Below are 56,895 nucleotides of genomic sequence, written 5' to 3'. Positions count from 1 at the left end.
GCCGATGACGATACCGAGCACCAGTTGCAGCCCCACCGCAAACAGCCCTATGGTCAACGAGATGCGGGCACCGTAGAGGATGGTGCTCCAGATGTCGCGGCCCTGGTTGTCGGTGCCGAGCCAGAAGCGCTCCTCGCCTCCTTCCAGCCAGGAGGGCGGCAGCTCGGCATCCATCAGATCGAAGCTGGTCTGATCGTAGACGTTGTGCGGCGCCAGCCAGGGCGCCAACAGCGCGGCCAGCACGAACACCACGAACACCGCAAAGCTGAACATGGCGACTTTATCGCGCAGGAAGTAGTAGACGATGTCGGAATTTTTAAAACGTGCCCAACGGCTTGGGCTTGCAGTTACTGCGTTACTCATGCTTACCCCTTCGTAGCCAGGTAGATAGCCGGGTTGATGGCAAGACCCGCGTGGTTGCGCCATGTCAAACAGCGGCTCACAGTCACAGCGTTAGTCATCTGTTACCCCTTGGCAGTCAGGTTGACGGTCGGGTTGATGAACCCGTAGAGCAGGTCGACCAGGGTATTGGTCACCACGAAGATCAGGCCGACGAAGATGACGTAGGCGGTGATCAGCGGCGTATCGACCCTGTGGATCGCCTCGAGGAACAGGAAGCCGGTCCCCGGCCACTGGAACACGCTCTCGGTCAAGATGGTGTAGGCAACCATGGTGCCGATCTGCACGCCGCCGACGGTAATGACCGGCAGCATGGTGTTTTTGAGGGCGTGCTGGTAGTAGACCTTGTTGTTGTCCAGCCCCTTGGCACGGGCGAACTTGATGTATTCGGAGGAGAGCTGCTCCAGCATCTCGGAGCGCACCAGCCGGATGAACAACGGCAGCATGATGGAGGAGAGCGACACCGCGGGCAGGATCAGGTGCTTGATGCCATCCCAGGTGAAGAAGCCCGACTCCCAGCCCAGCAGGTTAAGGGTCTCGCCACGGCCATAGGCCGGCAGCCAGCCGAGCTGGATGGAGAACAGATACATCAGCATGATCGCCGTCAGGAAGACAGGGATCGAGATGCCGATGCTGCTCACCGCCATGATGAGTTTGGTCAGGAAGCTGCGTGGCCTTATCGCCGAGTAAACCCCCAGCGGAATGGAGACGGCGACGATGATCAGTGCAGCGGCAAAGACCAGCTCAAGGGTAGCCACCAGCTTGTCGAGTATCACCTCGAGAGCGGGTCGCTTGAAGAAGTAGGAGGTGCCCAGATCCCCTTGCACTGCATTTTGCAAGAAGCGGCTGTATTTCACCAAAAAGGGATCGTTAAGGCCCATCTTTTCGCGCAACTCATGGCGCACGGACTCGGAGACGGATTGTCCCACCAGCTCGCGCAGCGGATCCCCCAGGTTGTCCTGGATGGAGAAGGCGACCAGGCTGATGACGAACATCACTATCACGGCCTGATAGAACCGTTTCAGCAGGAATGTAAACATGCTTGTCCTTCTACGTGGCCTGTGTCTTGGCACAGGCTTCTGTTAATGGCGGGGGCAGCCATGGCCGCCCCCGCCAGGTCCTTCTTTACGACCCTGCTTACTTGTTGACCACCAGGTCACCCAGGTAAGGGAAGTTCATCACGTTGACCACAGGCTTGATGTCGACGTTTTTCTTGGCGCCGTAGGCCAGGTCTTCCCAGTGCAACGGCACATAGGCGGCGTCGTCGATCAGCATGGCTTCCACCTTCTGCAGGATGGCGGCACGCTTGGCCGGATCGGTTTCGGCGTTGGCATCCATCACCAGCTTGTCAGCCTCTGCGTTGGCATAACCGCCGCAGTTGTACTGACCCATGCCGGTCTTGGCATCCTTGGTGAAGGTCAGGAACTCGAAGAAGTTCGCACTGTCTTCGGTGTCTGAGTGCCAGCCGATCAGCTGCATGTCGGCGGCGCACTTGTCAAACTCGGGCCAGTACTGGGCCACCGGCATGGTCTTCAGATCGACCTTGATGTTGATCTTGGACAGCATGGCGGAGACAGCCTGGGCAATCTTGACATCGTTGACGTAGCGGGCAGCCGGGGAGATGAAGCTCATCTTGAAGCCCTGCTCGTAGCCGGCTTCCTTCATCAGCTGCTTGGCCTTGGCCAGATCATACTGGGGCTTGAGCGCCTCGTTGTGACCGGCATAGCCTTTCGGGCTCAGCTGGCCGGCCGGGGTGCCGAAGCCTTTGTTGATCTTGTCGACTATGCCGACTTCGTTGATGGCCAGGTTGATCGCCTGACGCACGCGCTTGTCTTTCAGCGCCGGGTTGGTGTTCTGGTTCAGCTCTATGATGATGGCGCGGGTACCGGACAGGGTCACCAGCTGGGAATCCTTGCCATTCTTCACGCGCTCCAGATCGTTCGGAGCAACCGGGTAGATCATGTCCACGTCACCACCCAGCAGGGCGGCCACACGGGTGGCGTCTTCCTTGATCGGTACCACGGTCAGGTTCTGAACGTTACCCTTGGAAGCCTTGTCCCAGTAGTTGGCGTTGCGCACGTATTCCAGCTTGACGCCCTGCTCGCGGAACTTGACGCTGAACGGACCTGTACCGGAAACATGGGTGGAGGCATAGGAGCTGCCGTTCTTGACGATCTCGGCCTTGTCTTTGCCGGCTTCATCCTTGCCGGTGTAGAACTTGGAGTCCATCGGGAATATGTAGGTAACTGTCTGCAGCACCAGCGGGAACGGCTTGGCGGTGATCAGATCGACGGTCAGATCATCGACCTTCTTCACTTCGGCGATGGGGTCGAAGATGGCCTTGAAGTCGGGAGAGGCCTTCAGGCGGTTGACGGTCCACACCACGTCATCGGCGGTGAAATCATTGCCGGAGTGGAACTTGACGCCCTTGCGCAGGTGGAAACGCACCGTCTTGTCGTCGATACGTTCAAACTTCTCGGCCAGACGCGGCTCAAACTTCAGATCCTGGGTGTAACGCATCAGGGGATCGAACACCAGGTGAGACATCTCCAGGGTCTGACCGGAGAGCTGCTCCTGCGGATCCAGCGAGGTGGCGTCGGAGGCGACGGCCACTGTAATGTCGGCGGCAGAGACGTTAAACGCGAGACCCGCGGCGAACAGCGCCATGGCAATCTTGGATAATCCTTTCTTCATGTCTTTCTCCATGCTTTTGGCTTTTTATTGACACTTTTTGTGACAAGCAGACCGGCGAGCCGGCTCTTTCCTAGCTTGCGATTTCCAGCCCCTCGCGGGACATTCCCTTGAACTCCGGCATCAGCGAGATCAGCTTGCGGCTGTACTCATGCTCGGCATTGGTAAACAGTTTTTCGGTCTCGGCCACTTCCACCAGATGACCGTGCTGCATCACGCCGATGCGATCGCACATCTGGCGGATCACCGGCAGATCGTGGCTGATGAACAGCATGGTCAGCCCGAGCTCCTGCTGCAGATCCTTGAGCAGGTTGAGGATCTGGGCCTGTACCGAGACATCCAGCGCCGAGGTGGGTTCGTCGCAGATGAGGAAACGCGGCCGGGTCGCCAGGGCGCGGGCGATGGAGATGCGCTGACGCTGACCACCGGAGAACTCGTGGGGATACTTGACCCCGGCACCGCGGCCGAGCCCGACGTGATCGAGCAGATCGTTGACGATGCCCTCGATCTGGCTCTCGCTGCCTGCCAGCTTATGGAAGCGGATGGGCTCGGCGATGATGTCACGCACCTTCATGCGCGGGTTCATCGAGGAGTAAGGGTTCTGGAACACCATCTGCATCTGGCGGCGCAGCGGACGGCGCTCGTGCTCCCCTTTCAGAGCCGTCAGATCGATCCCCTCGAAGAAGATCTTGCCGGTATCGGGCGGATAGAGACCTGTGATGGCGCGGGCTATGGTGGATTTGCCGGAACCCGACTCCCCCACCAGACCGAAGGTTTCCCCTTCGAAGATCTCGAAGCTGATGTTGTTGCAGGCGCGCACATACTGGCGGCGGCTCGGGAAGATGGAGTCCTTGGTGACGAACCTCAGATCCACGTTCTCCACCCGCAGCAGGGCCCCCTCGTAGGTGCGCTCGTCCTGACTCTGGCCGAGCCAGTGGGTCTTGAGATCGATATTGGTATCCGGCGCACTGGCATCCTCGATATAGGAGACCAGCGGGAAGCGCACCAGCTTGACGTCCGAGCGGGGCACAGCCGAGATGAGGCTGCGGGTATAAGGGTGAGTGGGGCGACCCAGCACCTGTTCCGTGGTACCGAACTCCACCAGATCGCCGCGATACATGACCGCCACCTTGTCGGTGACGTTGGAGACCACCCCCATGTCGTGGGTCACCAGCATGCAGCCCACCTGGCGCTCTTTGCAGAGGTTGCGGATGAGCTGGAGGATCTGATCCTGAATGGAGACGTCGAGGGCCGTGGTCGGCTCATCGGCGATGATGAGCTCGGGATCGCACGACAGCGCGATGGCGATGACCACCCGCTGACGCATGCCGCCGGAGAACTGATGCGGATACTGCTTGATGCGCAGCTCGGGCTGCGGGATCCCGACCGCGCCCATCAGCTCGATAGCCTTGGCAAAGGCGGCATCGTGAGAGAGCTTGGTATTGGCCAGTATGGTCTCCACCAGTTGCTGTTCTACGGTGAACAGCGGATTGAGGGAGGTCATGGGATCCTGGAAGATGAAACCGATGCGGGAACCACGGATGGCCCGCATCTCGTTCTGGCTCTTGCCGGAGATGAGTTCGCCGTTGAGATAGATGTCACCACGGGCGATGCGGCCCGGCGGGCTCAGCAGATCGATGACGGCATTGCCTATGGTGGATTTACCGGCGCCAGATTCGCCCACCACACCGACGATCTCCCCTTTTTCGACACACAAAGAGAGATCTTTGACCGCGGCCAGCACCCCATAGCGGGAGGGGTACTCGATCCGCAAGTTTTTCACTTCGAGCAAGGACATGTTTACCTCTGCGGGGGACATCCGTCCCAAATAATTCGTCCGTAAATCGGCCGCAGATGCCGGTTGTGCCTTGAGTACTGATCTTGAGTGCTTTTCTGAGTAATAAACGCTCAATCCATGAGGCAGCGAAACCAGCGATCCGGGCGGGTTTTTTGCATTTTTTTGGAATAACCCGCGAGTAACTTAGACGGTTTGACCGCGAGTGTAAATGATCGGGTTATACAATTTCGCAATACTTTGCTCAGTCAGCGGCCATTGCGGCAGTCATAAATGATGACTTGTGTCACATAACTAGACTATATGACCACCATTAAGATTTTTTAGTGCTTTTACTTTCAACAAAGACGCAACAGGCGGAAATAATCACTATTGGCACAATAGCATTAAGCTTCGAATGAGTAGTGAATATTTATGTGAAATGATTTTTTAACGGCAGCATATGCCGATGAATGAAAACTAAACAGAGCTATATAGGGGGATGCCAGGCTGGCGATCCCCCTTGCGGGGAGATTCACCCCAGCCAGTATGCCAGCAATTGCATACAAAACAGGGCGAACAGGCCGGCGATAAGATCGTCCAGCATGATGCCGAGTCCACCGTGAATGCGGCGATCAAACCAGGAGATGGGCCAGGGCTTGAACACATCGAACAGCCGGAACAGCACGAAGCCGGCCAGCACCCACTGCCAACCGGCTGGCGCCGCTATCATGGTCACGCCAAAACCTATCACCTCGTCCCAGACGATGGCACCGTGATCCGGCATGCCGATGGCATCGGTGGCACTCTGGCAGATACGAATGCCCGCCACGAACCCCACCGCCAGCAGGGCGATGAACCAGGGCGTCGGCAGACCGCTCACCAGCAGATAGAGCGGAATGGCGACCAGCGTCCCCATGGTGCCCGGCGCCCTGGGGGAGAGACCGGAGCCAAACCCCACCGCCAGCAAGTGCAGCGGGTGCTTCAGGTTCAGTCGTGTCAGCTCGGGCTTTATCCTGAACAAGCTCATGCGAAGTGATCCCACCCTTTCAGTTGCAGTTCAACCACTTGCTCGCCTCTCAGGTAGTCGATACCCACCTCGCCCGCTACGATGCGGCCGATGCGGGTGAACTTGACGCCACAGTTGGCCAGCGCCGTATCCAGCGCGCCGCGATACTCCTCCGGCACGGTGAAGCAGAGCTCGTAGTCATCGCCACCGGCCAGCGCCAGCTGCCAGGCATCCTGCTCGGGCACCGCATCCTGCAGCACGGGCGAGAGGGGCAGCAGACCGAGATCTATTTGCGCTCGCACCCCGGAGGCCTTGAGGATGTGGCCGAGATCCGAGGCCAGACCGTCGGAGAGATCCAGCGCACTGCTCGCCAGCCCGCGCAGGGCCTGCCCTGCCAGAATGCGAGGATGGGGATGATCGAGCCGTGGCAGCACGGCGGCCAGCTGGTTCTCGTTGAGGCTGCGCTTGCCGAGCAGATGGGAGAGCGCCAGGGCGGCATCCCCCAGGGTGCCGGTGACATAGATGCCGTCGCCGGCCTTGGCACCGCTGCGCATCAGGGCGCGACCGGCAGGGACGGATCCCTTCACCGAGACTGTGATGGAGAGTGGGCCGCGGGTCATGTCCCCACCCACCAGCGCCACGTTGTAGTATTCGGCAAGCTCCAGGAACCCTTCCGCAAAACCGGCAACCCAGGCCTCGTTGATGGTGGGCAGGGTCAGCGCCAGCGACACCCAGCGCGGCTCGGCGCCCATGGCGGCCAGATCGGAGAGATTGACCGCCAGCGCCTTGTAGCCGAGATCCACCGGATCCATGTCGGGGAAGAAGTGGACGCCGCTCACCAGGGTATCCGTGCTCACCGCCAGCTGGGTATCGGCCGGCAGGGTCAACAGGGCGCAGTCATCTCCGGGTCCCATCACCACGTCCTTGCGGGCGTGGGGGACCTTGAAGTACTTATCAATCAGCTCAAATTCACCCATACAGTAAAAAGCCAGCGGTTAGGCTGGCTCCTCTCTTAATGCTGACGGACAGCAGGATCAACGCTTGGCCAGCGTCTTGATCACCTTGTCCAGTACACCGTTGACAAACTTGTGGCTGTCATCGGCAGCAAAGGCCTTGGCCAACTCGATCGCTTCGTTGATCACCACGCGCGGCGGCACATCATCACGACGGGTCAGCTCATAGGTCGCCAGACGCAGGATCGCCTTGTCCACCATGTCCACTTCTTCCAGCGGACGGGAGAGGAAAGGGGAAAACACCTTGTCCAGCTCGTTGCAGTGGAGGGCTACCCCGAACAGCAGATCGCGGAAATAGTTCAGGTCCACACCCTTGGTGTCCTGATCTATCTTGAACTGCTCTTCGATGTCGCCCACGTTGGCCCTGGTCATCTGCCACTGGTAGATGGCCTGGGTGGCGCAATGGCGGGCTTTACGGCGCTCGGACGGTTTCAATCTACTTCTCCTCGTTACACGTCCAGCTGTTTCAGGACGTTGATCATTTCGAGCGCGCTCAGTGCAGCCTCTGCACCCTTGTTACCCGCCTTGGTACCGGCGCGCTCGATGGCTTGTTCAATGTTTTCTGTGGTCAGTACGCCGAAGGCAACGGGAATCTCATATTCCATCATTACCTGGGCCAGGCCCTTGCCGTTCTCGCTCGCCACCAGCTCGAAGTGGTAGGTGCCACCACGGATGACGGTGCCCAGCGCGACTATGGCGTCGTATTGACCACTCTTGGCCAGCTTCTTGGCTGCCAGGGGGATTTCGACGGCGCCCGGCACGCGCACCAGGGTCAGATTGCTGTCCTGGATCTGGCCTTGACGTTTCAGCACGTCCACAGCACCGTCCACCAGGCTTTCGTTGATGAAGCTGTTGAAACGGGCAACGACAATAGCAACGCGCGCCTCAGGAGCGGCGATATTTCCTTCGATAACCTTCATTGGAAATCCTGTATCTGTGCAATCAAAAGGGGCCGGTGTCAAAAGTGCGCACATTCTAGCACAACAGACCCACGACAAAAACCATGGCCGCAACGGGCGGCCATGATCTCAATGTCATTCGGACGACGCGCTTATTCGCCCACGTATTCCACCACTTCCAGACCGAAACCGCCGAGGGCATGGTATTTCTTCGGCGAGCTCAACAGCCGCATCTTGCCGACCCCCAGCGTCTTGAGGATCTGGGAGCCCACGCCGACCCGGCGCGAGGTGCCCTGCCACTTGGCCCCTTCCGGTTGCAGCCCCTTGTCGGCGGCTTCAAAGCCCTTGACCCGGGCCAGCAGCTCCTCGCCGTGGGCCTCGGCCCCCAGGATCACCAGCACGCCACCTTCCTGGGCGATGCGGGCCATGGACTTGGGCAACGGCCAGCTGCGGGCGGCGTGACGGTCGGTCAGCAGCAGATCGCTCAGCACGTCGTGCAGATGGACCCGCACCAGGGTCGGCTGCTCGGCCTGTACTTCGCCTTTCTTCAGGGCAAAGTGCACCTGGTTGTCTATGGTGTCGCGGAAGGTGATGAGGTCGAACTCGCCGTATTCGGTAGGCAACTTGCACTCGGCCACCTTCTCGACCGTGGTCTCGTGCTGGTTGCGGTATTCGATAAGGTCGGCAATGGTGCCAAGCTTGATGCCGTGCTGCTCGGCGAAGATCTCCAAGTCAGGACGGCGCGCCATGGTGCCATCCTCGTTGAGGATCTCGACGATGACGGAGGCCGCCTCGTAACCGGCCAGCCGGGCCAGATCGCAGCCCGCTTCGGTGTGACCGGCACGGGTCAGCACGCCGCCATCCTGCGCCATCAGCGGGAATATGTGGCCCGGCTGCACCAGATCGGCGGCCTTGGCATTGGGCGCCACCGCAGCCTGTACCGTGACGGCGCGATCGGCAGCCGAGATGCCTGTGGTCACCCCTTCGGCCGCTTCTATGGTGACGGTGAAGGCGGTAGAGAACTGGGCATTGTTGCGATCAACCATCAGCGGCAGCGCCAGCTGCTTGCAGCGATCCCGGGTCAGGGTCAGGCAGATGAGACCACGGCCGTAGCGGGCCATGAAGTTGATATCCTCCGGGCGGACACAGGAGGCGGCCATGATGAGGTCCCCTTCGTTCTCCCTGTCTTCGTCATCCATCAGGATCACCATCTTGCCAGCCTTGATATCGGCAATGATTTCCTGGGTTGTGCTCAGCGCCATGGGCTACTCCATCAACATGCTTCGGGGATTGAGCCTGCCGGCTCGGCTTGATACGGGATTATTCTGCTCTAGATGGGGGCACAAGGCCCCATTTCAATCGGAGCGGGATCACAGAAAAGCGTTTTTCCCGCAGCATCGACCGTTACAGGAAGCCGGACCGGGCCAGCTTTTCCAGCGTCAGGGTCGATGACGAGCCGTCATGGGCCTTGCCTTGCATCAGTCGCTCCAGATAGCGGGCTATCTGATCCACCTCGAGATTCACGCGATGACCCGGTTTCCAGCGCGCTATAGTGGTCTCCTGCACCGTGTGGGGCACTATGGTCAGGCGGAACAAGTCCCCCTGCACGGCGTTGACCGTCAGGCTGATGCCATCCACCGCGATCGACCCCTTCTCGGCTATGTAGCGGGAGAGCGACCCTGGCGCCTTGATCCAGTATTCGATGGCGCGGCCGCTGCTGGACTTGCTCTTCACCTCCCCCACCCCGTCCACATGACCGGAGACCAGATGGCCGCCCAAGCGGGAGCTGGGCATCAGCGCCTTCTCCAGATTGACGGGATCGCCCACCTTGGCCGTGGCAAAGCCGGTGCGCGACAGGGTCTCCAGCGACACGTCGGCGGTATAACGCTGGTCGCCAAGGCCAATCACCGTCAGGCAGACGCCGTTGGTGGCAATGGAGTCACCCAGTTTGACGTCACTGAAATCCAGGGTCGGGGCGTGGACTGTGAGGGCCATGTCTTCACCCTGCCGACGCAGCTCGGCCAGGTTTCCCACCGCTTCGATAATTCCGGTAAACATGCAGATCACCTTGCTGATGACGGGGCCGGGCAGGCCCCAGATAAACATTGAAAAATCAGGCTATTTTCGCCGTGATGCGAATGTCCTGCCCCACCAGCCGCACATCCTTGATGTTGAGCTTGGGTGCCTGGAACAGCCGGGTGAGTTCGGGCAGATGGAACAGGCCACGCCCCTCATCCCCCATCAGTCTGGGCGCCTGGTAGAGCACCAGCTCATCCACCAGCCCCTTGTTCAGCAGGGCGCCACACAGCCGCGGCCCCGCCTCCACCAGCACCGAATTGATGTGCTGCTTGGCCAGCAGCATGAAGAGGCTGACCAGATCCAGCTTGCCATCCAGCAGCGGCAGCTCCAGTTGCTGCACCCAGGCCGGCCAGTCGCCGGCAGCCTTGTGGCGGGCCAGCAAGACAGGGCCTGTGCTCTGGAACAGGGGCAGGTCCGGGGTGAGCCGGTTTTGCGAGTCGACTATGACCCGCAGCGGCTGGCGCAACGTCTCTTTGGGGTAGCTGGCCTTGACCGAGGGGGGCAGCTCGTCCCAGCGCACGGTCAGCGAGGCGCCATCGGCCAGCACGGTTTCGGCGCTGGAGAGCACGGCGTCGTGACGGGCCCGCAGTCGCTGCACATCGGCACGGGCCAGGGGCCCCGTTATCCACTGGCTCTCGCCGCTTGCCATGGCGGTGCGGCCATCCAGGCTGGCGCCGAGCTTGACCGTCACCTGCGGGAAAGCGGTGCGCATCCGCTTGAAGAAGCCCGGATTGAGTGCCTCGGCCTCGGCGCTGAGCAGGCCGAAGTCGGTCTTGATGCCGGCCTCAGACAACATGCGCAGCCCGCGTCCGCCCACCTCGGGATTGGGATCGACCATGGCGGCCACCACCCGGGTCACCCCGGCCTTGATCAGCGCCTCGGCACAGGGCGGGGTACGGCCATAGTGGGAACAGGGCTCCAGAGTCACGTAGGCGGTGGCGCCACGGGCCTGTTCACCGGCGGCATGCAGGGCATAGACCTCGGCATGGGGTTCGCCGGCACGCTTGTGCCACCCCTCACCGACCACAACGCCGGCTTTCACCAGCACGGCACCGACGCAAGGGTTGGGCGCCGTGGTATAGCGGCCGCGGCGGGCCAGTTCGAGGGCCCGACTCATCCATTGGTAATCATCTTGACTAAACATCTGAGCTCCCGTTCAAAGCGAGAAAATGGGCGTTGCAGGTTCGATTAGCGCAGCGAGATCGGACGTTGGGGAAGCTTGTTTCTCCAACTTCACCCTCTCTTCGCAGCTTCTTGCCATAAACAAGGCGAATCTCTTCGACGCTGCGATAGGGGGAAACGAAGCGGATATCAGCTTGTCCACCCGACAGCGTTACTTCTCCAGCTTGGCGATCTCTTCGCCAAATTCACGAATGTCTTCGAAGCTGCGATAGACGGAGGCGAAGCGGATATAGGCGACCTTGTCCAGGCCCTTGAGCTCATCCATCACCAGGTTGCCCACCAGCTGGGAGGCGACTTCGCGCTCACCGGTGGCCCGCAGGCGGGACTTGATGTGATTGACCCCCTTCTCGATGGCCTCCATGCTCACCGGCCGCTTCTCCAGTGCCCGCAGTATGCCGGCACGCAGCTTGTCTTCGTTGAAGGGTTCACGGGAGCCGTTGGACTTGATGACGCGGGGCATCACCAGCTCGGCCATCTCGAAGGTAGTGAAGCGCTCGTGACAGAGCAGACACTCACGACGGCGGCGCACCTGATGGCCTTCTGCCACCAGACGGGAATCGATCACCTTGGTATCAACGGCACTACAGAAAGGGCAATGCATCTGACCTCCGGCGTTAACTGAAAAGGCACCTGCCCCGCGGGGTCAGGATCTTGGTCGGCCAGTGTAGCACGGCCATCCAAAGCCGGTAAAAGCCCAGAAAAACAATATGTCACCGCAGCTGCACCTTGGCCGTCTCAGCCAGTGCGCAGCGCCTCTATGGCCTCGCCTGGCAACCAAATCACAGTATTTGCATCCCCCTCGATCAGCGCAACGATGGCCTCTCTCGGGCCTGTTTGCCAGGCCTCGGTCCCATAGAATGCCGCCTGTGAGCGGTTCAGATGCTCAAGGTCATCGTAGGCCCGCATCAGAAAATAGGCGTCCGGATCATGCAAGGAGGGGCCATGGCTCACCACATCCATCCCCCAGGCAAGGTGCAAGGGCAGGCTCTGCTCGGTGACCAGCCGATGAAAAGCCGCCCGGCTCCCGGCCTTGAGCCGATAGCTCCGGATCTCCAGCACTCGCTTCATCACGCTTTCTCCTGCTAAAAACGGTGTAAAAATGCCCGTATGGCGCCACTCAATCGACCAGAGGCTCAATCGTCATAGGGCAAGGCGTCGGGATCGCAGTCCACATGGTCGGGCGCCGGGTCTTGCCCGAACTGCACCGCATCGATATGGGTATGGCCCTGCAGCAAGGCCTTGCTCACCCTGTGCATGCCATCCATGACCCGGCCCGCACTGTCCAGAATGATGGGATAGGCGAGGTCGGCGGCCAGCATCAGCTGACAGTGCTCGACTATGCTGCGCACCGTGGGCCGGATGTTCCCATGCCCGTACCAGTGATCCCTATCGAGCTCCGCGATCTGCGAGAGCGGCACAGCTTGCACCGGCAGCCCGCGGCTCAGCCGCACCAGACGGCGCACATCCCATGCCAGCAGGCCCTCGGGGCTTGGGCGAAAGTGATACTGGGCGCGGATGGCAGAGATGAGTTCCTCATCACTGAGCGCGGTCTGATTTGGCATGGTGCCTCCTCTGTCGGTCGAATGAGTACAGCCCTATGGCAAGGCAGGAGCAGAAAAAACAATGCCACCCTGGGGTGGCATTGTTTTTATACCAGAGTCTCTGGCGTATCAGGCATAAACCGGGAAACGACGGCAGATATCCAGTACCTGCTCGCGCACTGTGGCCAGCACGGCATCGTTGTCATGGTTGTCCAGCACGTCGCAGATCCAGTTGGTCAGCTGGATGGACTCGGCTTCCTTGAAACCACGGCGGGTGATGGCCGGGGTACCGATCCGCACACCCGAGGTGACGAAGGGAGAGCGCGGGTCGTTCGGCACCGAGTTCTTGTTGACCGTGATGTTGGCCTTGCCAAGGGCGGCATCGGCTTCTTTACCGGTCAGCTCGCGGCCGATCAGATCCACCAGCATCAGATGGTTGTCGGTACCGCCGGAGACGATCTTGTAACCACGCTCGATGAAGGTGGCCGCCATCGCCTTGGCGTTCTTGACGACCTGAGCCTGATAGGTCTTGAACTCGGGCTCCAGCGCTTCTTTGAACGCCACGGCTTTACCGGCGATGACGTGCATCAGCGGGCCGCCCTGGCCGCCCGGGAAGACGGCGGAGTTCAGCTTCTTGTAGAGCTCTTCGTCGTCAGCGGCGGAGAGGATCAGACCACCACGGGGACCGGCTAGGGTCTTGTGGGTGGTGGAGGTAACCACGTGGGCGTGGGGTACCGGGTTCGGGTAGACGCCAGCGGCAATAAGACCGGCCACGTGCGCCATGTCGACGAACAGCCAGGCACCGATCTTGTCGGCGATTTCGCGCATGCGCGCCCAGTCAACCACGCCTGAGTAGGCGGAGAAGCCACCTATCATCATCTTCGGCTTGTGCTCGACCGCCAGACGCTCCATCTCGTCGTAGTCGATCTTGCCGGACTCATCGATGCCGTAAGGAATGATGTTGTACAGCTTGCCGGAGAAGTTGACCGGGGAGCCGTGGGTCAGGTGACCACCGTGGGCCAGGTTCATGCCCAGCACGGTATCGCCCGGCTGCAGCAGGGCCATGTAGACGGCGCTGTTGGCCTGGGAGCCGGAGTGCGGCTGCACGTTGGCATAGGTGGCACCAAACAGTTCCTTGGCGCGCTCGATGGCCAGGGTTTCGACCACGTCGACGTACTCGCAACCACCGTAGTAGCGCTTGGCCGGATAGCCTTCGGCGTACTTGTTGGTCAACTGGGAGCCCTGGGCTTCCATGACGCGGGGGCTGGTGTAGTTCTCAGACGCGATCAGCTCGATATGCTCTTCCTGACGACGGGTCTCGTCTGTGATGGCCTGCCACAGCTGGGGATCATAGCCTGCGATGGTCATGTCACGTTTCAACATCCGTTTCTCTCCTGAAAATCGTTTGCGCGTTAGGTGAAGTGGGCAGCGGCATTGTAACGTGAGCGAGATCAAAGAGACAGTCCAACCACCCAAAAAATTGTTTAAAAAATGTAAAATGTGTCGCAAATATCCAAGCCAGCGTCAGTTGCCCAGTCTCCCGAGCGGGGGCCGGTCAAGGCCCTCTTTCCCATGCTTCCTTCCCTGCTGTTCACTCCTCCACAGCGCAGCAAGTCGCCGCAAGCACAGCCAACAAACAGCAAAAACCAGAGCCGGATCATGGATATAGCGTTTACTAACAGATAACATCTTTGCGTGGCACAGTGGTTGCCCAGCCAAGATGGAGGCTAACAATGCCGAGCAAGGCCCTCATCCTGCTCCCAATGGATCTGGATCTGCACCTTCCCCTGGCGCTCACCCTCCGCCAGCACACCAGCCAACCCTGGGTGGGTGGCGACGACCGCCTGACTGAGCCGCCCAGCCGCCGCCGGCCGCCCCATTGCAACACCATGTTCCCGACCCACTTCCGCCTCTCTCTTCCTTCTCTGTACCAGCGCTACACGGGAGTACGCCATGATGGATAACCTGATGCTTTTTCTGATCATATCGGTATTCGCTGTTTTCTATTGGGTCTACTATACCGGCAGTCGCAAGAGCCCCTTTGCCCACCAGTGGGAGGCCTTGCCCACCCGGGAGCAGTATCTGGCCGCCCATCCGGAGGCCGTCGATGGCGATATCATCTTCTGCATTCATTGCGGCCATCATGAGCAGCTGGATGTCGGCCTGCTGCATCAGACCGACTTCCGGCGCCAGCATATCTGCACCCGTTGCAAGCAGGCGCTCTACCGCGAAGAGCGCTGAATCATCCTCAGCCAAGGAACCGCAAGATGAAACAATTGACCGCCAGCTGCCTGTGTGGCGCCGTGGCCCTGAGCCTGCCCGACCGGTTCGACTACCTGGGCAACTGCCACTGCTCCGAGTGCCGCAAGTTCTCCGGTGCCGATTACGCCCCGGTCGGCGGACTGGACGGTGACAAGGTCACTGTCACCCGTGGTGAAGAGGCCATCAGCCGCTTTCAGAAATTCCCCGAGACCAGCCTCGCCTTCTGCCGCCACTGCGGCTCCAGCCTGTTCAGCGAGAAGCGCAGCAGCGGCAAGCTGAACCTGCGCCTCGGCATCCTCAACGAGGCGCCGACCCAGCGACCCGGCTTCCACATCTTCGTTGGATCCAAGGCGCCCTGGCACGAGATCTGTGATGCATTGCCACAGTTCGAGACCCGCCCCACACCCTGACGTCGTCGCCGACATGCCCTGAAAACGTCGCCTCCGGCGGCGTTTTTGCCAGCCTGTTCGGTGAATTGTCACCTATGGGTTAACTTTTCTGCCAAAGCCGTTAGAATCGGGCTCACTCTGTTTCCCGCTTGCCATCCACGGAGGAAAAATGCAGGAATTTCTGGCCACTAGCGAACGTCGGGCCGAACTGTACTGGTGGTTTGCCACCCTGTTTAGCGCCGAGCTCAGCGATGAACAGATCGCCGAATACGACAGCTACGATGTGCGAAGCTTCCTGAAGAGCCTCTCCACGCTTGATCCCATGCGCCCGGCCGTCGCCGAGCTCAACGAGGCCATCGCCCGCCTGCTGGTGCGCCCGGATCGGGCCCGGGCCCTGGCGGCCGATTTCAAGGCGCTGTTTCTGGCCGACCCGGCCGTTCAGCCTTATGAATCCGCCCATCTGACGGCCGCATCCCTGGTGCGCATGCAGCAACGGCTGGCACGGCTCGCCATCGACGTCAGCGCCAAGTACCCGCAGCCGGTCGATCATCTGGGAGTCGAGCTGGATCTGATGGGCAATCTCATCATACGCGCCGCCGAAGCCACCAGTGCCGATCAGCGTGAGCTGTGGCTCGGCGAGCAGGAAGAGTTGCTGCACACTCATCTGCTGGTCTGGTTCCCCCATTTCGAGACCGCCTGCCGCGCCGCCGATCCATTCGGCTTCTATGGCGCCAGCGCTCGCCTGCTGGGGGTATTCCTCACCATGGATGCCAACTACCTCAGCCTGGTCAAACCGGCCCGTTCCGCCGACTGAGTCGATGAAAACCGCCCTGTTGCTGATCGCCTGCTGGCTGCTGACCCTGATCCCGCAGGATCAGGGTCTGACGCCGCTCTTCAGCCTGCTGTTCCATCCGGACAGAGACTTGTACGGCACGGCACAGCTCACCGGCTTTGGCGGCATATTGCTGACCCTCTACCTCGCCAACCTGGGGGTGGAGGTGGTGCTGCGCCGCCGCTTTCAGATAGCCGGCATGCTCACCCTGCTGGTCGCCTGGATAGGTTTTATCAATGCCAGCGGCAGCGAGGCCCACTGGCTCTTGTTACTTGCCCTCTCCCTGCCCTTTCAGGTGCTCGGCCTGCTGGTACTGGCGCGCGGCATTCAGGCATTCGGCCGCCAGAAGGGCTGAAAAAGCGCCAAAAGTATTACAAATCATGACAGCCGGATCCGCAGATACCCCGTTATCGCGGGGCTGACGCAACCACAGCCGGTAACATCCGCTTACATTCAGCTCCCATTCAGTTTTGTTGCAACCGTTATAGTGCCGCTCCTTTTCCCACCGATACAGGAGCAACCCCATGCCTCCACAGGACGCACGCATCACGGGTCTCGACCTGTTGCGAGGGCTCGTCATCTTCATGGCCGTCTTCGAACACTACACCGGCTACCTCAACTACTGGTACATCGACTTCTTCACCCGGGAACAGGCCCTGTGGGACAGCTTCTATCTGTCACACAAGGCCATGGCCGGCCATCTGCTGCCCATGGATCACACCACGGCCCAGGTTTCGGCCTGGCTCATTCCCTGGGTGAGCCAGATCTACCTGGCCCTGGCGGCCTTCAACCTGAGCCGTCGCGATCAGGCCAGCTTCAGACCGCAGCTGGGCGGCAAGCTGGTGCTGTTTGCCAGCATCATTCTGGTGCTCTATGTCGAGGGACTGGTCATAGCCCCCAACTTCGGCGAGGCCATCTCCTTCTATCCGGTCATGCTGTGGATGTGCCTGCTGGCGCTCTTCTCGCTGGTCTACGCCTGGTTCGGCATTCGCGGCATGCTGCTGCTGACCCTGCTCAGCCTGCTGCTGGATCAACTCGGCGTGCAGACCCTGCTCGGCCACATCGACGGCTGGATGAAGCTGCATGTGCACCCCGACTATGAGCTGGATGCCCGCCTCGATCTCTTCATGGCCAGCGGCTGCTTCGGTTTCCTGTATGGCTGGTGCTGGCATCAGCGTCCCCAATGGCGGGATCGCCTCAACGGCCTGGTGCTCACCCTCTCCCTCATAGCCCTCGCCGTTTACCTGGTGTTTGGCGAGAGCAGTTCGGTCGAGCTCAACGACATCTACGCCAACGAGCATGAGCTGGCGATGGACATGACGGGCCGCGCCGGGATCTGGGGCATGGAGTTTCTGGTGATCGGGGTCGTGCTCTGGCTGCATCAGCGCAATATCCGCCTGTGCTGGCGCCCGCTCAACTGGATCGGCATGTATTCGCTGACCGTCTTCATCTTCCACAAGAGCATCTTCGTGCACCTGTGGGGCCCCTTGCTGCTGTGGTGGACTGCGCGCCAGGGCACCATATTGCCCAACAGCTTCGGCCTCATCATGGCACTCAGCGCCACCAGCGTGCTGCTCATCTACGCCTTCCAGCGCTCCGGCATCATCTGCCATCTGATGGGCATGCATCAGGACAGAGACTGGGTGCGGCTCTATGGCAAGTAGTCATCGCTGGCCGCTGCTGGCCCTTGCCCTGGCGTTGCCCCTGTCAGCCAAGGAGCCGGACAACCAGTGGCAAGTGGGCGGCCAGTGGCAGCTTGGCAGCAATCAGGCGGGGGTCAGCGCCGACGCCAGCATGCAGTTCTGGCTCGCCTATGAACGGGAGACCCAGGTCGGCCTGATCTTTGCCGATGGCCAGAGCGCCGGGCTGGCCTTGCCGCTATATAAAAAGAGCTTCTTTGCGGTCGGCGTCGCTCCCATGCAGGTGGTCGATCGCACTCGCTTCAGCGCGCTCTGGCGCCTCGGCTGGCAGCTGGACGAGGATCATCAGCTGACCCTGGGCCAGCTCTATGATGTCACCGGCCGCTATGGCCAGATCTGGTATATGGAGCACAGCCTGCCGCTGCCGGCAGCCCTCTCCCTCAACCTCTGGCTGACCCGGGGCAGTCAGGCGCACATGGCAGCCTATGATGCCGATGCGGGTTGGCGGGACTGGGGGCTCACGCTGGAGCGCAGCTGGGCCTGGCAGCAGTGGCGGCTTGGCACCGAGCTCGGGGCCAAGCAGTGGTTAATCAAGGAGCACGACTGGCAGCCTGTGGTGTACCTGACCCTGAGCTATCGCTTCAGCTGGTAGCGCCCCCACCACGGCACCTTTGACAAGCCAACCCCTGAACGGGTCAGGCACCAGATAGGGGGCAAATGCAGCCCCCTCTCTTCCCTCCAAAGCGCTTCATGCCATACTGACAACACCTTAAATGACAATAAAGTCAATTCAGGAGCCGTCATGCGTGAAGAGACATCCGAATCCATGCCTGATCCGCCGATACCGGGTCAGCTGAATCCAAACGAGCTGCAGCAACTGTTCGAGCTGGCGCCGTTTGGCATAGGCGTGTTCGACCGCCAATTTCGCTGCCGCAGCGTCAATCAGACCCTCGCCGATATCAACGGCCTCTCCCGGGAGGATCACTACGGCAAATACCTGCGTGAGATAGTGCCGACGCTGGCGCCTGTGCTGGAACCCCTGTTCCAGCAGATCATCAGCAGCGGCGTCCCCCAGGTGGAGCTGAGCCTGAGCGGCCAGACGGCGGCGCATCAGGGCCAGCAACGGCACTGGCAGGCCATTTACAGCCCCATGCGGGATGAGCAGGGCACGCCTGACGGCATCCTGACCATAGTGCGGGATGTGACCGAGCAGGTCGAAGCGCAGCAACGGCTGCAACTGGCCATGAGCGCCGGCCAGGTCGGGGTCTGGGAGTGGCACGTGGCAGAGGATCGGCTGCAATTTGATGGCCAGGTCGAGCGCCTGCTCGGCACACAAGCCAATCAGTTTCAGGGAGGAATGGATCAGTTCATCAAGCGCTTCGACCCGGTATCGGGGGAACAGCTCAGATCGGCACTCAAGGGCACGGCCCCCCTTCATCTGACCCTGAGCTATCTGGGGCCAGATCAGGTGCGGGGCTGGGTCGATCTCCACGCCGATCACGTGGCGGCCACCGACAGTCTGGGGCGTCGCATCATGGGGGTGCTCCACGATGCGACCGATCGCTGCATTCAGGAGGACCGGCTGCGCCAGGCCAATGTGGTATTCGAAACCACGGCCGAGGGCATCATCATCATGGATGGCCAGCGCCAGATCATCTCGGTCAATCCGGCCTTCTGCAACATGACCCAATATGAAGCGGACGAGATAGTGGGCAAGTCGCCGGAATCCATCATGCATCCGCGCCGCCATACCGACATCGACTACCCCTGGCATACCCTGCTGCCCGGCAGTCATGCCTGGCACGGGGAGATGATGTGCCTGCGCAAGGATGGCGGCTACTTCACCTCCTGGCAGCACGTCAGCGCCGTCTACGACAGCCGCCACAACACCACCCACTACGTGATCGCCTTCTCCGACATCAGCGCCATCCGCAAGGCCGAGGCACAGCTCAATCACCTCGCCTATCACGATCCCCTGACCGAGCTCGGCAACCGCAACCTGCTGCAGGAGCGGCTCGAACTGGAGCTCAAGACAGCCCAGCTCAACCGGCAGCGGCTCGCCCTGCTGTTCATCGACCTGGACGGCTTCAAGCTGATCAATGACAACCTGGGCCACAGGGCGGGGGATCAGCTGCTCAAGCTGCTGGCCGAACGCATCCGCCTCTGCCTGCGTCACAACGATGTGGCCACCCGGCTCGGTGGGGATGAATTCCTGGTGCTGATCCCCTATTTCGAGCAGCCAGAAGAGCTGGAGCGGCTCGCCGAACAGCTGCTGGCCCGCCTGCGCGAGCCGGTCGAGCTGGCGCACGAGCAGGTCGCCGTCTCCGCCAGCATAGGCATAGCCCTCTACCCGGAACACGCCCAGAACCCGGATGCCCTGGTCAGCGCCGCCGACAACGCCATGTACGAAGCCAAGAGCCAGGGTCGCAACGGCTATCTGTTCTACACCCCCGGCATGGCCGAGCAGATCCGTGAGCGCATGAGCATGGAGCAGGGACTGATCAAGGCCATAGAGCAGCATCAGCTCTGCATCCTGTACCAGCCCATGACGGATCTGACCAGCAACCGCCTGAGCGGGCTGGAGGCCCTGCTGCGCTGGCAGCATCCCGACGAGGGCATGATAGCCCCCGCCCGCTTCATCCCGGTGGCCGAGGAGTGCGGTCTGATAGAGCAGATTGGGGAGTGGGTGATGCGCACCGCCTGTCAGCAAGGGCAGACGTGGCTGGCGGCCGGGCTGTCGGTGCCACGGCTCTCGGTCAATGTCTCGGTGCGGGAGATGCGATCCCTTGGCTATGTGGAGCGGGTCGCCGCCATTCTGGCGGAGACAGGTTTCCCGCCTGAGCGGCTGGAGATAGAGGTCACTGAGAGCATCATACAGCGGGTCGATCAGAGCCTTTTGCTGTTCACCCGCCTGAAGGCGCTGGGGGTGCAGATCGCCATCGACGACTTCGGGACTGGCTTCTCATCCCTGAGCCTGCTGAAAAGCCTGCCCATCGATCGCATCAAGATAGACCGCACCTTCGTGCAGGCCCTGCCGGATGACAAGCACAGCCGGGAGCTGTGCCGCACCATCATCAACCTGGCCGACAGCCTGAACATGGCGGTCACCGCCGAGGGGATAGAAACCCAGGCTCAGCGCCAGTTTCTGCAATCCCTGCACTGCCAGGAGGGACAGGGCTATCTGTTCAGCCACCCCTTGACCGAACCCCATCTGGCGGCGCAGCTGGCTCCCCAGAAGGGAGTCTGGTGCTGAAACGGGCGTGTCAGCAAATGCTCGATGACAGATAAACAACTCACTCGCTGAACGTCAATCGGGCACCCCATCCCTCACTCTGCCCTTGGGGCGAGTCTGCCAGCAGAGAATTCTGTGGATAGGGCGACTTTTTCTCTTCGAGGGTGACGGACACCGGCGGTTTGCGGGCCAGAAATGCACTCCCCATCTGCTCGGCGACACGCTCCCGCACCGCCGGCGAGCCCGTCTGTTCGCGGGTCACGGCAAACTCTTTGGGCTGGGGAGCCGCCAGTACGGCGTCATCGGCAAGCGGGGGGGCATCGAACTGCCAGAGAGAGGTGCAAAGGAGCAAGGACAGCATGGCTATCTCCATCGATAAAACCGATGTTTTTACTCAATCACGGATGAATTGTCACTCATGGCGCTGTAAGCGGATGTTTCCATCTATCCAAAAGTCTAATTGCCCTCCCTCGCCAAAGGTATAAGTTGTTATCTAATCATTACGGGAATGTATTCAAAGGAGTGACAGATGAGCGAGAGCAAGGTCTACCCGGTCAAGGCCCACATCAGCAAGGGCGCCCTGTTGGACAAGGCAGGCTATGAGGCCATGTACCAGGCCTCGGTGCAGGATCCGGATGCCTTCTGGGGCGAGCAGGGAAAAATCCTCGACTGGATCAAGCCCTATACCAAGGTCAAGAACACCTCCTACGACCCGGGCCACGTCTCCATCAAGTGGTATGAAGATGGCCTGCTCAACGTCTCGGCCAACTGCCTGGATCGCCATCTGGCACATCGCGGTGACAAGGTCGCCATCATCTGGGAAGGGGACAACCCGGCCGAGGATCGCAAGCTGACCTACCGCGAGCTGCACGCCGAGGTGTGCAAGTTTGCCAACGTATTGAAAGCACAGGGAGTGCATCGGGGTGACGTGGTCTGCCTCTACATGCCCATGGTGCCGGAAGCGGCCATCGCCATGCTGGCCTGTACCCGCATCGGCGCCGTGCACAGCATAGTCTTCGGCGGCTTCTCGCCGGAGGCCCTGGCCGGTCGCATCATAGACTCCGGCTCCTCCATCGTCATCACGGCCGACGAGGGGCTGCGCGGCGGCCGCCCTGTCCCGCTCAAGAAGAACGTGGATGAAGCGCTCACCAACCCGGAAACCCAGGTCAGCAAGGTGATAGTGCTCAAGCGCACCGGCGGCAAGGTCGCCTGGCACGGCCACAGGGACATCTGGTGGCACGAAGCCATCGCGACCGTCAGCGCCGACTGCCCGCCCGAGGCCATGGGTGCCGAAGATCCCCTGTTCGTCCTCTACACCTCGGGTTCCACCGGCAAGCCCAAGGGCGTGCTGCACACCACCGGCGGCTACCTGGTCTATGCCACCCTCACCTTCAAGTACATTTTCGACTACCACGAGGAGGACATCTACTGGTGTACCGCCGACGTGGGCTGGGTCACCGGTCACTCCTATCTGGTCTACGGGCCGCTCGCCAACGGCGCCACCACCATCATGTTCGAAGGGGTGCCCAACTACCCGGCCACCAACCGCATGAGCCAGGTGGTGGACAAGCACCAGGTCAGCATCCTCTACACGGCACCGACCGCGATCCGCGCCCTGATGGCCAAGGGCCGTGATGCGGTCGAGGGCACCTCGCGTTCGAGCCTGCGCATCATGGGTTCCGTGGGTGAGCCCATCAACCCGGAAGCCTGGGAGTGGTACTACCGCACCATAGGCGAGGAGCGCTGCCCCATAGTCGATACCTGGTGGCAGACCGAAACCGGCGGCATCCTCATCAGCCCGCTGCCCGGCGTCACCGATCTCAAGCCAGGCTCGGCCACCCGTCCCTTCTTCGGCGTGCAGCCGGCGCTGGTGGACAACATGGGCGAGCCGCTGGAGGGGGCCACCGAGGGCAACCTGGTGATCACCGACTCCTGGCCGGGCCAGATGCGCACAGTGTTCGGCGATCACGAACGCTTCGAGCAGACCTACTTCTCCACCTTCCCGGGCCGCTACTTCACCGGCGACGGCGCTCGTCGCGACGAGGATGGTTACTACTGGATCACCGGGCGGGTGGATGATGTACTGAACGTCTCGGGCCACCGCATGGGCACAGCCGAAATTGAATCTGCGCTGGTCTCCCATCCCAAGGTTGCCGAAGCGGCCGTGGTGGGGGTGCCCCACGAGATCAAGGGTCAGGGCATCTACGCCTATGTCACCCTGATCGCAGGGGAGGAGCCAAGCCGCGAGCTGCATAAAGAGGTGAAGGAGTGGGTCCGCAAGGAGATTGGCGCCATCGCCACCCCGGATGTGATCCACTGGGCCGAGGGGCTGCCCAAGACCCGTTCCGGCAAGATCATGCGCCGTATATTGCGCAAGATTGCCACCGGAGAGACCGACAGTCTGGGGGATATCTCCACCCTGGCGGATCCCGGTGTGGTGGACAAGCTTATCCGCGAAAAGTCAGAGGCGGCCTGATCATGCGCTCCATAATGCAGCGCAAGATTGCCACCGGCGAGACCGACAGCCTGGGGGATATCTCCACCCTGGCGGATCCCGGTGTGGTGGACAAGCTCATTCGCGAGAAGTCTGAAGCGGCTTGATCCCGCCCCTTATCCACCTCCAAAGCCGGCCCAGTGCCGGCTTTGTCGTCTCTGCTACTGAGCAATTGAACAGCGAACCGATAAGCTCAAAAAACAGACAGATGTAGAGATTAGACCAGTAAAATGCTGCTAATTTTCACGAAATCAATATAATTGCGAAATCTGTGTACCAGTGCACACCGAATTGCGCAGAAAATGGCTAGATTTCTGGTAGTCCACAAGATAGCTGATAGATAGCAGCATTATCATCGAGGATGTACTCAATATGTCGCAACATCACCGAATTCTCCTGCTCAACGGGCCGAACCTGAACCTGCTGGGCAAACGGGAACCGGGCATCTACGGCAGCAAGACGCTCGACGAGATCGTTGCCGATCTGATGCACAACGCCAGCGAACTCGGCGCCACACTGGAACACCTGCAATCCAACGCCGAACATGAGTTGGTCAGCCGCATTCACCAGGCCATGGGCCAGGTGGATTTTATCATCATCAATCCGGCCGCCTTCACCCACACCAGCGTCGCCATTCGCGATGCGCTGCTGGGTGTGGCCATCCCCTTTATCGAGGTTCACCTGTCAAACGTCCATGCCAGGGAACCCTTCCGTCATCACTCCTATCTGTCTGATGTCGCCAGGGGGGTGATCTGCGGGCTGGGTGCCGATGGCTACCAATTCGCTTTAACCGCGGCCGTGCATCAGTTGCGCGCGGCTTGATAATCACTGATCAGATAAAGAAGAAAGAGAATGCTAATGGATATCCGCAAAATCAAGAAGCTGATTGAACTGGTTGAAGAGTCCGGCATCGCCGAACTGGAGATCTCCGAGGGTGAAGAGTCCGTTCGCATCAGCCGCAACTTCTCCGGTCAGGTGACCACCGCCATGCCGCAGATGATGATGCAGCCAGCCATGGCCCCTGCCGCCGCACCGGCAGCCAGCGCCGCAGCACCGACCGCAGAGGCGGCCGCGCCGAGTGGCCATCTGATGCGCTCCCCCATGGTGGGTTCCTTCTATCGCTCCTCCAGCCCGGAAGCCAAACCGTTCGCGGAAGTGGGTCAGCACGTCAATGTCGGCGATACCCTGTGCATCGTCGAAGCCATGAAAATGATGAACCAAATCGAGTCTGACAAGGCCGGCGTGATCAAAGCGATCCTGGTTGAAAATGGTCAGGCCGTCGAATTTGACGAGCCGCTGTTCATTATCGAATAAGGGAAATTGCCACCCATGTTGGACAAAGTAGTCATCGCCAACCGCGGTGAAATTGCCCTGCGGATCCTGCGCGCCTGCAAAGAGCTCGGGATCAAGACAGTGGCCGTTCACTCCACCGCCGATCGGGAGCTCAAACATGTGCTCCTGGCCGACGAAACCATCTGCATCGGTAAGCCTGCCAGCGGTGAATCCTACCTCAATGTGCCGGCCATCATAGCCGCCGCCGAGGTGACGGGTGCAGTTGCCATCCACCCGGGTTACGGCTTCCTCTCCGAGAACGCCGATTTCGCCGAAGTGGTCGAGAAATCCGGCTTCATCTTCATCGGCCCGCGCGCCGAGACCATTCGCCTGATGGGTGACAAGGTCTCCGCCATCGAGGCGATGAAGAAGGCTGGCGTACCTTGCGTACCCGGCTCCGACGGTCCCGTCGACAGCGATGCCAAGCACAACGCCGCCATCGCCAAGCGCATCGGTTATCCGGTGATCATCAAGGCCGCCGGTGGCGGTGGTGGTCGCGGCATGCGCGTGGTGCGCAGTGAAGCCGAGCTGGCTGCCGCCATCGCGCTGACCAAATCCGAAGCAGGCCAGTTCTTCAAGAACGACATGGTCTACATGGAGAAGTACCTGGAAAACCCGCGCCATATCGAAATTCAGATATTGGCAGACGGCCAGGGCAACGCCCTCTATCTGGGCGAGCGTGACTGCTCCATGCAGCGTCGCCACCAGAAAGTGGTCGAAGAAGCGCCGGCACCCGGCATCACCGAAGAGATGCGCAAGTTCATCGGCGAGCGCTGCGTGCGCGCCTGTATCGAGATCGGCTACCGCGGTGCGGGGACCTTCGAGTTCCTGTACGAAAACGGCGAGTTCTATTTCATCGAGATGAACACCCGTATCCAGGTTGAGCATCCGGTCACCGAGATGGTCACCAGCGTGGATCTGATCAAGGAGCAGCTGCGCATCGCCGCCGGTCAGCCCCTGTCGATCACCCAGCAGGACATCCGCATCCGTGGCCATGCCATCGAATGCCGGATCAACGCCGAAGATCCGGCCACCTTCATGCCGTCTCCGGGCCTGATCCAGCGCTTCCACGCGCCGGGTGGTCTGGGCGTACGTTGGGATTCCCACATCTACGCCGGTTACAAGGTGCCGCCTTACTACGACTCCATGATCGGCAAGCTGATCTGTTACGGCGAGAACCGTGACGTCGCCATCGCCCGCATGCGCCAGGCGCTGGACGAGCTGGTGGTGGAAGGGATCAAGACCAACGTCTCCCTGCAAAAAGAGATCATGAAGGACGAAAACTTCCAGCATGGTGGTACCAATATCCACTATCTGCACAAGAAGTTGGGTCTGTAAGGATCGTCGACGAAGACCGCAATGTCGGTGAACGTCAGCTCCGCAAGGAGCCTCTGTTGAAAAAGGGCCATGGCGACATGGCCCTTTTTTGTTATCCTTGCGCCCCTCAAAATTGTCGGAGGCCAAGGTGAATCGTTTCGCGCTCGCTCGCCGGGAAGCAGCCCTCTGCCTGCTGCTGACCCTGCTCTACTTCTTTGCCTGGTATGGCACTGCCTATTTCATCCCCGAAGAGATCGAATACTGGGACATGCCGCTCTGGTTCCTGCTCAGCTGCATGGTAATGCCGCTGCTGTTCATAGTGCTGTGCGGCCTGATGGTGGATCGCCTGTTTGTGGATATTCCCCTCGATACGCCTCATCCCCCTGCCAAGGAGCCCACCCATGAATCTTGAGCTGATGCTGCCGCTCATCATCTATCTGGTGCTGGTGCTGGGAGTCGGCTTCTGGGCCAGTCGCCACCGCGCCGGCGGCGACTTCGTGCAGGAGTACTTCATCGGCAACCGCAGCATGGGCGGTCTGGTGCTGGCCATGACCCTGGTGGCCACCTATACCTCGGCCTCCTCTTTCATCGGCGGGCCCGGTGCGGCCTACAAAATCGGCCTGGGCTGGGTGCTGCTGGCGATGATCCAGCTGCCCACCGTCTGGCTCACCCTGGGGGTGCTCGGCAAGAAGTTCGCCATCATAGCCCGCCGGGTCAATGCGGTGACCATCAACGACATGCTGTGGGCCCGCTACCAGAGCAAGGCAGTGGTGATCCTCGGCTCGGTCACCATCATCCTTGCCTTTATCGCCACCATGGTGGTGCAGTTCATCGGCGGCGCCCGCCTGCTGGAGACGGCGACCGGCCTCTCCTACCAGCAGGGTTTGATGCTGTTTGCCAGCTGCGTGCTGCTCTACACTGTGATCGGCGGCTTTCGTGCCGTGGTGATGACCGATGCCCTGCAGGGCATCATCATGCTGATCGGCACCGGCGCCCTGCTAGCGGGCATTCTGGTGGCAGGCGACGGCCTGCCCAATCTCATCCACCAGCTCAAGGTGATAGATCCCAAGCTGGTGAGCCCGCAGGGGGCCGGCGACATGCTGACCCAGCCCTTCATGCTGAGCTTCTGGATCCTGGTCTGTGTCGGTGTGGTGGGGCTGCCCCACTCGGCCCTGCGCTGCTTTGGCTACCGCGACAGCAAGGCGCTGCACCGCGGCATCCTTATCGGCACTGTGGTCAGCGCCCTGCTGATGTTCGGCATGCACCTGGCCGGGGCGCTCGGTCGCGCCATCCTGCCCGGCATGGACAGCCCGGACAAGATCATGCCCTCGCTGATGATGGAGGTGCTGCCCCCCTGGCTGGCCGGGGTCTTCCTGGCGGCGCCCATGGCAGCCATCATGTCTACCATCGACTCCCAGCTGATCCAGGCCTCCGCAACCCTGGTGAAGGATCTCTACCTCAACTACCTCAATCCAAAGCAGGAGAAGCTGGAGGTGCGCATTCCCCGCCTCTCCCTGCTCTGCACCCTGATCCTGGGCACGCTGGTGCTGCTGGCAGCGCTGCAGCCCCCCGAGATGATCATCTGGCTCAACCTGCTCGCCTTCGGCGGCCTGCAGGCCGTGTTCCTGTGGCCGCTGGTGCTCGGCCTCTACTGGTCGCGGGCCAACGGCCCCGGCGCCCTGGCCTGCATGGTGTCCGGCATCGTCTGCTATGGCGTGCTGAGTCAGTGGGGGATCAAGCTGGCCGGACTGCACGCCATAGTGCCGAGCCTGGGGCTGGGACTGGCCGCCTTCGTGGTGGTCAGCCTGCTGACACCGCCACCCGGCCAGAGCGTGCGGCGATTGTTTGAACAGCAATAACAAATAGATTAATAAAGGGTTCCAAAACTATCCCCAAATGGGTGTTTTGCGGGTAAACTGTGCGCCAAGTCACAAAACGCCGCGCCCTTATGCCAGTACAGAACGCCAGACAGATCCTGACTCATGCCCTGCAACGACTCGGTTATGCCCTGTTGTTGCCGGTCTCCATACTGCCACTGGCGGCCCTGCTCTATCGGCTCGGTCAGCCGGATGTGCTGGATCTGGCAGTGCTCTCCCTCACCGGTCGCGCCCTGTTCAGCCAGATGCCGCTCATCTACGCGGTGGCCATCGCCTTCGGCCTGAGCCGGCAGGGAGAGGGCACCCAGGCGCTGGCCGGGGCGGTCAACTTCCTGCTGCTGAGTTCGGCACTGGGCACCCTGGCCCCCGGCCTGCATGCGGACATGATCTGCGGCCTGCTGGCGGGCATGACCACGGCCATCGTCTACCCCTGGGTGAAACGGCACACACTGTCTGGCTGGTTGCAGAGAGTGAATGGGGACTTCCTCTGCCTGTTCGCCTCGGCGCTGACCTGTCTGTTGCTGGCGTTCCCCCTCTCCCTGTTCTGGCCGCTGCTGGAACAGGGCATCACGCTGCTGGCCTCAGAGCTGCTCACCACCCCGCTGGGGGCCTTCTGCTATGGCGTGCTGAACCGCTTGCTGATCCCCCTCGGCCTGCATCAGGTATTGGGCAGCCTGATGGGGCTGGGCGAAAGCAACCTGCTGGCGCTGGCCAGCGCCCAGCCGCTGCACGAAGGCTATGTGGCCGGGCTCTACCCCATCATAATGTTCGGCCTGCCCGGCGCCTGCTTTGCCATCTGGCTGCACCGCCAGCGCATGCAGCGCCTGCCGCAGGGGGGATTGCTGCTCACCCTGGCGCTCACCTCGGCGCTGGTGGGGATCACCGAACCCATAGAGTTCCTGTTCGCCTTCACCGCCCCCTGGCTGTTTCTGGCCCACGCCCTGCTGACCGGGCTGTCGCTCGCCATCTGCAGCGCCCTTGGCATCCAGGTGGGCAGTTACTTCTCCGCCGGCCTGCTGGATCTGGTGCTGAGCTATCAGTCCGGCGAGCACAGCTTCTGGCTCATTCCGGTCGGCATCCTCTTCTTCGTCGCCTATACCCTGCTCTTCTATCAACTGCTGGAGCGCGCCCCCCTCAGCCTGCCGAGCAAGCCCATCGCCAAAGAGCATCCACGGCTGGCGAGCGTCGCCCCCTCGGATCCGCAGATGCTGGCGATCCAGTATCTCAAGGTGCTGGGCGGGATGGACAACCTGCAGGCCATGAGCGTCTGCCTGACCCGTCTCAGCCTGCGGGTGCGCGACATAGCGCTGGTGGATCAGTCCCGTCTGCTGGGGCTGGGTTGCCTCTCCTGGATCCAGCTCAACGACCATCAGCTGGTGCTGGTGCTGGGCCCCAATGCCAGCCTGATCGAGGGGCAGATCCGCATGCTGGCGGAGCGCCAGTCGGTGCCGCTCGGCCTCAAGCCCAATCAGGAGTCCGCCAGCCAGAGCAACTGGTAACCTCAGGCAAACGGTAGCCGCTCGGCGACGAAGTCCATCAGCGAGCGCAAGGCGGGCGCCAGATGTTCCCGGCTCGGGTAGATGAGGTAGAAGGGATTGGGCGGTATGGGGTGATCCGGCAACACCTTGTGTAGCCGCCCCGCAGCCAGATCCTGTTGGCAAACGTGGTGTGGCAACAAGGCAATGCCCCCCTCGTGCAACGCCAGCTCCCGCAACGCCAGCAAACTGTTGCTGATGCAGGCCCCTTGTGGCCGCCAGCCCCCCTCCTGCAGTGGCCACACCGGCAATGCCGAATGCACCAGACAAGGGTGAAGCCCCAGCTCAGACAGCTGCTGCGGCGCGCCATGGGTCGCCAGATAACCGGGAGCCGCCACCAGATGGCGCGGCACCTGACCGATGCGCCGGCAAATGAGGCTGGAATCTTTCAGCGGCGCCGCCCGCAACGCCAGATCGTAACCCTCCCCCACCAGATCCAGCTGCTCGTCACTCAGGGTCAGCTCCAGCACCACCTCGGGGTAGAGGGCACGAAACTCGGCCAGGATCCGGCCAAGCAGCAGGGTGCCGGTCGCCTCGGGCGCCGTGATCCTTACCCGGCCTGCGGGGGCGGTGCGCAGCCGCGCCATCGCCAGGTTGGCACTGCGGGCCAGCGCCAGCAGCGCCCGGCACTGCTCCACGTAGATCTCTCCCTGCGGGGTCAGGCTCAGCCGGCGGGTGGTGCGCTGCAGCAGTCGCACCCCGAGCTGGGCTTCGAGCCGCGAGATCTTCTGGCTCACCGAGGACTTGGGCATGCCGAGCGCCTCGGCGGCACCGGTAAAACTGCCCTGCTCCACCACGGTAGCGAACAGCCCCATCAACTCCAGTTCGACATTGTTCATATATTCAAACAGTCTTTACCAATTACCCATCTTAATCAGGATAATCAATCAGACTAGAGTGGCTGGCAATCCCAATCCATCCGATTTGAAAGGAACTACCATGAAAGCCATCGCCCTCACCCATTATCTGCCGAGCGATCACCCCCACTGCTTCATCGAGGCCAATCTGCCCGACCCGACCCCGGGCCCGCGGGATCTGCTGGTGAAAGTGACGGCAACCTCGGTCAACCCGGTGGACACCAAAGTCCGCGCTCCCAAGGCCAAGGTTGAGAGCACGCCCCGCGTGCTGGGCTGGGATGCGGTCGGCGAGGTCGTGGCCGTCGGCCACGAGGTGAGCCTGTTCAAGGCGGGCGACAGAGTCTGGTATGCCGGCGACATCAGCCGCCCCGGCAGCAACAGCGCCCTGCAGCTGGTGGATGAGCGCATCGCCGCCCTCGCCCCCACCAGCCTGACAGACCCGGAAGCCGCCGCCCTGCCGCTCACCGCCATCACCGCCTGGGAGGCGCTGTTCGAGCGCCTAGGCCTTCACCGCGAGAGCACGGGCAAGCTGCTCATCATAGGCGGCGCCGGTGGCGTCGGCTCCATCGCCATCCAGCTGGCCCGCCAGCTCACCAACATGGAGGTGATCGCCACCGCCTCCCGGCCAGAAAGCCGTGAATGGTGTCTGGCAATGGGCGCCCATCAGGTGGTGAGCCATCACCAGCTGCAGGCAGAGCTCACCGCCCTTGGCGTCACCCAGCTCGATGCCATCTTCTGCACCAATGCCACCGAGCAGCACTGGGATGCCATGGCCAGCCTCATTCGCCCGTTCGGCCACATCTGCACCATCGCCGAATCCAGCGAGCCCTGGGATCTGGGCCTGCTCAAGAGCAAGAGCGTCACCTTCAGCCAGGAGTTCATGTTCACCCGCTCCCTGTTCCAGACCCCTGACATGATCGAGCAGCACAAGCTGCTCGGCCGGGTTGCCGCCCTCATCGATCAAGGGGTGCTCAAGAGCACGCTCACCCGCACCCTGGCCGAGCTGACCCCCGTCACCCTGGCCCGGGCCCATGCCGAGGTGGAAGCGGGTCGCATGGTCGGCAAGCTGGTGATCGACATGAGTCGATTCGGGAACTAATCCCTTATAGGTAAAAACTGCACCATCATGGGGTGAATTCACCAGTGACAGGCCCCATCAGTGCACAGTTCACAACAGGCACCAGACAGTCACCACGCAGCATCACTCCAAAAAACGATAAAAAAGGGGCCATCCCGCCGGGATGGCCCTAAATACCTGAACGTTGGGGTAACAATCACACACATATCCTTATGCAGGACATCTCCATCATTGCATCTTGTGTGCCAATCCCCTGGATCTGCGCCTTTTCTTCACGCACATCCCCACACAGCAAGCCACGCAAGCCTGCTAACCGCCAGCAGGCAAAAAAAAAGCCACCCTAAGGTGGCTGAAAAAGATGACGGAACTTTCCTAGAGCAAAGCATTCAGCGGGAACAGGTTGCTTCCCGTCACCCAATGAGGAATACATTAACCGTGCCAACTTGGCAGAGTTCTCTTCCTGCGCCATGCCGACATGGGCAAACCACGACAGCACAGGCCCATGATGATAGAATCTCGCGGTTTCACATTTATGAAGAGTCGACGCCATGCCCTGGATACAAATTCGAATCAACGCCACTGCCAAGACAGCAGACAAGGTGAGCAACATGCTGCTGGGGCGTGGAGCCCAGGCCGTGACCTTTATGGATGCCCAGGATGTACCCGTGTACGAGCCGCTGCCCGGTGAAACCCCGCTCTGGGGCGAGACCGAAGTGATGGGCTTGTTCGATGCCGAAACCGATCCGGCCCCCACCATCGCCTTCTTCCAGCAGATCTTCGGGGAAGACGTGGGCTACAAGGTCGAGCAGCTGGAAGACAAGGACTGGGTGCGCGAGTGGATGGATCACTTCCACCCCATGCAGTTTGGCGAGCGGCTCTGGATCTGCCCGAGCTGGCGCGACGTGCCCAATCCGGATGCGGTCAACGTCATGCTGGATCCGGGTCTGGCCTTCGGTACCGGCACCCACCCCACCACGGCGCTCTGCCTGCAGTGGCTGGACGGGCTGGATCTGGCCGGTAAAACCGTGGTCGATTTCGGCTGCGGCTCCGGCATCCTCGGCATCGCCGCCCTGAAACTGGGCGCCGCCCGCGTCATCGGCATCGACATAGACCCGCAGGCCATTCAGGCCAGCCATGACAACGCCGAGCGCAACGGTGTCGCCGGCCAGATCGAACTCTACCTGCCGGCGGATCAGCCGCAAGGGGTGGAAGCGGACGTGGTGGTGGCCAACATCCTGGCCGGTCCGCTGCGCGAACTCGCCCCCCTCATCGCCGGCCACGGCAAAGCGGGCAGCCTGATGGCCCTCTCCGGCGTGCTGGAAAGCCAGGCCCCTGAGCTGGAAACCATCTACGGCCAGTGGTTCGACATGGACCAGACCGCTGTGAAAGAGGAGTGGTGCCGTCTCTCCGGCCGCAAGCACGGCTGATAACAGCCGGATTTCACCACCTCCCATACAAGCAGGGCTCCCATACGGGGGCCCTGCTTGTTTCAGTCCCCATGAAACCTGATCAGCCAATACGAGACTCGTTGGCTCGCCCATAGTGCCAGCCTGTCATAAAAAATATCCATTCGAGAACACATTCCGATTCTATTCCGGTAGGATGGCCATCAGACCAGAAATGATGGGAACGGAGACCCTTTATGCGCATTGCCATTCTGGATGACTACCAGGATCAGGTTCGTCATCTACCCTGCTTTGCCATGCTGGCGGGACATGATGTCATGGTACTCAACCAGAGTGAGCCAGATGCTGCACGTCTTGCTGCCAAGCTGGAAGGAATTGAAGCTCTGGTACTGATCCGCGAGCGTACTCGTATCGACGAACAACTGCTGATGGGGCTTCCCTCACTCAAGCTCATCAGCCAGACCGGCAAGATCAGCCAGCATATAGACCCGGTACTGTGCCAACGATACTGTGTTGCCATCGCTGAAGGGGTCGGCAGCCCCATTGCGCCTGCCGAGCTCTGTTGGGCCCTTATCATGGCGGCCTCGCGCCATATTCCGGCTTACTGCGAAGCCCTGACCAAGGGGTAGTGGCAGCAGTCTGGACAGCTCGGTCTGGGTCGCACCCTGCACGGTCTGACACTCGGCATCTGGGGCTATGGCAAGATAGGCCAGCGCATCGCTCGTTACGGCAAGGCATTTGGCATGCCGGTACTGATATGGGGCAGTGACTCATCCCGTCAGCGGGCAGAGCAGGATGGATTGGAAGCCGCTGCCGACAAGGACGCATTTTTCCGGCGGGCCGATATCTTGTCCCTCCATCTGCGGCTCAACGAGATCACTCGAGCCTGCGTCACCCGTGCCGATCTGGCTCGAATGAAAGCAGACTCTCTGCTAGTCAATACCAGCCGGGCCGAGCTCATCGAGCCGGGAGCCCTTTATGCCGAGCTCAGCGCCAATCCGACCAGGCAAGCTGCGCTGGATGTGTTCGATGTCGAGCCAGCCACGCCCGACAGCGATCCCCTGCTGCGGCTGCCCAACGTGCTGGCCACACCGCATCTGGGTTATGTGGAGCAAAACAGCTATGAGCTCTACTTTCGCAAGGCATTTGAAAATGTGCTGGCCTTTGCCGATGGCAGGCCACAAAACCTGGTGATACCGGCTCTGGGTTGAGGCTCACGCTTATTCTGCTGGCAAAGCAGTAATATATGCCTCTGTCCGTACGCTTGTGCAGCAGCCTGCTGCCCAACTCGCCTCATGCCAATCAGAGATCAGGATGCCCCATGACCGAATATCAGAAGATGATCAGCAGCCAGCCCTATAACTGCATGGCGCCGGAGCTGGATGTCCTGCGCCGGGAGACGGCGCGCTTGTACCGCCGTTTCAATCGCAGCGACGAGGAGGAGGAACAGCTGGCGCTGCTGCGGGAGATAGTCGGCGAGCTGGCGGAGAACGCCTTTATTTGCCCGCCCTTCTACTGCACCTATGGCCGCCATATCAGCCTGGGGAAGGATTCCTATATCAACATGGGAGCCACCATGCTGGACAACGCACCGATCCGCATCGGCGCCAACGTCATGATAGGGCCGAACGTGCAGATCTATACCGCCGCCCACGCGCTGGCAGCCGATGAGCGCATCCAGGGGGTGGAGACGGCGCTGCCGGTCACCATCGAGGACAGGGTCTGGATCGGTGGCGGCGCCATACTGCTGCCCGGTGTCACCATAGGGCGGGAAGCCATCGTCGGCGCGGGCGCCGTGGTCACCAAAGACGTGCCGGCCGGTGCCCGGGTGGTGGGAAATCCGGCCCGGACCCTGCCTGCCAAGGCAAACATCACCCAGCAGCAAAGCTGCCCATAAAAATAAAGCCCAATGTCATAAAGACCACGCTGGTCTGTAAAAAGGGGCTGCTTGCTAGAGCTGATGGGGTCTGTGCCTGAAAAAACGCAGATAAAAATGAAGCCCAACGTCATAACGACCACGCTGGTCTGTAAAAAGGGTTGCTTGCCGAGGAGATGGGAGCTGTACCTGAAAAGTGCAGATAAAAATGAAGCCCAATGTCATAACGACGTTGGGCTGTAAAAAGGTGCTACGGAATTGCGACTCTCATCGCAGAAAATTAGAAGGGGTCACCTTCTAAACTGGCACAGGGATATTAACGAGGCGCAAACGTTTTACATAGCGTAATCAACCAGGATTGAGAACAGCCTCTCACTATTTAAAAAATTCCCTGCCAAGCCCCGTCCCCCTCTTGGCAAGCATTTATTTATCAGTACAGCCTCAGGATCATGATCGGGCAGGATCAAAAAAGCCCTGACAAGTCAGGGCTTTGGCTGAAATTGATACGACTTAGAAGCGACGGACAAACTCATCCGGCGGCAGTTCGCGCAACTTGCGCGCCTCCAGCATGGGGGTGCCGAGGTAGAGGAAACCCACCAGTTGATCCTCCGGTGCCAGCCCCAGCCCGGCGTTGACCCGCTCATCGAAGATGAACCAGCCGGAGCGCCAGATGCCGTTGAAGCCCTGGGCCTGAGCCGCCATCTGCATCGCCATCAGGGCGCAACCGGCGGAGAGTTCCTGCTCCAGTTTCGGTACCTTGGGGTGGGCCTGATAGCGGGTGGCGACGGCCACCAGCAAGGGAGCGCGCAGCGGCGCCTCCTGGCACTTCTTGATGCTCTCTTCATCTTCACCACGGGCACGGGCGGCCTCGGCCAGCAGGGCCCCCAGCCGCTCCCGCCCCTCCCCTTCAAACAGGATGAACTGCCAGGGCGTCAGGGTGCCGTGATCCGGCGCGCGCAGCCCCGCCTTGAGGATATTGTCGAGCACCTCACCGCTGGGGGCGGGTGTGGTCAGGCGGCCACAGGAGTGGCGGTTGAGCAACAGAGTGAGGGCATCCATGGGCAAATCCTTGTCAGGGGCTGTGATGGCGCTACCTTAGCACAGCGCAGAATGAAGAAAACCCCTGAGCTTCAGGGGTTTATCGCAATGCCATGGCAAACTAGATGACGGCCGCCAGCTCGGCCCCCTGGCGGATCGCCCGCTTGGCATCCAGCTCGGCGGCCACGTCGGCGCCGCCTATGATGTGTACCGGCTTGCCTGCCGCCTGCAAGCCGGCTTGCAGCTCCTTGAGCGGCTCCTGCCCGGCGCAGATGATCACCTGATCCACCGGCAGGCACTGCCGGATTTCGCCCACCTGGATGTGCAGGCCCTCGTCGTCGATGCGCAGGTACTGGACGCCGGAGAGCATCTGCACCTTGCGGTTCTTGAGCACGGTTCTGTGGATCCAGCCTGTGGTCTTGCCCAGGCCGTCCCCCACCTTGCTTTCTTTTCGCTGCAGCAGCCAGATCTGGCGCTCGGGGGCATCTATCTCGGGGGCCATCAGGCCACCGCGTTCGCCAAACTGCTTGTCGATACCCCACTCCTTGAGCCAGTGATCGCGGCTGCGATCCCCCTTGCCCTCTACCAGATATTCCGCCACGTCGAAGCCGATGCCACCGGCACCGATCACCGCCACCTTGTCACCCACCGGCTTGTGATCCCGCAGCACGTCTATGTAATTGAGCACTTTGGGATGTTCTATGCCTGGGATGTTCGGGGTGCGCGGGCGTATGCCGGTGGCGAGGATCACCTCGTCAAAGCCGCCGCCGAGCAGGCTCTCGGCGCTCTGGCGCTGACCGAGGTAGAGCTCGACGCCGCATTTCTCCAGCCGTTTGGCGAAGTAGCGCAGGGTTTCGTGAAACTCCTCCTTGCCCGGGATCTGCTTGGCAAAGTTGAACTGGCCACCGATCTCGCTCGCCTGATCGAACAGGCTCACCTGATGGCCGCGCTCGGCGGCGTAGCAGGCAAACGCCAGCCCGGCCGGGCCCGCCCCCACCACCGCCAGCTTCTTGGGCTGGGGCACCCGGCCGAAGGTGAGTTCGGTCTCGAAACAGGCGCGGGGATTGACCAGGCAGGAGGCGCGCTTCTGCTTGAACACGTGATCCAGGCAGGCCTGGTTGCAGGCGATGCAGGTGTTGATCTCGTCCGCCCGGTTCTCGGCGGCCTTGATGACAAATTCAGGGTCGGCCAGGAAGGGACGCGCCATGGAGACCATATCCGCCTCTCCCTGAGCCAATATGCGCTCGGCCACTTCGGGGGTATTGATCCGGTTGGTGGTGATAAGCGGCACACTCAGATGTTTCTTGAGCTCGGCCGTCACCCAGCTGAAGGCGCCGCGCGGCACGCTGGTGGCTATGGTGGGAATGCGCGCCTCGTGCCAGCCGATGCCGGTGTTGATCAGGGTCACGCCGACCTGCTCCAGCGCCTTGCCCAGCGCAATCACCTCTTCCAGGGTGGAGCCCTGCTCCACCAGATCCAGCATGGAGAGTCGGAAGATGATGATGAAATCCGTGCCCACCCGCTCGCGGATGGCCCGCACTATCTCCACCGGGAAGCGCATCCGGTTCTCATTGCTGCCGCCCCAGCCATCGGTGCGCTTGTTGGTACGCTCGCAGATGAACTGGTTGATGAGATAGCCTTCCGAGCCCATCACCTCGACCCCGTCGTAACCGGCCGCCCTGGCCAGTTGCGCGGTGGAGGCAAAGTCGCGAATGGTGCCGCGGATCTGCCGCTCGCTCATGGCACGCGGCTTGAACGGGGAGATGGGCGCCTTGAGGGCGCTCGGCGCCAGGCTGAACGGATGGTAGGCGTAACGGCCGGCATGGAGGATCTGCAGCGCTATCTTGCCTCCCTCCTGATGCACGGCCTGGGTCACCTTCTTGTGCCTGGCGACCTGCCAGGGGAAGCTCAGCTGAGAACCGTGGGGCACCAGCCGCCCACGCAGATTGGGGGCTATGCCGCCGGTGACGATGAGGCCGACGCCGCCACGGGCGCGCTCGGCATAGAAGGTGGCCAGCTTGTCGAAGCCCCCCTTCTCCTCTTCGAGGCCTGTGTGCATGGAGCCCATCAATACCCGGTTCTTAAGCTGAGTAAAGCCGAGATCGAGAGGGGTCAGAAGCGTTGGGTAGCGGCTCATCATGAACTCCTTTTCGAGGCCGGTGCGCCGGAATCCATACGCAATGCCCGGTTCTTGAGCCGGGTGACGCCAGCATCGAGGGGAGTCAGAAGCGTAGGGTAGCGGCTCACAAGGCCTCCGGTTAACTTTTTGTTATCAAATTGAAGCTAGAGTAAAGAATCGAAAATGCTTTTTCAAACAAATGTTTGGACATTTTTTCGGCGAACAGACGTGTTCCGAAGCAAGCAAGGAGGATTGCGCCATCGATCGCACCCAAGCGGAAATGGCAATTGGCGGGTCAACTGGTTAATAATGGCCCTTCTCTACCCATTAACAGGGCGATAACGCGGCTATGTCTATTTTCAAAGGTCTGGGGTGGCTGTTTCGCAGCCTCTGGCGTCTGCTCAACTTTACCCGGCTGATGCTGGTCAATCTGCTGTTTCTCATCGTCGTGCTGGTCATCATTTTCAGCGTCAGCCAGAAAGAGGCGCCCAGCGCCCCCATCGAAGGGGCCCTCACCCTCAATCTCTCCGGCGTGCTGGTGGAACAGCGCTCGCAAACCGATCCTACGGTGCAACTGCTGCGCCAGGTGGACAACAGCGAAGAGCTGCCCAGCGAGATAGTCCTCTCCGATCTGCTGTGGGCCATTCGCAGTGCCAAGGATGACGATCGCATCAAGGCGCTGGTGATCAAGCCGCAGGGGCTGCAGGGTACCAGCTTCTCCAAACTGCAGGAGGTGGCGACGGCCATCGACGAGTTCAAGGAGAGCGGCAAGCCGGTCATCGCCATGGCCGACTACTACAATCAGGGCCAGTACCTGCTGGCCGCCCACGCCGATCACGTGCTGCTCAACCAGAGCGGCGCCGTGCTGATCGAGGGGCTGGGCGTCTACCAGACCTACTTCAAGTCGGCGCTGGAGCAACTCAACATCACGCCTCACGTGTTCAAGGTCGGCACCTACAAGTCCTTCGTCGAGCCCTATACCCGCGACGATATGTCCCCCGAGAGCAAGGAGGCGAACCAGCGCTGGCTGGATCAGCTGTGGCAATCCTATGTGGCGGACGTGGCCGAGCAGCGGGAGATAGAACCCGAGGCCGTCGCGCCCGGCAAGGATCGCTTCCTCGAGCTGCTGCGCAAGGCCGGTGGCAACGCCGCCAACTACGCCCTCGACAACGGCCTGGTGGATCAGCTGGCCACCCGCGACGAGATGACCCAGGCGGTCATCAAGGAAGTGGGGGAAGACGAGGATCACGGCTGGAAAGGGGTCGGTCTGAAAACCTATCTGGCGGCGATCCCCGAGCAATACCCCCAGAGCGGCAAGGATGAGGTGGGCCTCATCGTCGCCAGCGGCGCCATCATGGATGGCGTGCAGCCTGCCGGCTCCATAGGCGGCGACAGCCTCTCCGATCTGCTGGCCGATGCCCGCCGTGACGACAAGGTGAAAGCCGTGGTGCTGCGGGTCGACAGCCCGGGCGGCAGCGCCTTCGCCGCCGAGCAGATCCGCGCCGAGCTGCTGGCCCTGAAGCAGGCCGGCAAGCCTGTGGTGATCTCCATGGGCAGCTACGCCGCCTCCGGTGGCTACTGGATCTCCGCCGATGCGGACAAGATCTTCGCCTCCCCCACCACCCTCACCGGCTCCATCGGGGTGTTTGGCATGTTCGCCACCATCGACAAGGCGCTCTCTCAGTACGGGGTGCACACCGACGGCGTCGGCACCACGGATTACGTCGGCGTCGGCCTGACCCGCGCCCTGCCGGATCACGTCGGCCAGGCCATTCAACTGAGCGTGGAAGACACCTATCAGCGCTTCGTCGGCCTGGTGAGCAAGGGCCGCGGCCTGAGCCCGGAAGAGGCGGAAAAAGCGGCCGAGGGCCGGGTCTGGACCGGTCAGGATGCCAAGGCGCTGGGACTGGTGGATGAGTTTGGCAATCAGGAGGCCGCCATCAAGGCCGCCGCCGAGCTCGCCAATCTCAAGGAGTGGCAAGTCACCCCCATAGAAAAGGAGGAGTCCACCAGAGACAGGTTCCTGCGTCAGCTGTTCGACAGCAGCGCCCAGGCACTGGCCCCGCACCTGCAAAGCTGGTTGCCGGCAGGTTTTGGCAAGGCGCTGGCAGAGGTGAACCGCAGCCTGGATCCGCTGACCCGCTTCAACGACCCGCAGGGCACCTACGCCTTCTGCCCGGTCTGCGTGCCATAACCGGCAGACGCGCAACAAAAAACCGCCCTCGGGCGGTTTTTTTACATCTGCCTCAAGGGGCCCGAGTCACGCCAGCAAGCCGGACTCGTGCCAGTGGTGCAGCTCGGCCAGTACCCGGGTTTCGCGCGCCGTCCACTGGGGGCAGGGGCCAGCAAGCTGGGTCTTGTTGGTCTGCAGCGCATCTTCCAGCTCGAACCAGCCAGGAGTGAAGCCGAGTCGCACCTCGTAGGGCTGGGGCCGCGGCTCGCTCCAGTCCTCCCCCACCTGGCAGAGGTAGTAGAAGGAGCGGATGCAGTAGGCGTCATAGTCGGCCTCGCGGGCGGCGCGATACTCCCGGGTCTGGCCGAGCAGGGCACCGACCGCCACCAGCTCGGCGCCACACTCTTCGCGCAGCTCGCGTGCCAGGGCGGCGCTGTGGCACTCCCCCTCCTCTATGCCGCCACCGGGAAACATGAGATCGCCGTTGACCCGGGAGTGAACCAGCAGCAGCCGGTCACCGCGCAGGACTATGGCCCTGACGGTGATGCGCTCCAGCTGGCGGCCACCCGGGGTCACCTGGCCGTGCATGAACTGGATATCGAAGGGGTGAGGCCAGTCACTGGCCAGTTGTTCAATGTGATTCATCGGGTTCAGGGACGGTAAGTCCCGCTTTTTAGCTGCTCGACCAGGGTGGCGGCCTGGCTATCCCAGGCCTCCTGATCGGCTTTGCTCAGGGAGTGATAGAGGCCGAAGCGCTTGGCCGAGACCTCGGGCGTATTCTGGAACGACTCGCTCACCTTGCCCCACAGATAGGCCAGACCGTACTGCTTCTGGCCCATGTAGAGGGTGCTGAGAGAGGTGAGGATCCGGCTGTTGACCGCATCCCCTTCCCGGTAGAGGGAGAGCGCATGGTGCATGAGTGCGATGGCCTTCTGCGGTTCGCTCTTGGCATGGATGCCCCCCAATGCCAGCTGCAACTCGGGCTCCTCCAGCACGGGCTGCCCCTCCAGCGCCATGAACTGCTGGCGTGCCAGCTCGTTGGTGTTGTTGGTCCAGTGCCAGAGCAACAGGTAGGGATCCTGCGAGTTGCGGGTAGCGGCATCGAGCCGGGCCAGCTGATCGCCGGCGGCCAGCATCCCCTCCACCCGAGGGCTCTTCTGCTCCCGGGCCGTCTTGTATTCGATATTGGTGGAGCGCTCGGCGCACTTGAGGTAACGCTCCAGGCTGCGCATCACATCATATTTGCGCCTGTCCGTCCCCTCTTCCTGCAGATGGTAGCGAGCCCGGATGACGTCGGTTCGCTCATAGCGACACCAGCCGTCATCCACCAGGTCCTGGCAGAGGGTCGGATGATTGCCGCAGATATTGTGGATCCTGTCGTCGTTGCAGGCCGTGAGGGTCAGGCCGCAACAGAGAGCGAACAGCAGGGAGCGCGCTGGAAAATGGGTCATGGTTCACATCTTGTTGGTAACAATTGCAGCCTGTCACGGCCACCCTTGGCTAGCAAACAGATTACATATCCATTACAATGCGCGCGCCGTATAAGGCCGCGACTGCAGAATAATATAACGAAATATACATCCCTACACTGATCTGCATTCGACGAATTTCTATTTGCCCCAACAACGTGAAATAAAGGATCTGGTTAATGACCCACGAGCACTACTTGCAAGCGTGGCAGGAGAGCCAGGAGCTCGCCGAAGCCATGCAACCCTTGATAGGTCGCCTCTACCGACAGCAAGGGATCGAGATCACCGTCTACGGACGTCCCCTGCAAAACGCCTCCACCATCGACATCCTCAAGGCCCACAGGGTCGTCCGCCGCCATCAGGGCGCACCGCTGCCGATCCAACAGAGCTTCCCCCTGCTGCAGGCCATCCTGGCCCTCAACCCGACCGCCGCCGAGATCGATCTGGGCAAGCTGGCCGTGGGCTACTGGCAGGATCACCAGGACGAGGCGGGCATAGACGACTACCTGCGCGCCAAGCTGGCACCGGCACTGGGTCGCGGCGTACCAGCCCCCACTGATGTTGTGCTCTACGGCTTTGGCCGCATAGGCCGCCTGTTGGCACGGCTGCTGATCGAGCGTACCGGCGCCGCCAACTCCCTGCGTCTACGCGCCATAGTCGTGCGCGGTGGCCGCGAGGGGGATCTGGAGAAACGTGCCAGCCTGCTGCGTCGCGACTCGGTGCACGGCCCCTTCAACGGCTCCATCGAGGTGGATGCCGAGCGCAGCGCCATCATAGCCAACGGCACCTTCATTCAGGTGATCTATGCAAACAGCCCGGCCGACATCGACTACACAGCCCATGGCATCCAGAATGCGCTGATCGTCGACAACACGGGTGTCTGGCGTGACGAGGCGGGCCTGTCTGAACACCTGAAAGCGCGCGGCGCCGCCCGTGTGCTGCTGACCGCCCCCGGCAAGGGCGAGATGAAGAACGTGGTGTTCGGGGTCAACCACGAGGTGATAGGTCCGGATGACAAGATCATCTCGGCCGCCTCCTGCACCACCAACGCCATCACCCCCGTGCTCAAGGTGATGCAGGACAAGTACGGCATCCGCCACGGCCACGTGGAGACGGTGCACTCCTACACCAACGATCAGAACCTGATCGACAACTATCACAAGGGCGAGCGACGCGGTCGCAGCGCGGCCCTCAACATGGTGATGACCAGCACGGGCGCCGCCAAGGCGGTGGCCAAGGCACTGCCCGAGCTCAAGGGCAAGCTGACCGGCAACGCCATCCGGGTGCCGACCCCCAACGTGTCGCTGGCCATCATCAACCTGTCACTGGAGCAGAGCACGGATCGGGATAGCCTCAACGCCTATCTGCAGCAGATGGCGCTGAGCTCGGCCCTGCATCGCCAGATCGACTTCAGCGCCAGCACAGAGCTGGTCTCCTCCGACATGGTGGGTTCCCGCTTCGCGGGCATAGTGGACTCCCAGGCCACCATAGCCGAGGGGGATCACTGCGTGCTCTACGTATGGTATGACAACGAGTTCGGGTACAGTTGTCAGGTAGTGCGGGTGATGGAGCAGATGGCTGGCGCGGTTCGCCAGGATCTGCCCGCCTGATCCCGATTCGTCATGGCTCAATGTGCAAGGAGAAGGCCGGATGTCGTTTCAACAGGGTGAGTTTCAACAGGCCATCAGACAGATGCCCAAAGAAGTGTATGAGCGGCTCAAGACCGCGGTCGAGCTCGGCAAGTGGCCCGATGGCAAGCCCCTCACCGACGAGCAGAAGGCCACTTCCCTGCAGGCGGTGATGGCCTGGCAGGCGATGCACATCGACAATCCCGAGCACATGAACATAGGCCGTGACGGCGAGATAGTGATGAAGAGCAAGAGCGAGCTCAAGCGTCAATATCGGGATGAGGAAGAGATAGTCCGCATCGAGATCAGTCACTGAGCCTTGCCGCGAGCCCAGGCTCGCACGCCATAGCAAAAAGGGGAGCCATCATGGCTCCCCTCTTTTTTTCCTATCTATGCAGGATGACTCATCCCCCTCATCCCCAGCCCTTCTCCCGCAAGGGGAGAAGGGAGCAGGCTCGCACCTGCGAACAGTAAGCGGGCCACCAGCCGGCGATCTTCATGGCAAACCTCGCTACCTCGATCTATCCCCTCTCCCCTAGGGAGAGGGCCAGGGTGAGGGCCGCAACGCTCAGGGGGTCAACTCGCCGCGCAGGGACTGCTGCATCAGCTCGCGAATGCGCGGCGCCGGCAAGTCCTGGCTCAGCAGGAAGTGCAACTTGGTCAGCGCCGCCTCGGCCGTCATGTCAAAGCCCGAGATGACACCGGCACGGGACAAGGCATTGCCGGTGGCATAGCCGCCCATGTTGACCTTGCCGTGCAGGCACTGGCTCAGGTTGACTATGATGACGCCGCGGGCCGATGCCTCGGAGAGCAGCGCCAGCATGGCCGGGTTCTGCGGCGCATTGCCCACCCCGAACGACAGCAGGATCAGCGCCTTCACCGGCTGCTGCAGAATATTGGCGATCACCTCGCTGGAGATGCCCGGATAGAGGGTCACCACGCCGATGGGCTGGGGGGTGATGTCGTGCAGCACCAGCGGCCGCTCGGACTGTGCGCCCAGCTCGCCCGCTTCCAGCGAGATGGCGATGCCGGCGTTGAGCAGCGGCGGATAGTTCGGTGAATCGAAGGCGTGGAAGCCGTCGGCGTGCACCTTCTTGCTGCGGTTGCCGCGATAGAGCTGGTTGTTGAAAAACAGCGTCACCTCGTGGATCGGGTAGTTGGCCGCGATGTAGAGGGCGTTGAGCAGGTTCTGCTGACCGTCGGAGCGCAGCTCGGCCAGCGGGATCTGGGAGCCGGTGATGATCACCGGTTTGTGCAGATCTTCGAGCATGAAGGAGAGGGCCGAGGCGGTGAACGACATGGTATCTGTGCCATGCAGGATCACGAAACCATCGTATTTCTCGTAGTTGTCTCGAATGTCCTCGGCGATGCGCTGCCAGTCCGCCGGCGTCATGTCGGAGGAGTCGATGAGGGGATCGTATTCGTGAATATGGTAATCCGGCATCTCGGGGCGATGAAACTCGGGCATCCGCGCCAGACAGTCTTCCATGAAGCCCGCCATCGGCACATAGCCGTGGTCGGAGCGCTGCATCCCTATGGTGCCGCCTGTGTAGGCAATGTAGATGGACTTCTTCACACCCTCTCCTCTTTGATGGGCACAACACCCATGTTAATGGGCTGAATACCCGCAAACCATGAATCCCATGGGAAACGAACCTGTGTCTTCACATTCCGTTCGTTGCCGCTGATGGGCTGGAAACCGGCGAATTATAGAGACTGGCGCCCCAAATGACAGCCGGGAAATGGCCTGCATACCGTATTAAACGGCGACTAACCAAATAGTGTTAAATGTCACAATAAAGTACAAACCTGACCATTAATCTGACAAATCTGGATATAAGCGGTGCTTTTTGCTACTATCCGCCGGATTTTTCATAAATCTCATCTGGATGCCTGATCCGTTCAGGCCCACATCGATCCCATTTTTGCGTGGGACGGGGGCATGTCGCCCCTTCTTTGTTGGCACGTGAGCCACACTGTTTTTATCCCGGCTGAATCTGTGAGTCTTCATCAACGAAAGACACAGCCAATCAACATGGGAGTACTGAATGCTACAACTTGATTCCTACGCCACCCTGGTCGCAGCCACCCTGGTGCTGCTGCTCGGTCGTTTGCTGGTGACCCGAGTCGGGCTGCTGCGAACCTTCAACATCCCCAAACCGGTTGCCGGCGGCCTGGTGGTCGCCCTGGTGCTGTTGCTGCTGCGCTCGACCCTGCAGCTGGAGTTGCAATTCGACACCAGTTTGCAGACCCCGCTGATGCTGGCCTTCTTCGCCTCCATCGGTCTCTCCGCCGATCTCGCCAGCCTCAAGCGCGGCGGCAAGGCGGTGATCACCTTCCTGATGGTGGTGACCGGCCTGCTGCTGGTGCAAAACAGCCTGGGTGTGGGTCTGGCGACCCTGCTCGGTCTGGACCCGCACATGGGGCTGCTGGCCGGCTCCATCACCCTCTCCGGCGGCCACGGCACTGGTGCGGCCTGGAGCGCCACCTTCGCCGAGAAGTACGGGGTGCAATCCGCCGCCGAACTGGCCATCGCCTGTGCCACCTTCGGTCTGGTGCTGGGCGGCCTGATCGGCGGCCCGGTGGCCCGCTATCTGGTCAAGAAGGTGCAGGTGCCCGGTGAAGAGCACAACAAGGATGAGGCGCCCAAGGGCTTCGAGATGCCCGACATGGAGCGCCCGCTCACCACCTTCAGCCTGATCGAGACGCTGGCGCTGATCGCCATCAGCCTGAAAGGGGGTGAGCTGCTCTCCGCCTCCCTCAAGGGCGGCGCGCTGGAGCTGCCGATCTTCGTCTGCGTGCTGTTTGTCGGTGTGCTGCTGCGCAACCTGTTGACCCTGTTCAACTGGCATGAGGTGAGCGACCGCGAGGTTTCCCTGCTCGGCAACGTCAGCCTGTCGCTGTTCCTGGCCATGGCGCTGATGAGCCTGAAGCTGTGGGATCTCGCCAGCCTGGCGCTGCCCATCTTCATCCTGCTGGCCGCCCAGACGGTGGCGATGGCGCTCTACGCCATCTTCGTCACCTTCCGGGTCATGGGCAGCAACTATGACGCGGCCGTGCTGGCGGCGGGCCACTGCGGCTTCGGCCTGGGGGCCACCCCGACGGCCATTGCCAACATGCAGGCCATCACCCAGCGCTTCGGCCCGTCCCATCTGGCGTTCCTGGTGGTGCCCATGGTGGGGGCCTTCTTCATCGACATCATCAACGCCATGGTGATCAAGCTGTTTATGGCGCTCCCCTTCCTGTAAACCGCTCGGCCAGACGTGATATGAACAAGAGCCCACCTCATGGTGGGCTCTTTGCTTGCTGGCATCCTGGCTGTGCGGCGCCATCGTCCGTTGGCAACACCACCCAGGCGGCAACGGCAAGCATGGCCAGCCAGCTTTCCCTGTCATGAGACAGCCAGACCGCAGATAACAAAAAGCCCCGCACCAGGGTGCGGGGCTTTGTTCAGGATGGGACGCAGGCGTCCCATCGGCATCATCCCTTACAGGATGAAGGTCGACACCTGCTGGTTCAGGTCGGTGGCACGACCCTTGAGGCTATGGGCCTGATCCAGATCGCGCATGGCGGCGGCGGTGATCTCGTCACTCACATCCTTGATGGCGGTGGTGTTCTGGGTGATCTCGCCAGTCACCTGGGTCTGCTCCTCGGCGGCGGTGGCGATCTGACCCGCCATGTCGGAGATGAGCGACACGGCCCGGGTGATCTCTTCCAGCGCGGCGGCGGCGGCATCGGCGTCTTTCACGCTGTTGTCGGCCAGCCCCTGGCTGGTCTGCATCAGGCTCACCGCACGGGCAGTGGTCTGTTGCAGCGTCTCTATGGTGGACTGGATCTCCTGGGTGGAGTCCTGGGTACGGCGGGACAGCACCCGTACCTCGTCCGCCACCACGGCGAAACCACGACCCTGTTCACCGGCGCGGGCCGCTTCGATGGCCGCGTTCAGCGCCAGCAGGTTGGTCTGCTCGGCTATGCCCTGGATGGTGGAGAGGATGCCGGAGATGGCCTGGGCGTGACGGCTCAGCTCGCCGATCACCTCGGTCGCCTGCCCCACCTCTTCGGCCAGGCCGTTGATGGACTGGCGAGTCTGGTTCACCAGCATCTTGCCCTGCTCACTGCTCTGGGCGGATTGCTGGGCGGCGGCGGCAGTGTTCTCGGCGTTGCCGGCGATCTCCATGGTGGCGCTCGCCATCTCGGTGACGGCGGTGGCGACCATGGTCACTTCCTGCTGCTGACGCTGCAGCTCGTCCACGGCGGCCTGGTTGGTCACCAGACTGCGCTCGGCATCGGCATTCAGCTCGTTGGCCAGCTTGCGGATGTTGCCGATCAGCTGGTGCTGGCTACCGACGAAACGGTTGAAGCTGTTGGCCAGCTGGCCCACTTCGTCGTTGGCGTCGATCTTGATGCGCTGGGTCAGATCGCCGTTACCGTCGGCGATGCGGGCCAGGGCCTGAGAGACCTTGCTGAGCGGGCCGAGCAGCAGGCTCACCAGCCAGGAGATGGCGATGATGCTGCCCACCAGCACCAGCAGGGCCAAGCCAAGCTGGGTCATCAGCAGGGAGGAGAGCGGGGCTTCCAGGGTTTCCTTGTCCAGTACCAGCACCAGCTCCCAGTCGGTATCCGGGATATCCACGGCCCACAGCAGCTTGTCACGGCCTTCGTTGTCGAAGTAGGCCGGGATCAGGCTGTTGCTCGCCTTGCTCTGTTCGATCAGGGCGTTGGTCAGATCGTTGTCGATCTCGGTGGCCGGCTTCATCGCCTTGGCCGCGTCCTTGTACGCGATGACGGTGCCGTCCTTGTGCATCATGATGGCGATGCCGTCGGCGGGCAGCTTCATCCGGGTGACGTCTTCCACCAGGGAGGCGATGGAGAGATCACCACCGACCACGCCGCCCTGCGCCGGCTGGGCCAGAGTCACCACCATGATGTTGTAGGCCACGTCCAGATAGGGCTTGGTCACGATCAGGCCGCCCTTGCTCATGGCTTCCTGATACCAGCCACGGGAGCGCGGGTCATAGCCGTCACGGTTGATGGAAGGGTCAGAGTCGTTCATCTTGCCGCTGCCCTCACCGAAGTAGGTGAGCTGGAAGCGACCCGAGACTTGCGCCTGTTGCAGGGCGTTGAGGGGGTCGGCACCGGCCTTGCTGCCGAGCGCCTGGATCACGTCGCGACGGGCGGAGAGCCAGTCACTGACACTGGCGGCCTGCTGGCTGCCGAGGCGTTGCACCTGTTCCTGACTGCCTTGCAGCAACAGGGACTTCTGGCTGGTATAGCTCTGCCAGGAGAGCAGCAGGATCACCAATGACAAGGCGATCACCACTGACAACAGTATCTTCTGCTTGAGTGATAGGTTTTTCATCATGATTTCTTCTTATGAGGTCAGGAACAGGATTTCCCAAAAGTGCACAGCACTGCATCGTTGTTAGCGACCCGCCAGGCCGAAACTGAACCTGAAAATGAGTCTGCGGGCGATATTTTCCACCGAGTTGGGGAAAACTGCACCAGAAATTGACTACAGGACGCGCACAAGGACAGGCGACCCTGTTTATTCCTTCCACAATTGGCTAGAATATCCCGTTTTTAAATCACATCGACCCCGAGAGTTTTCACGATGTTTGAAGTCAATCCTGTATTAAACAAGCTTAAGGAGCTGTCTGAGAGGACCGAGCTTCTTAGGGGGTACCTTTGACTATGACGCCAAGAAAGAGCGTCTAGAAGAGGTCAACGCCGAGCTGGAACAGCCGGACGTATGGAATGAGCCGGAGCGCGCACAGGCGCTGGGCAAGGAGCGCGTCACGCTGGAAAACGTGGTGGGCACCATAGACACCCTGACCCAGGGCGCCGAAGACGTCGAAATGCTGGTGAGCCTGGCGGTGGAAGGGGAAGACGAAGAGACCTTCAACGAAGCCGTGGCCGAAGCCGATGTGCTGGAAAGCAAGCTGGTGGATCTGGAATTCCGCCGCATGTTCTCCGGTCAGCACGACGCCTCCGACTGCTACATCGACATCCAGTCCGGCTCCGGTGGTACCGAAGCACAGGATTGGGCCAACATGGTGCTGCGCATGTACCTGCGCTGGGGTGATGCTCACGGTTACAAGCCTGAGCTGATCGAGCTCTCTGACGGCGACGTGGCCGGCATCAAGTCCGCCACCATCAAGTTCACCGGCGAATACGCCTTCGGCTGGCTGCGCACCGAGACCGGCGTCCACCGTCTGGTTCGCAAATCTCCGTTCGATTCCGGTGGCCGCCGCCACACCTCGTTCTGCTCCATCTTCGTTTATCCCGAGATCGATGACGACATCGACATCGAGATCAACCCGGCAGACCTGCGTATCGACGTCTACCGTGCCTCCGGCGCCGGTGGTCAGCACGTCAACCGGACCGAATCCGCGGTACGTATCACCCACATACCAACGGGTGTCGTGGTACAGTGCCAAAACGATCGTTCCCAGCACAAAAACAAAGATCAGTGTATGAAGCAGCTGAAAGCCAAGCTCTACGAGCTGGAAATTCAGAAACAAAACGCTGAGAAACAAGCCCTCGAAGAGACCAAGTCCGATATCGGCTGGGGCAGCCAGATCCGTTCCTATGTGCTGGATGATGCGCGCATCAAGGATCTACGTACCGGCGTCGAAACCCGCAATACCCAGGCGGTGCTCGACGGCGACCTGGACAAGTTTATCGAAGCTAGCCTGAAGTCAGGCCTGTAAAAAACAGAACAGCAGGAATCACCATGTCTGAACAAACCACAACTCCGGAAGTCGACCACACTCTCGAACTGAACAACGAGATGACGGAGCGTCGTTCCAAGCTGGCCGCCTTGCGTGCCCAGGGCAACCCCTTCCCCAACGACTTCCGTCGTGACAGCCTCTCTGGCGATCTGCACGCCGAGTTTGGCGACAAGAGCGCCGAAGAACTGGTGGCCTTGGGTAAACAGGTGAAGATTGCCGGTCGCATCATGACCCGCCGGATCATGGGCAAGGCGTCCTTCGCCACCCTGCAGGACATGGCTGGCAAGATCCAGGTCTACGTGACCCGTGACGATCTGCCGGAAGGCTTCTACAACGAGCAGTTCAAGAAGTGGGATCTGGGTGACATAGTCGGCGTGGAAGGAACACTGTTCCGCACCAACACCGGCGAGCTCTCCGTGCATGTCTCCACCATACGTCTGCTGACCAAGGCACTGCGTCCGCTGCCCGAGAAGCACAAGGGTCTGACCGACCAGGAAGCACGCTGCCGCCAGCGTTACCTGGATCTGATCGCCAACGAAGAGTCCCGCAAGACCTTCATGATCCGCACCAAGGTGGTTGCCGGCATCCGCAAGTTCTTCAACGACAAGCGCTTCATGGAAGTGGAAACCCCCATGATGCAGGTCATCCCGGGTGGCGCCTCCGCGCGTCCGTTCGTCACTCACCACAATGCGCTGGACATCGACATGTACCTGCGTATCGCCCCCGAGCTCTATCTGAAGCGTCTGGTGGTCGGTGGTTTCGAGCGCGTGTACGAGATCAACCGCAACTTCCGTAACGAAGGCATCTCGGTGCGTCACAACCCCGAGTTCACCATGATCGAGTTCTACATGGCCTATGCCGACTACATCGATCTGATGGACCTGACCGAAGAGCTGCTGCGCACCCTGGCGCAGGACATTCTGGGCGACACCAAGATCCGTTACGCCAAAGAGGGCGAAGAGGGTCTGACCATCGACTTCGGTCAGCCGTTCCAGCGCCTCACCATGGTGGACTCCATCCTGAAGTACGCCGATGGCGTTACCCTGGAAGATCTCTCCACCCTGGAGAGCGCCAAGGCCGTTGCCAAGCGTCTGCACATCGAGCTGATGAAGGGCTGGGAGCTGGGTCACGTGATCACCGCCATCTTCGAAGAGACGGTGGAACACATGCTGCTGCAACCGACCTTCATCACCGAGTACCCGGCAGCAGTCTCCCCGCTGGCGCGCCGCAACGACGTGAACCCGGACGTGACCGACCGCTTCGAATTCTTCATCGGTGGCCGCGAGCTGGCCAACGGCTTCTCCGAGCTGAACGATGCAGAAGATCAGGCCAAGCGCTTCCAGGACCAGGTAAACCAGAAAGAAGCCGGTGACGACGAAGCCATGTTCTACGACGCCGACTTCGTGACCGCGCTGGAACACGGCCTGCCGCCGACTGCCGGTCAGGGCATTGGTATCGACCGTCTGGTGATGCTGTTCACCAACAGCCACACCATCCGCGACGTCATCCTGTTCCCGGCCCTGCGCCCGCAACAGAAATAAGCCCGGTGCGCAGGCCTGGCCTGCACCTCGATGGCAATGAAACGCCCCGCAACTGCGGGGCGTTTTTTATGGCGAAGGCAGCCCGGTGGCGAACCCCCGAGGGTAACGCACGCCGGCACCTCACGGGGTGGGCGGCAGCAGCCACTCCCCCTGCCACAGGGTCAGCGCCTGGCCCGACATCAGCACGCGATCCCCCTGCAACTCGAGCACAAGCTCCCCGCCGCGCGCCGAGATCTGGCGTGCCCTCAGCTGCGTCTTGCCGAGCCGCTCGGCCCAGAAGGGCACCAGGGCACAGTGGTTGGAGCCGGTGACGGGATCCTCCTCCACCCCGACCCAGGGGGCGAAGTAGCGGGAGACGAAGTCATCATCCCCACAGCTGGAAGGGGCCGTCACCATCAGGCCGCGACCGGGCAGCGCGCGCAGGACGTGAAAATCGGGGGTGAGCGCGCGGACTTCCTCCTCGCTTGCCAGCTCCAGCAGGAACTTGGCGCCGGCGGCCAGGGTCTGAACGGGTGTGCAACCGACCGCCGCCCCATAGGCAGGATCCAGCGCCAGAGGCATGAGCGGGATGCGCGGGAAATCGAGCCGGATCCACTCTCCCTCGTGCCTGACCAGCAGTTCCCCGCTGCGGGTCTCGAAGCGGATGACCTCCTGCGGTGCCACAGCCCCCGTCTGCCACAGCACATGGGCGGCCGCCAGGGTACCGTGACCACAGAGATCCACCTCCACCCTGGGGGTAAACCAGCGCAGCCGATAGTGCGCAGCCCCCAGGGGACTGAGGAAGGCGGTCTCCGACAGGTTGAACTCGGCCGCCATGGCCTGCAGCTGCGCATCGGACTGGGCCGGCCCCAGTACCACCACGGCCGGGTTGCCGCCAAAGGGGTGCCGGCTGAAGGCATTGACATGAAACAGTCTGATAATCGACATTCGCATTTCCTGTGACGCCACGACTGGGCTCATTCATCGCCGTTTATACCATGAAACCGGGCCCTGCCCGAACGGACCCAGGAGCCCGTCAGGCACGTTTTTAATGCACTAATAGAATAAAAAAGACATTTTTATTCTTTGTTGTTATCCATCACACCCCTTAACCTGACCAAAAATCAGACCATGGAAGACGAGTGTGATGCAATTGAAGGATTCTCTGACCAACCTAGCCCCCCTCTCTGATGAACAACAACGTCAGCTGAACCAGGCGCTCTCGACCCTCAATACCCAGCAACTGGTCTGGGTGAGCGGCTATCTCTACGGTCTCTCCCAATCCGGCAGTCAGCCTGCTGCGGCCAGCGGTGCGCTGGCGGCGCCCGGCGGCAGCCTGACCATTCTCTACGGATCCCAGACAGGCAATGCCAAGGGCGTGGCCAGTGCCATCAAGGCGCAGGCCGAGGCACGCGGCCTGCCGGTGACCCTCACCTCCATGGCGGACTACAAACCCAAGCAGCTCAAGAAAGAGACCCACCTGCTGGTGGTAGTGAGCACTTACGGGGAGGGTGAACCACCGGAGAGCGCGGTCGATCTGTTTGAGCAGCTCAAGAAGGGCAAGGTCGGCAAGCTGGAGGGGCTCAAGTTCGCCGTACTGGGGCTGGGTGACAGCTCCTACGAATTTTTCTGCCAGACCGGCAAGGATTTTGACGGCCTGCTGACCAAGGCGGGCGCCGATCGCGTGCATGAGCTTGCCAGCCTGGATGTGGACTATCAGGAGGCAGCCAAGGCCTGGGGCGAGCAGGCGGTCAATGCCATTGCCACCACCCTCTCCGCAGGTTCGGCCAGCAGCAGCGTGACGAACGCGGTGCAACAGGCGGTCGGCCACAGCCAGTATGACAAGGCCAACCCTTTCCCGGCCCGCCTGTCGCTGAATCAGAAGATCACAGGCCGCGATTCGACCAAGGATATCCGCCATGTCGAGATCAGCCTGGAGGCGTCCGGCATCACCTATCAGCCGGGGGACGCCCTCGGGGTCTGGTTCGACAACGACGCCGATCTGGTGGGCGAAGTGCTGGCCCTGGCCGGGCGTAGTGGTGACGAGGCGACCGCCCACGGCAGCCTGCGCGAGGTGCTCACCCGCAATCTGGAACTGACCCGCTTGCACGGCGGCTTCATTACGGGTCTGGCCGAGCTATCCGACAATGCGGCGCTCAAGGATCTGGCCGGTGACAAGGCTCAGGTCAACGCCCTGGTCGCCTCTGCCCAAGTGGTGGATGTGCTGAAACGCTTCCCGACCCCCTTGAGCGCAGAACAGCTGATCGGCCTGCTGCGCCCGCTCACCCCGCGCCTCTACTCCATCGCCTCCGCCCAGAGCGAGGTGGAAGAAGAGGTGCACCTGACAGTCGCTGTGGTGCGCTACCCGCAGGAAGATGGCACAGTGCGCTCTGGCGCCGCCTCCTCCTATCTGGCGGACAGGCTGGCCGAGGATGCCGAGGTGCGGGTGTTCGTCGAGCACAACGACAACTTCCGCCTGCCGGCCAATCCCGATACCCCCGTCATCATGGTGGGACCGGGCACCGGCATAGCCCCCTTCCGCGCCTTCATGCAGGAGCGCGAGGCCCAGGATGCCTCGGGCAAGAACTGGCTCTTCTTCGGCAACCCCCACTTCACCCAGGACTTCCTCTATCAGCTGGAGTGGCAGCGTTATGTGAAATCGGGTCTGCTGTCGAAGATCTCGCTGGCCTTCAGCCGGGATCAGGCCAACAAGATTTATGTGCAGGACAGGCTGCGTGAAGCGGGCCTGGAGCTCTACCAGTGGCTGGAAGCAGGTGCTCACTTCTATGTGTGCGGTGATGCCAATCACATGGCGAAAGATGTGCAGGAGGCCCTGCTGGATGTGATTGCCGAACACGGCCACAAGAGCCGTGAAGAAGCAGAAGAGTATTTGAGCGAATTGCGTCGTGCCAAACGTTATCAAAGGGATGTCTATTGATGAGCAAACAAGTGATTCCGGGACCGGTAGAAGGACCGCTGGCCGACAACGAACGCCTCAAGCGCGAGAGCAACTTCCTGCGCGGCACCATAGCGCAGGATCTGCAGGATCCCCTCACCGGCGGCTTCAACGGTGACAACTTCCAGCTGATCCGTTTTCACGGCATGTATCAGCAGGATGACCGCGACATTCGCCCCGAGCGCACCGCCCAGAAGCTGGAGCCGCTGCACAACGTCATGCTGCGCGCCCGCCTGCCGGGCGGCATCATCACACCGGCCCAGTGGCAGGTGATCGACAAGTTTGCCGAGGAGCACAGCCTGTACGGCAGCATTCGCCTCACCACCCGTCAGACCTTCCAGTTTCACGGGGTATTGAAGCGCGACATCAAGCTGATGCACCAGACCCTCAACAGCACGGGCATAGATTCCATCGCCACCGCCGGCGACGTGAACCGCAACGTGCTCTGCACCAGCAACCCGGTGGAGTCAGAGCTGCACCAGGAGGCCTACGAGTGGGCCAGGCAGATCTCCGAACACCTGCTGCCCAAGACCCGCGCCTACGTGGAGATCTGGCTGGATGGCGAGAAGCTGGGTGGGGATGAGGAGCCGATCCTGGGCTCCAACTACCTGCCGCGCAAATTCAAGACGACAGTGGTGATCCCGCCCCACAACGACATAGACGTGCATGCCAACGATCTCAACTTCGTGGCCATCGCCGAAGGCGGCAAGCTGGTGGGCTTCAACGTGCTGGTGGGCGGTGGTCTCGCCATGACCCACGGCGATACCAGCACCTACCCGCGCAAGGCGAGCGACTTTGGCTTTATTCCCCTCTCCCACGTGCTGGAGGTGGCGGCCGCCGTGGTCAGCACCCAGCGCGACTGGGGCAACCGGGTCAACCGCAAGAACGCCAAGACCAAGTACACGCTCGAACGGGTCGGAGTGGAGGCCTTCAAGGCCGAGGTGGAGAGCCGCGCCGGCATACCATTCGGGCCTGTGCGTCCCTATGAGTTCACCAGCCGTGGCGATCGCTTCGGCTGGGTGGAGGGGATAGATGGCAAACACCACCTCACCCTCTTCATCGAGAATGGCCGTTTGCTGGACTTCCCGGGCAAGCCGCTCAAGACCGGCATGCTGGAGATCGCCAAGATACATCAGGGGGATTTTCGCCTGACCGCCAACCAGAACCTCATCATCGCCGGCGTCCCCGCCAGCGAGAAGGCGCGCATCGAAGCGCTGGCACGCCAGTACGGCCTGCTGGATGACGGCGTGAGCGAGCAGCGCAAGCAGTCCATGGCCTGCGTGGCCCTGCCCACCTGCCCGCTGGCGATGGCCGAAGCCGAGCGCATGCTGCCGGCGTTTGTCACCGATATCGAGGGCTTGCTGGCCAAACACGCGCTGGCGGATGACGCCATCATATTCCGGGTCACAGGCTGCCCCAACGGCTGCGGCCGCGCCATGCTGGCGGAGGTGGGTCTGGTGGGCAAGGCGCCGGGCCGCTACAACCTGCATCTGGGTGGCAACCTGGAGGGGACCCGCATCCCGCGCCTCTATCAGGAGAACATCACGGAGCCGCAGATCCTGGCCGAACTGGATACGCTTATCGGCCGCTGGGCCACCGAGCGCGACGGTCACGAGTGCTTCGGCGACTTCGTGATCCGCGCAGGCATAGTGGCGCCTGTCATCGACTCCGCGAGGGACTTCTATGCAGCCTGAACTGACTGATGGCGGGCGGCTGACACTGACCGCAGATGGCAGGCTCGACCTCAATGCCCTGCTCTCCCTGAGCCGGGACGAGCAGAGCAAAGCGCTGGCGCCCCTCAACCGGGCGCTGGACGCCATAAGTGCCCCCGAGCGGGTGCGCTGGGCGCTGGCGAACCTGCCGGGGGAGCACGTGCTGTCATCGAGCTTCGGCATCCAGGCGGCGCTGATGCTGCACCTGGTGAGCCGCGAGCGCAGCGATGTACCCGTGGTGCTGACCGATACCGGTTATCTGTTCCCCGAGACCTACCGCTTTATCGATGAGCTGACCGATCGCCTCGCGCTGAATCTGAAGATATACAGGGCAGAACTGTCACCGGCCTGGCAGGAGGCGCGTTTCGGCCTGCTGTGGGAGCAGGGGGTGGAGGGGATCACCCGCTACAACCAGCTCAACAAGGTGGAGCCCATGGATCGCGCCCTGAACGAGCTGGGTGCCCAGACCTGGTTCTCCGGCCTGCGCCGTGAGCAGTCCGGCAGCCGGGGCCAGCTGCCTGTGCTGGCCATCGCGCGCGGCCGCTTCAAGTTCCTGCCGGTGATCGACTGGAGCAACAAGGACGTCTTCTACTACTTCAAGGAGCATGACCTCCCCTACCACCCGCTGTGGGAGCAGGGTTACCTCTCAGTCGGCGACGTGCACACCACCACCAAGTGGGAGCCGGGCATGAGCGAGGAGCAGACCCGCTTCTTCGGCCTCAAGCGCGAGTGCGGCCTGCACGAGGAGAGTGTCCAGGAAAGTGGCGAGCAGAGCGGCTCCGGCATCTGAACCCGCCGACAAACCAGGATCCTGACAATAAAAAAGGCTATGTCC

The 56,895-nt window shown here is 61.5% G+C and carries 52 protein-coding genes and 1 pseudogene (1 of these 53 only partly in view); 29 read left to right on the top strand and 24 right to left on the bottom strand.

Annotation, left to right across the window (positions count from 1 at the left end):
* The 15 genes from BN1118_RS06225 to glyA form a co-directional block, all read right to left on the bottom strand.
* A protein-coding gene (locus tag BN1118_RS06225; RefSeq protein WP_043140174.1) for an ABC transporter permease crosses the window boundary here: on the bottom strand, positions 1-363 show its beginning. The gene continues 579 nt to the left of window position 1, outside the view; 363 of the gene's 942 nt are visible here — the first part of the coding sequence; it begins with the start codon at positions 361-363; the stop codon falls past the left edge of the window.
* Positions 364-464: 101 nt separating this feature from the next.
* On the bottom strand, positions 465-1,439 hold the full coding sequence (locus BN1118_RS06220; RefSeq protein ID WP_043555041.1) for an ABC transporter permease: 975 nt from the start codon (positions 1,437-1,439) through the stop codon (positions 465-467).
* 97 nt (positions 1,440-1,536) lie between these two features.
* Positions 1,537-3,093 (bottom strand): ABC transporter substrate-binding protein, encoded by a 1,557-nt coding sequence (locus tag BN1118_RS06215; RefSeq protein ID WP_043140169.1) that lies wholly within the window; start codon positions 3,091-3,093, stop codon positions 1,537-1,539.
* A 70-nt stretch (positions 3,094-3,163) separates the two neighbouring features.
* Positions 3,164-4,888: a dipeptide ABC transporter ATP-binding protein gene (locus BN1118_RS06210; protein WP_043555038.1), complete on the bottom strand. Its 1,725-nt coding sequence runs from the start codon at positions 4,886-4,888 to the stop codon at positions 3,164-3,166.
* 511 nt (positions 4,889-5,399) lie between these two features.
* Entirely contained in the window at positions 5,400-5,894 is a 495-nt protein-coding gene (locus BN1118_RS06205) for a phosphatidylglycerophosphatase A family protein (RefSeq protein ID WP_043555036.1), read from the bottom strand.
* On the bottom strand, positions 5,891-6,850 hold the full coding sequence (gene thiL, locus BN1118_RS06200) for a thiamine-phosphate kinase (RefSeq protein WP_043555035.1): 960 nt from the start codon (positions 6,848-6,850) through the stop codon (positions 5,891-5,893). The genes BN1118_RS06205 and thiL overlap by 4 nt, the downstream gene beginning before the upstream one ends.
* Before the next feature lie 57 nt (positions 6,851-6,907).
* Positions 6,908-7,321 carry a transcription antitermination factor NusB gene (nusB, locus tag BN1118_RS06195; RefSeq protein WP_042035824.1) on the bottom strand — a complete coding sequence of 138 codons (414 nt, stop codon included), beginning with the start codon at positions 7,319-7,321 and terminating at the stop codon, positions 6,908-6,910.
* 14 nt (positions 7,322-7,335) lie between these two features.
* Entirely contained in the window at positions 7,336-7,806 is a 471-nt protein-coding gene (gene ribH, locus BN1118_RS06190) for a 6,7-dimethyl-8-ribityllumazine synthase (RefSeq protein ID WP_042866640.1), read from the bottom strand.
* A 131-nt stretch (positions 7,807-7,937) separates the two neighbouring features.
* Positions 7,938-9,047 carry a bifunctional 3,4-dihydroxy-2-butanone-4-phosphate synthase/GTP cyclohydrolase II gene (ribBA, locus tag BN1118_RS06185; RefSeq protein WP_043140152.1) on the bottom strand — a complete coding sequence of 370 codons (1,110 nt, stop codon included), beginning with the start codon at positions 9,045-9,047 and terminating at the stop codon, positions 7,938-7,940.
* A 142-nt stretch (positions 9,048-9,189) separates the two neighbouring features.
* Positions 9,190-9,843 carry a riboflavin synthase gene (locus BN1118_RS06180; protein ID WP_043555226.1) on the bottom strand — a complete coding sequence of 218 codons (654 nt, stop codon included), beginning with the start codon at positions 9,841-9,843 and terminating at the stop codon, positions 9,190-9,192.
* Between the two features lie 55 nt (positions 9,844-9,898).
* Positions 9,899-11,008: a bifunctional diaminohydroxyphosphoribosylaminopyrimidine deaminase/5-amino-6-(5-phosphoribosylamino)uracil reductase RibD gene (ribD, locus tag BN1118_RS06175; RefSeq protein WP_043140151.1), complete on the bottom strand. Its 1,110-nt coding sequence runs from the start codon at positions 11,006-11,008 to the stop codon at positions 9,899-9,901.
* Between the two features lie 189 nt (positions 11,009-11,197).
* The gene (nrdR, locus tag BN1118_RS06170) at positions 11,198-11,647 is read right to left on the bottom strand and encodes a transcriptional regulator NrdR (protein ID WP_042866644.1); all 450 of its coding nucleotides are present in this window, start codon (positions 11,645-11,647) and stop codon (positions 11,198-11,200) included.
* 134 nt (positions 11,648-11,781) lie between these two features.
* A complete protein-coding gene (locus tag BN1118_RS06165; RefSeq protein ID WP_043140148.1) occupies positions 11,782-12,114 on the bottom strand; it encodes an NIPSNAP family protein in 333 nt (110 codons plus the stop codon).
* Positions 12,115-12,179: 65 nt separating this feature from the next.
* Entirely contained in the window at positions 12,180-12,608 is a 429-nt protein-coding gene (locus BN1118_RS06160) for a hypothetical protein (protein WP_043555032.1), read from the bottom strand.
* A 108-nt stretch (positions 12,609-12,716) separates the two neighbouring features.
* On the bottom strand, positions 12,717-13,970 hold the full coding sequence (gene glyA, locus BN1118_RS06155; protein WP_043555030.1) for a serine hydroxymethyltransferase: 1,254 nt from the start codon (positions 13,968-13,970) through the stop codon (positions 12,717-12,719).
* A 350-nt stretch (positions 13,971-14,320) separates the two neighbouring features.
* Here glyA and BN1118_RS21595 point away from each other — a divergent pair, with 350 nt between their 5' ends.
* The 8 genes from BN1118_RS21595 to BN1118_RS06115 all read left to right on the top strand — a co-directional run bounded on the left by BN1118_RS21595 (position 14,321) and on the right by BN1118_RS06115 (position 20,963).
* Positions 14,321-14,551, top strand: coding sequence for a hypothetical protein (locus tag BN1118_RS21595; protein ID WP_156994836.1), 231 nt, complete (start codon positions 14,321-14,323; stop codon positions 14,549-14,551).
* Complete coding sequence (locus BN1118_RS06145; RefSeq protein ID WP_043555027.1) at positions 14,541-14,828, top strand: hypothetical protein; 288 nt, start codon at positions 14,541-14,543, stop codon at positions 14,826-14,828. The genes BN1118_RS21595 and BN1118_RS06145 overlap by 11 nt, the downstream gene beginning before the upstream one ends.
* Positions 14,829-14,854: 26 nt before the next feature.
* Positions 14,855-15,259, top strand: a complete 405-nt coding sequence (locus BN1118_RS06140) for a GFA family protein (protein WP_043555026.1) — start codon at positions 14,855-14,857, stop codon at positions 15,257-15,259.
* A 148-nt stretch (positions 15,260-15,407) separates the two neighbouring features.
* On the top strand, positions 15,408-16,052 hold the full coding sequence (torD, locus tag BN1118_RS06135; protein WP_043555024.1) for a molecular chaperone TorD: 645 nt from the start codon (positions 15,408-15,410) through the stop codon (positions 16,050-16,052).
* Positions 16,053-16,056: 4 nt separating this feature from the next.
* On the top strand, positions 16,057-16,425 hold the full coding sequence (locus tag BN1118_RS06130) for a hypothetical protein (protein WP_043140136.1): 369 nt from the start codon (positions 16,057-16,059) through the stop codon (positions 16,423-16,425).
* A 169-nt stretch (positions 16,426-16,594) separates the two neighbouring features.
* Entirely contained in the window at positions 16,595-17,734 is a 1,140-nt protein-coding gene (locus BN1118_RS06125; protein ID WP_043555023.1) for a hypothetical protein, read from the top strand.
* The gene (locus BN1118_RS06120; RefSeq protein ID WP_043555021.1) at positions 17,724-18,362 is read left to right on the top strand and encodes a porin family protein; all 639 of its coding nucleotides are present in this window, start codon (positions 17,724-17,726) and stop codon (positions 18,360-18,362) included. Before BN1118_RS06125 ends, BN1118_RS06120 begins: the two co-directional genes overlap by 11 nt.
* A gap of 150 nt (positions 18,363-18,512) precedes the next feature.
* Complete coding sequence (locus tag BN1118_RS06115; protein WP_043555019.1) at positions 18,513-20,963, top strand: sensor domain-containing protein; 2,451 nt, start codon at positions 18,513-18,515, stop codon at positions 20,961-20,963.
* Between the two features lie 40 nt (positions 20,964-21,003).
* Here BN1118_RS06115 and BN1118_RS06110 read toward each other — a convergent pair whose 3' ends face one another.
* Positions 21,004-21,303: a hypothetical protein gene (locus tag BN1118_RS06110; RefSeq protein ID WP_043555018.1), complete on the bottom strand. Its 300-nt coding sequence runs from the start codon at positions 21,301-21,303 to the stop codon at positions 21,004-21,006.
* Positions 21,304-21,471: 168 nt separating this feature from the next.
* Here BN1118_RS06110 and acs point away from each other — a divergent pair, with 168 nt between their 5' ends.
* The 8 genes from acs (at position 21,472) to BN1118_RS06075 (ending at position 29,461) form a co-directional block, all read left to right on the top strand.
* Positions 21,472-23,418 (top strand): acetate--CoA ligase, encoded by a 1,947-nt coding sequence (gene acs / locus BN1118_RS06105; RefSeq protein WP_043555016.1) that lies wholly within the window; start codon positions 21,472-21,474, stop codon positions 23,416-23,418.
* 2 nt (positions 23,419-23,420) lie between these two features.
* Positions 23,421-23,543, top strand: coding sequence for a hypothetical protein (locus BN1118_RS22350; protein ID WP_262108529.1), 123 nt, complete (start codon positions 23,421-23,423; stop codon positions 23,541-23,543).
* Between the two features lie 265 nt (positions 23,544-23,808).
* Positions 23,809-24,258, top strand: coding sequence for a type II 3-dehydroquinate dehydratase (gene aroQ / locus BN1118_RS06100; protein WP_043140128.1), 450 nt, complete (start codon positions 23,809-23,811; stop codon positions 24,256-24,258).
* A 36-nt stretch (positions 24,259-24,294) separates the two neighbouring features.
* The gene (gene accB / locus BN1118_RS06095; RefSeq protein ID WP_043140125.1) at positions 24,295-24,750 is read left to right on the top strand and encodes an acetyl-CoA carboxylase biotin carboxyl carrier protein; all 456 of its coding nucleotides are present in this window, start codon (positions 24,295-24,297) and stop codon (positions 24,748-24,750) included.
* A gap of 15 nt (positions 24,751-24,765) precedes the next feature.
* Positions 24,766-26,106, top strand: coding sequence for an acetyl-CoA carboxylase biotin carboxylase subunit (accC, locus tag BN1118_RS06090; protein ID WP_042866664.1), 1,341 nt, complete (start codon positions 24,766-24,768; stop codon positions 26,104-26,106).
* Between the two features lie 127 nt (positions 26,107-26,233).
* Positions 26,234-26,497, top strand: a complete 264-nt coding sequence (locus BN1118_RS06085; protein WP_043555225.1) for a DUF997 family protein — start codon at positions 26,234-26,236, stop codon at positions 26,495-26,497.
* A complete protein-coding gene (gene panF, locus BN1118_RS06080; protein WP_043555014.1) occupies positions 26,487-27,944 on the top strand; it encodes a sodium/pantothenate symporter in 1,458 nt (485 codons plus the stop codon). The genes BN1118_RS06085 and panF overlap by 11 nt, the downstream gene beginning before the upstream one ends.
* 89 nt (positions 27,945-28,033) lie before the next feature.
* A complete protein-coding gene (locus tag BN1118_RS06075; RefSeq protein WP_043555013.1) occupies positions 28,034-29,461 on the top strand; it encodes a PTS transporter subunit EIIC in 1,428 nt (475 codons plus the stop codon).
* A 2-nt stretch (positions 29,462-29,463) separates the two neighbouring features.
* Here BN1118_RS06075 and BN1118_RS06070 read toward each other — a convergent pair whose 3' ends face one another.
* Entirely contained in the window at positions 29,464-30,336 is an 873-nt protein-coding gene (locus BN1118_RS06070; RefSeq protein ID WP_043140115.1) for a LysR family transcriptional regulator, read from the bottom strand.
* 100 nt (positions 30,337-30,436) lie between these two features.
* On the opposite strand from BN1118_RS06070, the gene BN1118_RS06065 reads away from it, so the two are divergent.
* The 4 genes and pseudogenes from BN1118_RS06065 to BN1118_RS06050 all read left to right on the top strand — a co-directional run bounded on the left by BN1118_RS06065 (position 30,437) and on the right by BN1118_RS06050 (position 34,735).
* Positions 30,437-31,453, top strand: coding sequence for a zinc-binding alcohol dehydrogenase family protein (locus tag BN1118_RS06065; protein WP_043555012.1), 1,017 nt, complete (start codon positions 30,437-30,439; stop codon positions 31,451-31,453).
* 527 nt (positions 31,454-31,980) lie between these two features.
* Positions 31,981-32,859, top strand: a complete 879-nt coding sequence (prmA, locus tag BN1118_RS06060; RefSeq protein WP_043140108.1) for a 50S ribosomal protein L11 methyltransferase — start codon at positions 31,981-31,983, stop codon at positions 32,857-32,859.
* Positions 32,860-33,074: 215 nt separating this feature from the next.
* Positions 33,075-34,049 (top strand): annotated as a pseudogene (locus BN1118_RS22435) (D-2-hydroxyacid dehydrogenase family protein).
* Positions 34,050-34,159: 110 nt separating this feature from the next.
* A complete protein-coding gene (locus BN1118_RS06050; protein ID WP_043555011.1) occupies positions 34,160-34,735 on the top strand; it encodes a sugar O-acetyltransferase in 576 nt (191 codons plus the stop codon).
* Between the two features lie 489 nt (positions 34,736-35,224).
* On the opposite strand, the gene BN1118_RS06045 is transcribed toward BN1118_RS06050, so the two are convergent.
* Together BN1118_RS06045 and BN1118_RS06040 are read right to left on the bottom strand one after the other, a co-directional pair.
* The gene (locus tag BN1118_RS06045) at positions 35,225-35,773 is read right to left on the bottom strand and encodes an NAD(P)H nitroreductase (RefSeq protein ID WP_043555009.1); all 549 of its coding nucleotides are present in this window, start codon (positions 35,771-35,773) and stop codon (positions 35,225-35,227) included.
* 100 nt (positions 35,774-35,873) lie between these two features.
* Positions 35,874-37,889 (bottom strand): NADPH-dependent 2,4-dienoyl-CoA reductase, encoded by a 2,016-nt coding sequence (locus tag BN1118_RS06040; protein WP_043555007.1) that lies wholly within the window; start codon positions 37,887-37,889, stop codon positions 35,874-35,876.
* Between the two features lie 331 nt (positions 37,890-38,220).
* Between BN1118_RS06040 and sppA the strand changes: the two genes are divergently transcribed.
* Positions 38,221-40,065 (top strand): signal peptide peptidase SppA, encoded by a 1,845-nt coding sequence (sppA, locus tag BN1118_RS06035; protein WP_043555006.1) that lies wholly within the window; start codon positions 38,221-38,223, stop codon positions 40,063-40,065.
* Between the two features lie 66 nt (positions 40,066-40,131).
* On the opposite strand, the gene BN1118_RS06030 is transcribed toward sppA, so the two are convergent.
* Both BN1118_RS06030 and BN1118_RS06025 read right to left on the bottom strand, forming a co-directional pair.
* Positions 40,132-40,689 (bottom strand): NUDIX domain-containing protein, encoded by a 558-nt coding sequence (locus BN1118_RS06030; protein WP_043555005.1) that lies wholly within the window; start codon positions 40,687-40,689, stop codon positions 40,132-40,134.
* Between the two features lie 5 nt (positions 40,690-40,694).
* Positions 40,695-41,495 (bottom strand): DUF2989 domain-containing protein, encoded by an 801-nt coding sequence (locus BN1118_RS06025; RefSeq protein ID WP_043140092.1) that lies wholly within the window; start codon positions 41,493-41,495, stop codon positions 40,695-40,697.
* Positions 41,496-41,692: 197 nt separating this feature from the next.
* Between BN1118_RS06025 and BN1118_RS06020 the strand changes: the two genes are divergently transcribed.
* Together BN1118_RS06020 and BN1118_RS06015 are read left to right on the top strand one after the other, a co-directional pair.
* Positions 41,693-43,123, top strand: a complete 1,431-nt coding sequence (locus BN1118_RS06020; RefSeq protein WP_043140089.1) for a glyceraldehyde-3-phosphate dehydrogenase — start codon at positions 41,693-41,695, stop codon at positions 43,121-43,123.
* 40 nt (positions 43,124-43,163) lie between these two features.
* The gene (locus BN1118_RS06015; RefSeq protein ID WP_043140085.1) at positions 43,164-43,457 is read left to right on the top strand and encodes a YeaC family protein; all 294 of its coding nucleotides are present in this window, start codon (positions 43,164-43,166) and stop codon (positions 43,455-43,457) included.
* A 252-nt stretch (positions 43,458-43,709) separates the two neighbouring features.
* On the opposite strand, the gene ansA is transcribed toward BN1118_RS06015, so the two are convergent.
* Entirely contained in the window at positions 43,710-44,717 is a 1,008-nt protein-coding gene (gene ansA / locus BN1118_RS06010; protein WP_043555003.1) for an asparaginase, read from the bottom strand.
* 472 nt (positions 44,718-45,189) lie between these two features.
* On the opposite strand from ansA, the gene gltS reads away from it, so the two are divergent.
* On the top strand, positions 45,190-46,389 hold the full coding sequence (gene gltS / locus BN1118_RS06005) for a sodium/glutamate symporter (protein ID WP_042866683.1): 1,200 nt from the start codon (positions 45,190-45,192) through the stop codon (positions 46,387-46,389).
* Positions 46,390-46,628: 239 nt separating this feature from the next.
* Here the strand turns inward: gltS and BN1118_RS06000 are convergent, their stop codons facing one another.
* A complete protein-coding gene (locus BN1118_RS06000; RefSeq protein ID WP_043140080.1) occupies positions 46,629-48,500 on the bottom strand; it encodes a methyl-accepting chemotaxis protein in 1,872 nt (623 codons plus the stop codon).
* Between the two features lie 252 nt (positions 48,501-48,752).
* Here BN1118_RS06000 and prfB point away from each other — a divergent pair.
* Together prfB and lysS are read left to right on the top strand one after the other, a co-directional pair.
* Positions 48,753-49,851, top strand: a protein-coding gene (gene prfB, locus BN1118_RS05995) for a peptide chain release factor 2 (RefSeq protein WP_098982715.1) whose coding sequence is annotated in 2 segments (ribosomal slippage) — positions 48,753-48,827 and positions 48,829-49,851 — 1,098 coding nt in all. Because the reading frame shifts where the segments join, the coding sequence is not laid out codon by codon here.
* A gap of 23 nt (positions 49,852-49,874) precedes the next feature.
* Entirely contained in the window at positions 49,875-51,413 is a 1,539-nt protein-coding gene (gene lysS, locus BN1118_RS05990) for a lysine--tRNA ligase (RefSeq protein ID WP_042866684.1), read from the top strand.
* A gap of 120 nt (positions 51,414-51,533) precedes the next feature.
* Here lysS and BN1118_RS05985 read toward each other — a convergent pair whose 3' ends face one another.
* Positions 51,534-52,340 (bottom strand): PhzF family phenazine biosynthesis protein, encoded by an 807-nt coding sequence (locus BN1118_RS05985; protein ID WP_043555002.1) that lies wholly within the window; start codon positions 52,338-52,340, stop codon positions 51,534-51,536.
* A 199-nt stretch (positions 52,341-52,539) separates the two neighbouring features.
* Here BN1118_RS05985 and BN1118_RS05980 point away from each other — a divergent pair, with 199 nt between their 5' ends.
* The 3 genes from BN1118_RS05980 to BN1118_RS05970 are packed head-to-tail and all read left to right on the top strand — an operon-like array spanning position 52,540 to position 56,850.
* Complete coding sequence (locus tag BN1118_RS05980) at positions 52,540-54,330, top strand: assimilatory sulfite reductase (NADPH) flavoprotein subunit (RefSeq protein ID WP_043555000.1); 1,791 nt, start codon at positions 52,540-52,542, stop codon at positions 54,328-54,330.
* Positions 54,330-56,042: an assimilatory sulfite reductase (NADPH) hemoprotein subunit gene (gene cysI / locus BN1118_RS05975; protein ID WP_043554999.1), complete on the top strand. Its 1,713-nt coding sequence runs from the start codon at positions 54,330-54,332 to the stop codon at positions 56,040-56,042. Before BN1118_RS05980 ends, cysI begins: the two co-directional genes overlap by 1 nt.
* Entirely contained in the window at positions 56,032-56,850 is an 819-nt protein-coding gene (locus BN1118_RS05970; RefSeq protein ID WP_043554998.1) for a phosphoadenylyl-sulfate reductase, read from the top strand. Before cysI ends, BN1118_RS05970 begins: the two co-directional genes overlap by 11 nt.
* The last annotated feature ends 45 nt before the right edge of the window (positions 56,851-56,895 follow it).

Source organism: Aeromonas bestiarum (genome assembly GCF_000819745.1).
Classification (GTDB): Bacteria; Pseudomonadota; Gammaproteobacteria; order Enterobacterales; family Aeromonadaceae; genus Aeromonas; species Aeromonas bestiarum.
Note: the sequence above shows the minus strand (reverse complement) of the source record. Positions and strands in the feature narration are given on the sequence as shown.

What these genes read in the sequence shown, in the direction of transcription:
- BN1118_RS06220 (WP_043555041.1), bottom strand. Translation starts at nt 1,439, where the DNA reads ATGTTTACATTCCTGCTGAAACGGTTCTATCAGGCCGTGATAGTGATG.
- BN1118_RS06215 (WP_043140169.1), bottom strand. Translation starts at nt 3,093, where the DNA reads ATGAAGAAAGGATTATCCAAGATTGCCATGGCGCTGTTCGCCGCGGGT.
- BN1118_RS06210 (WP_043555038.1), bottom strand. Translation starts at nt 4,888, where the DNA reads ATGTCCTTGCTCGAAGTGAAAAACTTGCGGATCGAGTACCCCTCCCGC.
- BN1118_RS06205 (WP_043555036.1), bottom strand. Translation starts at nt 5,894, where the DNA reads ATGAGCTTGTTCAGGATAAAGCCCGAGCTGACACGACTGAACCTGAAG.
- thiL (WP_043555035.1), bottom strand. Translation starts at nt 6,850, where the DNA reads ATGGGTGAATTTGAGCTGATTGATAAGTACTTCAAGGTCCCCCACGCC.
- ribH (WP_042866640.1), bottom strand. Translation starts at nt 7,806, where the DNA reads ATGAAGGTTATCGAAGGAAATATCGCCGCTCCTGAGGCGCGCGTTGCT.
- ribBA (WP_043140152.1), bottom strand. Translation starts at nt 9,047, where the DNA reads ATGGCGCTGAGCACAACCCAGGAAATCATTGCCGATATCAAGGCTGGC.
- BN1118_RS06180 (WP_043555226.1), bottom strand. Translation starts at nt 9,843, where the DNA reads ATGTTTACCGGAATTATCGAAGCGGTGGGAAACCTGGCCGAGCTGCGT.
- ribD (WP_043140151.1), bottom strand. Translation starts at nt 11,008, where the DNA reads ATGTTTAGTCAAGATGATTACCAATGGATGAGTCGGGCCCTCGAACTG.
- nrdR (WP_042866644.1), bottom strand. Translation starts at nt 11,647, where the DNA reads ATGCATTGCCCTTTCTGTAGTGCCGTTGATACCAAGGTGATCGATTCC.
- BN1118_RS06165 (WP_043140148.1), bottom strand. Translation starts at nt 12,114, where the DNA reads ATGAAGCGAGTGCTGGAGATCCGGAGCTATCGGCTCAAGGCCGGGAGC.
- BN1118_RS06160 (WP_043555032.1), bottom strand. Translation starts at nt 12,608, where the DNA reads ATGCCAAATCAGACCGCGCTCAGTGATGAGGAACTCATCTCTGCCATC.
- glyA (WP_043555030.1), bottom strand. Translation starts at nt 13,970, where the DNA reads ATGTTGAAACGTGACATGACCATCGCAGGCTATGATCCCCAGCTGTGG.
- BN1118_RS21595 (WP_156994836.1), top strand. Translation starts at nt 14,321, where the DNA reads ATGCCGAGCAAGGCCCTCATCCTGCTCCCAATGGATCTGGATCTGCAC.
- BN1118_RS06145 (WP_043555027.1), top strand. Translation starts at nt 14,541, where the DNA reads ATGATGGATAACCTGATGCTTTTTCTGATCATATCGGTATTCGCTGTT.
- BN1118_RS06140 (WP_043555026.1), top strand. Translation starts at nt 14,855, where the DNA reads ATGAAACAATTGACCGCCAGCTGCCTGTGTGGCGCCGTGGCCCTGAGC.
- torD (WP_043555024.1), top strand. Translation starts at nt 15,408, where the DNA reads ATGCAGGAATTTCTGGCCACTAGCGAACGTCGGGCCGAACTGTACTGG.
- BN1118_RS06130 (WP_043140136.1), top strand. Translation starts at nt 16,057, where the DNA reads ATGAAAACCGCCCTGTTGCTGATCGCCTGCTGGCTGCTGACCCTGATC.
- BN1118_RS06125 (WP_043555023.1), top strand. Translation starts at nt 16,595, where the DNA reads ATGCCTCCACAGGACGCACGCATCACGGGTCTCGACCTGTTGCGAGGG.
- BN1118_RS06120 (WP_043555021.1), top strand. Translation starts at nt 17,724, where the DNA reads ATGGCAAGTAGTCATCGCTGGCCGCTGCTGGCCCTTGCCCTGGCGTTG.
- BN1118_RS06115 (WP_043555019.1), top strand. Translation starts at nt 18,513, where the DNA reads ATGCGTGAAGAGACATCCGAATCCATGCCTGATCCGCCGATACCGGGT.
- BN1118_RS06110 (WP_043555018.1), bottom strand. Translation starts at nt 21,303, where the DNA reads ATGCTGTCCTTGCTCCTTTGCACCTCTCTCTGGCAGTTCGATGCCCCC.
- acs (WP_043555016.1), top strand. Translation starts at nt 21,472, where the DNA reads ATGAGCGAGAGCAAGGTCTACCCGGTCAAGGCCCACATCAGCAAGGGC.
- BN1118_RS22350 (WP_262108529.1), top strand. Translation starts at nt 23,421, where the DNA reads ATGCGCTCCATAATGCAGCGCAAGATTGCCACCGGCGAGACCGACAGC.
- aroQ (WP_043140128.1), top strand. Translation starts at nt 23,809, where the DNA reads ATGTCGCAACATCACCGAATTCTCCTGCTCAACGGGCCGAACCTGAAC.
- accB (WP_043140125.1), top strand. Translation starts at nt 24,295, where the DNA reads ATGGATATCCGCAAAATCAAGAAGCTGATTGAACTGGTTGAAGAGTCC.
- accC (WP_042866664.1), top strand. Translation starts at nt 24,766, where the DNA reads ATGTTGGACAAAGTAGTCATCGCCAACCGCGGTGAAATTGCCCTGCGG.
- panF (WP_043555014.1), top strand. Translation starts at nt 26,487, where the DNA reads ATGAATCTTGAGCTGATGCTGCCGCTCATCATCTATCTGGTGCTGGTG.
- BN1118_RS06075 (WP_043555013.1), top strand. Translation starts at nt 28,034, where the DNA reads ATGCCAGTACAGAACGCCAGACAGATCCTGACTCATGCCCTGCAACGA.
- BN1118_RS06070 (WP_043140115.1), bottom strand. Translation starts at nt 30,336, where the DNA reads ATGAACAATGTCGAACTGGAGTTGATGGGGCTGTTCGCTACCGTGGTG.
- BN1118_RS06065 (WP_043555012.1), top strand. Translation starts at nt 30,437, where the DNA reads ATGAAAGCCATCGCCCTCACCCATTATCTGCCGAGCGATCACCCCCAC.
- prmA (WP_043140108.1), top strand. Translation starts at nt 31,981, where the DNA reads ATGCCCTGGATACAAATTCGAATCAACGCCACTGCCAAGACAGCAGAC.
- BN1118_RS06050 (WP_043555011.1), top strand. Translation starts at nt 34,160, where the DNA reads ATGACCGAATATCAGAAGATGATCAGCAGCCAGCCCTATAACTGCATG.
- BN1118_RS06045 (WP_043555009.1), bottom strand. Translation starts at nt 35,773, where the DNA reads ATGGATGCCCTCACTCTGTTGCTCAACCGCCACTCCTGTGGCCGCCTG.
- BN1118_RS06040 (WP_043555007.1), bottom strand. Translation starts at nt 37,889, where the DNA reads ATGAGCCGCTACCCAACGCTTCTGACCCCTCTCGATCTCGGCTTTACT.
- sppA (WP_043555006.1), top strand. Translation starts at nt 38,221, where the DNA reads ATGTCTATTTTCAAAGGTCTGGGGTGGCTGTTTCGCAGCCTCTGGCGT.
- BN1118_RS06030 (WP_043555005.1), bottom strand. Translation starts at nt 40,689, where the DNA reads ATGAATCACATTGAACAACTGGCCAGTGACTGGCCTCACCCCTTCGAT.
- BN1118_RS06025 (WP_043140092.1), bottom strand. Translation starts at nt 41,495, where the DNA reads ATGACCCATTTTCCAGCGCGCTCCCTGCTGTTCGCTCTCTGTTGCGGC.
- BN1118_RS06020 (WP_043140089.1), top strand. Translation starts at nt 41,693, where the DNA reads ATGACCCACGAGCACTACTTGCAAGCGTGGCAGGAGAGCCAGGAGCTC.
- BN1118_RS06015 (WP_043140085.1), top strand. Translation starts at nt 43,164, where the DNA reads ATGTCGTTTCAACAGGGTGAGTTTCAACAGGCCATCAGACAGATGCCC.
- gltS (WP_042866683.1), top strand. Translation starts at nt 45,190, where the DNA reads ATGCTACAACTTGATTCCTACGCCACCCTGGTCGCAGCCACCCTGGTG.
- BN1118_RS06000 (WP_043140080.1), bottom strand. Translation starts at nt 48,500, where the DNA reads ATGAAAAACCTATCACTCAAGCAGAAGATACTGTTGTCAGTGGTGATC.
- lysS (WP_042866684.1), top strand. Translation starts at nt 49,875, where the DNA reads ATGTCTGAACAAACCACAACTCCGGAAGTCGACCACACTCTCGAACTG.
- BN1118_RS05985 (WP_043555002.1), bottom strand. Translation starts at nt 52,340, where the DNA reads ATGTCGATTATCAGACTGTTTCATGTCAATGCCTTCAGCCGGCACCCC.
- BN1118_RS05980 (WP_043555000.1), top strand. Translation starts at nt 52,540, where the DNA reads ATGCAATTGAAGGATTCTCTGACCAACCTAGCCCCCCTCTCTGATGAA.
- cysI (WP_043554999.1), top strand. Translation starts at nt 54,330, where the DNA reads ATGAGCAAACAAGTGATTCCGGGACCGGTAGAAGGACCGCTGGCCGAC.
- BN1118_RS05970 (WP_043554998.1), top strand. Translation starts at nt 56,032, where the DNA reads ATGCAGCCTGAACTGACTGATGGCGGGCGGCTGACACTGACCGCAGAT.